The 57,671-nt window shown below is 59.3% G+C and carries 49 protein-coding genes and 6 pseudogenes (1 of these 55 cut by a window edge); 20 read left to right on the top strand and 35 right to left on the bottom strand.

The window, feature by feature from the left end:
- On the bottom strand, positions 1-406 hold the beginning of the coding sequence (locus tag FN060_RS23655; protein ID WP_342345192.1) for a hybrid sensor histidine kinase/response regulator. Its footprint begins 3,401 nt before the window's first position; 406 of the gene's 3,807 nt are visible here — the first part of the coding sequence; its start codon is at positions 404-406; its stop codon lies off the left edge, out of view.
- A gap of 413 nt (positions 407-819) precedes the next feature.
- On the opposite strand from FN060_RS23655, the gene FN060_RS19420 reads away from it, so the two are divergent.
- Positions 820-3,366, top strand: a complete 2,547-nt coding sequence (locus tag FN060_RS19420) for an EAL domain-containing protein (protein WP_142589656.1) — start codon at positions 820-822, stop codon at positions 3,364-3,366.
- Positions 3,367-3,422: 56 nt separating this feature from the next.
- Here FN060_RS19420 and FN060_RS19415 read toward each other — a convergent pair whose 3' ends face one another.
- The 3 genes from FN060_RS19415 to FN060_RS19405 all read right to left on the bottom strand — a co-directional run bounded on the left by FN060_RS19415 (position 3,423) and on the right by FN060_RS19405 (position 8,427).
- On the bottom strand, positions 3,423-5,171 hold the full coding sequence (locus FN060_RS19415; protein ID WP_142589655.1) for a hybrid sensor histidine kinase/response regulator: 1,749 nt from the start codon (positions 5,169-5,171) through the stop codon (positions 3,423-3,425).
- Positions 5,172-5,322: 151 nt separating this feature from the next.
- The gene (locus FN060_RS19410; protein WP_142589654.1) at positions 5,323-7,245 is read right to left on the bottom strand and encodes an AI-2E family transporter; all 1,923 of its coding nucleotides are present in this window, start codon (positions 7,243-7,245) and stop codon (positions 5,323-5,325) included.
- A 309-nt stretch (positions 7,246-7,554) separates the two neighbouring features.
- The gene (locus tag FN060_RS19405; protein ID WP_142589653.1) at positions 7,555-8,427 is read right to left on the bottom strand and encodes a PD-(D/E)XK nuclease domain-containing protein; all 873 of its coding nucleotides are present in this window, start codon (positions 8,425-8,427) and stop codon (positions 7,555-7,557) included.
- 227 nt (positions 8,428-8,654) lie between these two features.
- On the opposite strand from FN060_RS19405, the gene FN060_RS19400 reads away from it, so the two are divergent.
- The gene (locus tag FN060_RS19400; protein WP_142589652.1) at positions 8,655-9,719 is read left to right on the top strand and encodes a hypothetical protein; all 1,065 of its coding nucleotides are present in this window, start codon (positions 8,655-8,657) and stop codon (positions 9,717-9,719) included.
- A 32-nt stretch (positions 9,720-9,751) separates the two neighbouring features.
- Positions 9,752-9,921: pseudogene (locus FN060_RS19395) on the top strand (transposase); the annotation flags it as partial.
- 25 nt (positions 9,922-9,946) lie between these two features.
- Here the strand turns inward: FN060_RS19395 and tnpC are convergent.
- The 8 genes and pseudogenes from tnpC to FN060_RS19360 form a co-directional block, all read right to left on the bottom strand.
- On the bottom strand, positions 9,947-11,602 hold the full coding sequence (gene tnpC, locus FN060_RS19390; RefSeq protein ID WP_142589651.1) for an IS66 family transposase: 1,656 nt from the start codon (positions 11,600-11,602) through the stop codon (positions 9,947-9,949).
- 45 nt (positions 11,603-11,647) lie between these two features.
- On the bottom strand, positions 11,648-11,995 hold the full coding sequence (gene tnpB, locus FN060_RS19385) for an IS66 family insertion sequence element accessory protein TnpB (RefSeq protein WP_037103542.1): 348 nt from the start codon (positions 11,993-11,995) through the stop codon (positions 11,648-11,650).
- Positions 11,992-12,402, bottom strand: coding sequence for an IS66-like element accessory protein TnpA (gene tnpA / locus FN060_RS19380; protein ID WP_142589650.1), 411 nt, complete (start codon positions 12,400-12,402; stop codon positions 11,992-11,994). The genes tnpB and tnpA overlap by 4 nt, the downstream gene beginning before the upstream one ends.
- 579 nt (positions 12,403-12,981) lie before the next feature.
- Positions 12,982-13,266 (bottom strand): annotated as a pseudogene (locus FN060_RS19375) (site-specific integrase); the annotation flags it as partial.
- Between the two features lie 438 nt (positions 13,267-13,704).
- Complete coding sequence (locus FN060_RS19370) at positions 13,705-13,947, bottom strand: hypothetical protein (RefSeq protein ID WP_142589649.1); 243 nt, start codon at positions 13,945-13,947, stop codon at positions 13,705-13,707.
- A gap of 24 nt (positions 13,948-13,971) precedes the next feature.
- Positions 13,972-14,226, bottom strand: a complete 255-nt coding sequence (locus tag FN060_RS23290; protein ID WP_244665890.1) for a hypothetical protein — start codon at positions 14,224-14,226, stop codon at positions 13,972-13,974.
- Positions 14,223-14,969, bottom strand: a complete 747-nt coding sequence (locus tag FN060_RS23285; RefSeq protein WP_244665889.1) for a hypothetical protein — start codon at positions 14,967-14,969, stop codon at positions 14,223-14,225. The genes FN060_RS23290 and FN060_RS23285 overlap by 4 nt, the downstream gene beginning before the upstream one ends.
- Positions 14,966-15,421: a DUF3846 domain-containing protein gene (locus FN060_RS19360; RefSeq protein ID WP_142589648.1), complete on the bottom strand. Its 456-nt coding sequence runs from the start codon at positions 15,419-15,421 to the stop codon at positions 14,966-14,968. The genes FN060_RS23285 and FN060_RS19360 overlap by 4 nt, the downstream gene beginning before the upstream one ends.
- 726 nt (positions 15,422-16,147) lie before the next feature.
- Here FN060_RS19360 and FN060_RS19355 point away from each other — a divergent pair.
- Positions 16,148-16,666: a helix-turn-helix domain-containing protein gene (locus tag FN060_RS19355; RefSeq protein WP_052114374.1), complete on the top strand. Its 519-nt coding sequence runs from the start codon at positions 16,148-16,150 to the stop codon at positions 16,664-16,666.
- Positions 16,667-17,562: 896 nt separating this feature from the next.
- Here FN060_RS19355 and FN060_RS23585 read toward each other — a convergent pair.
- The 8 genes from FN060_RS23585 to FN060_RS19315 form a co-directional block, all read right to left on the bottom strand.
- The gene (locus FN060_RS23585) at positions 17,563-17,697 is read right to left on the bottom strand and encodes an I78 family peptidase inhibitor (RefSeq protein WP_425312199.1); all 135 of its coding nucleotides are present in this window, start codon (positions 17,695-17,697) and stop codon (positions 17,563-17,565) included.
- Positions 17,698-17,849: 152 nt separating this feature from the next.
- The gene (locus tag FN060_RS19345; protein ID WP_142589646.1) at positions 17,850-18,284 is read right to left on the bottom strand and encodes a YqaA family protein; all 435 of its coding nucleotides are present in this window, start codon (positions 18,282-18,284) and stop codon (positions 17,850-17,852) included.
- Between the two features lie 283 nt (positions 18,285-18,567).
- On the bottom strand, positions 18,568-19,047 hold the full coding sequence (locus FN060_RS19340; RefSeq protein WP_142589645.1) for a c-type cytochrome: 480 nt from the start codon (positions 19,045-19,047) through the stop codon (positions 18,568-18,570).
- An 11-nt stretch (positions 19,048-19,058) separates the two neighbouring features.
- Positions 19,059-19,934, bottom strand: coding sequence for a WD40/YVTN/BNR-like repeat-containing protein (locus tag FN060_RS19335; RefSeq protein WP_142589644.1), 876 nt, complete (start codon positions 19,932-19,934; stop codon positions 19,059-19,061).
- Positions 19,935-19,951: 17 nt separating this feature from the next.
- A complete protein-coding gene (locus FN060_RS19330) occupies positions 19,952-20,149 on the bottom strand; it encodes a heavy-metal-associated domain-containing protein (RefSeq protein WP_142589643.1) in 198 nt (65 codons plus the stop codon).
- 295 nt (positions 20,150-20,444) lie between these two features.
- Positions 20,445-21,050, bottom strand: a complete 606-nt coding sequence (locus tag FN060_RS19325; RefSeq protein WP_142589642.1) for a Spy/CpxP family protein refolding chaperone — start codon at positions 21,048-21,050, stop codon at positions 20,445-20,447.
- 55 nt (positions 21,051-21,105) lie between these two features.
- A complete protein-coding gene (locus FN060_RS19320; protein WP_183950052.1) occupies positions 21,106-22,251 on the bottom strand; it encodes a YncE family protein in 1,146 nt (381 codons plus the stop codon).
- Between the two features lie 1,033 nt (positions 22,252-23,284).
- Positions 23,285-23,863 (bottom strand): cytochrome b, encoded by a 579-nt coding sequence (locus tag FN060_RS19315; protein WP_244665888.1) that lies wholly within the window; start codon positions 23,861-23,863, stop codon positions 23,285-23,287.
- Positions 23,864-24,385: 522 nt separating this feature from the next.
- On the opposite strand from FN060_RS19315, the gene FN060_RS19310 reads away from it, so the two are divergent.
- The 3 genes and pseudogenes from FN060_RS19310 to FN060_RS19305 all read left to right on the top strand — a co-directional run bounded on the left by FN060_RS19310 (position 24,386) and on the right by FN060_RS19305 (position 26,056).
- A complete protein-coding gene (locus FN060_RS19310) occupies positions 24,386-25,054 on the top strand; it encodes an RNA polymerase sigma factor (RefSeq protein WP_142589641.1) in 669 nt (222 codons plus the stop codon).
- A 72-nt stretch (positions 25,055-25,126) separates the two neighbouring features.
- Positions 25,127-25,528: pseudogene (locus FN060_RS23470) on the top strand (EamA family transporter); the annotation flags it as partial.
- Between the two features lie 27 nt (positions 25,529-25,555).
- On the top strand, positions 25,556-26,056 hold the full coding sequence (locus tag FN060_RS19305) for a DMT family transporter (RefSeq protein WP_244665887.1): 501 nt from the start codon (positions 25,556-25,558) through the stop codon (positions 26,054-26,056).
- Between the two features lie 18 nt (positions 26,057-26,074).
- Here the strand turns inward: FN060_RS19305 and FN060_RS19300 are convergent, their stop codons facing one another.
- Positions 26,075-26,707, bottom strand: coding sequence for a Crp/Fnr family transcriptional regulator (locus FN060_RS19300; RefSeq protein WP_244665886.1), 633 nt, complete (start codon positions 26,705-26,707; stop codon positions 26,075-26,077).
- A 2,031-nt stretch (positions 26,708-28,738) separates the two neighbouring features.
- Between FN060_RS19300 and FN060_RS19295 the strand changes: the two genes are divergently transcribed.
- The 6 genes and pseudogenes from FN060_RS19295 (at position 28,739) to FN060_RS19270 (ending at position 33,756) form a co-directional block, all read left to right on the top strand.
- Positions 28,739-29,008, top strand: coding sequence for a DUF2933 domain-containing protein (locus tag FN060_RS19295; protein WP_142589640.1), 270 nt, complete (start codon positions 28,739-28,741; stop codon positions 29,006-29,008).
- 91 nt (positions 29,009-29,099) lie between these two features.
- Positions 29,100-29,915: pseudogene (gene argF, locus FN060_RS19290) on the top strand (ornithine carbamoyltransferase); the annotation flags it as partial.
- Between the two features lies 1 nt (position 29,916).
- Positions 29,917-30,828: a carbamate kinase gene (locus tag FN060_RS19285; protein WP_142589639.1), complete on the top strand. Its 912-nt coding sequence runs from the start codon at positions 29,917-29,919 to the stop codon at positions 30,826-30,828.
- Positions 30,829-30,897: 69 nt separating this feature from the next.
- Positions 30,898-31,479 (top strand): adenylate kinase, encoded by a 582-nt coding sequence (locus tag FN060_RS19280; RefSeq protein ID WP_142589705.1) that lies wholly within the window; start codon positions 30,898-30,900, stop codon positions 31,477-31,479.
- 302 nt (positions 31,480-31,781) lie between these two features.
- Positions 31,782-32,222, top strand: a complete 441-nt coding sequence (locus tag FN060_RS19275; protein WP_142589638.1) for a universal stress protein — start codon at positions 31,782-31,784, stop codon at positions 32,220-32,222.
- A gap of 241 nt (positions 32,223-32,463) precedes the next feature.
- Positions 32,464-33,756, top strand: coding sequence for a hypothetical protein (locus tag FN060_RS19270; RefSeq protein ID WP_142589637.1), 1,293 nt, complete (start codon positions 32,464-32,466; stop codon positions 33,754-33,756).
- A gap of 68 nt (positions 33,757-33,824) precedes the next feature.
- Here FN060_RS19270 and FN060_RS23280 read toward each other — a convergent pair whose 3' ends face one another.
- From FN060_RS23280 to FN060_RS19255, 3 genes are all read right to left on the bottom strand, one after another.
- Positions 33,825-33,914 (bottom strand): hypothetical protein, encoded by a 90-nt coding sequence (locus tag FN060_RS23280; RefSeq protein ID WP_244665895.1) that lies wholly within the window; start codon positions 33,912-33,914, stop codon positions 33,825-33,827.
- A gap of 118 nt (positions 33,915-34,032) precedes the next feature.
- Positions 34,033-34,464 carry a Cu(I)-responsive transcriptional regulator gene (gene cueR, locus FN060_RS19260; protein ID WP_142589636.1) on the bottom strand — a complete coding sequence of 144 codons (432 nt, stop codon included), beginning with the start codon at positions 34,462-34,464 and terminating at the stop codon, positions 34,033-34,035.
- Entirely contained in the window at positions 34,461-37,022 is a 2,562-nt protein-coding gene (locus FN060_RS19255; RefSeq protein WP_142589635.1) for a heavy metal translocating P-type ATPase, read from the bottom strand. The genes cueR and FN060_RS19255 overlap by 4 nt, the downstream gene beginning before the upstream one ends.
- 131 nt (positions 37,023-37,153) lie before the next feature.
- Here FN060_RS19255 and FN060_RS19250 point away from each other — a divergent pair, with 131 nt between their 5' ends.
- The 3 genes from FN060_RS19250 to FN060_RS19240 all read left to right on the top strand — a co-directional run bounded on the left by FN060_RS19250 (position 37,154) and on the right by FN060_RS19240 (position 39,955).
- A complete protein-coding gene (locus FN060_RS19250; protein WP_244665885.1) occupies positions 37,154-37,375 on the top strand; it encodes a heavy-metal-associated domain-containing protein in 222 nt (73 codons plus the stop codon).
- Positions 37,376-37,990: 615 nt separating this feature from the next.
- Positions 37,991-39,487: a multicopper oxidase family protein gene (locus tag FN060_RS19245; RefSeq protein WP_050746902.1), complete on the top strand. Its 1,497-nt coding sequence runs from the start codon at positions 37,991-37,993 to the stop codon at positions 39,485-39,487.
- A 54-nt stretch (positions 39,488-39,541) separates the two neighbouring features.
- Positions 39,542-39,955, top strand: coding sequence for a c-type cytochrome (locus FN060_RS19240; RefSeq protein ID WP_050746901.1), 414 nt, complete (start codon positions 39,542-39,544; stop codon positions 39,953-39,955).
- Between the two features lie 177 nt (positions 39,956-40,132).
- Here FN060_RS19240 and FN060_RS19235 read toward each other — a convergent pair whose 3' ends face one another.
- From FN060_RS19235 to FN060_RS19215, 5 genes are read right to left on the bottom strand one after another with little or no spacing between them, the layout of a single operon-like run.
- The gene (locus tag FN060_RS19235; RefSeq protein ID WP_050746900.1) at positions 40,133-41,662 is read right to left on the bottom strand and encodes a thymidine phosphorylase family protein; all 1,530 of its coding nucleotides are present in this window, start codon (positions 41,660-41,662) and stop codon (positions 40,133-40,135) included.
- Positions 41,659-43,017: an MBL fold metallo-hydrolase RNA specificity domain-containing protein gene (locus FN060_RS19230; RefSeq protein WP_142589634.1), complete on the bottom strand. Its 1,359-nt coding sequence runs from the start codon at positions 43,015-43,017 to the stop codon at positions 41,659-41,661. The genes FN060_RS19235 and FN060_RS19230 overlap by 4 nt, the downstream gene beginning before the upstream one ends.
- Positions 43,018-43,024: 7 nt before the next feature.
- On the bottom strand, positions 43,025-45,394 hold the full coding sequence (locus tag FN060_RS19225; protein WP_142589633.1) for a phosphoketolase family protein: 2,370 nt from the start codon (positions 45,392-45,394) through the stop codon (positions 43,025-43,027).
- A gap of 33 nt (positions 45,395-45,427) precedes the next feature.
- Positions 45,428-46,462: a ribose-phosphate pyrophosphokinase gene (locus FN060_RS19220; protein ID WP_142589632.1), complete on the bottom strand. Its 1,035-nt coding sequence runs from the start codon at positions 46,460-46,462 to the stop codon at positions 45,428-45,430.
- Positions 46,459-48,552 (bottom strand): heavy metal translocating P-type ATPase, encoded by a 2,094-nt coding sequence (locus FN060_RS19215; RefSeq protein ID WP_142589631.1) that lies wholly within the window; start codon positions 48,550-48,552, stop codon positions 46,459-46,461. The genes FN060_RS19220 and FN060_RS19215 overlap by 4 nt, the downstream gene beginning before the upstream one ends.
- Positions 48,553-48,878: 326 nt before the next feature.
- Here FN060_RS19215 and petA point away from each other — a divergent pair, with 326 nt between their 5' ends.
- From petA to cls, 3 genes are all read left to right on the top strand, one after another.
- Complete coding sequence (petA, locus tag FN060_RS19210) at positions 48,879-49,436, top strand: ubiquinol-cytochrome c reductase iron-sulfur subunit (RefSeq protein WP_142589630.1); 558 nt, start codon at positions 48,879-48,881, stop codon at positions 49,434-49,436.
- A 271-nt stretch (positions 49,437-49,707) separates the two neighbouring features.
- Entirely contained in the window at positions 49,708-50,907 is a 1,200-nt protein-coding gene (locus FN060_RS19205; protein WP_244665884.1) for an AI-2E family transporter, read from the top strand.
- 113 nt (positions 50,908-51,020) lie between these two features.
- Positions 51,021-52,457: a cardiolipin synthase gene (gene cls / locus FN060_RS19200; protein ID WP_244665883.1), complete on the top strand. Its 1,437-nt coding sequence runs from the start codon at positions 51,021-51,023 to the stop codon at positions 52,455-52,457.
- Between the two features lie 87 nt (positions 52,458-52,544).
- Here cls and nirK read toward each other — a convergent pair whose 3' ends face one another.
- The 5 genes and pseudogenes from nirK to FN060_RS23275 all read right to left on the bottom strand — a co-directional run.
- Positions 52,545-53,513, bottom strand: a complete 969-nt coding sequence (gene nirK / locus FN060_RS19195; protein WP_244665882.1) for a copper-containing nitrite reductase — start codon at positions 53,511-53,513, stop codon at positions 52,545-52,547.
- Between the two features lie 340 nt (positions 53,514-53,853).
- A complete protein-coding gene (locus FN060_RS19190) occupies positions 53,854-54,234 on the bottom strand; it encodes a pseudoazurin (protein WP_342345191.1) in 381 nt (126 codons plus the stop codon).
- Between the two features lie 690 nt (positions 54,235-54,924).
- Entirely contained in the window at positions 54,925-55,323 is a 399-nt protein-coding gene (locus tag FN060_RS19185; protein ID WP_142589626.1) for a CBS domain-containing protein, read from the bottom strand.
- A gap of 68 nt (positions 55,324-55,391) precedes the next feature.
- Positions 55,392-55,640: a succinate dehydrogenase, hydrophobic membrane anchor protein gene (sdhD, locus tag FN060_RS19180; RefSeq protein ID WP_183950054.1), complete on the bottom strand. Its 249-nt coding sequence runs from the start codon at positions 55,638-55,640 to the stop codon at positions 55,392-55,394.
- 13 nt (positions 55,641-55,653) lie between these two features.
- Positions 55,654-55,881, bottom strand: a pseudogene (locus tag FN060_RS23275) (DUF6522 family protein); the annotation flags it as partial.
- Positions 55,882-56,061: 180 nt separating this feature from the next.
- On the opposite strand from FN060_RS23275, the pseudogene FN060_RS23430 reads away from it, so the two are divergent.
- Positions 56,062-56,241, top strand: a pseudogene (locus tag FN060_RS23430) (ubiquinol-cytochrome c reductase iron-sulfur subunit N-terminal domain-containing protein); the annotation flags it as partial.
- On the opposite strand, the gene FN060_RS19170 reads toward FN060_RS23430, so the two are convergent.
- A partial coding sequence (locus FN060_RS19170; protein ID WP_185929068.1) for an ISL3-like element ISRsp8 family transposase occupies positions 56,168-57,671 on the bottom strand: 1,504 nt, incomplete at its 5' end. The pseudogene FN060_RS23430 and the gene FN060_RS19170 overlap by 74 nt on opposite strands.

Below are 57,671 nucleotides of genomic sequence, written 5' to 3'. Positions count from 1 at the left end.
AGGCAGGGTTTGTCAGTTCGAATACGTGCTCAGGTCCCCGCATCATCGCGATGAACCCTGGCGCTTGCTCGAACATGCGACGTAGTCGGTCCTGCTCTCCCTGCCGCCAGCGCTCCGCTGTTACCTTCCCGGTCGTCTCGACCACGATCGCCATTACGCCGCAGGGGTTTCCCTGTTCATCCAGCACGGGTGAGTAGTCGAGGTTCATGAAGACCTGCTCCGGCTGTCCGTTGCGGTACAGCGTAAGCTCCATATCTTCGTAGGCAAGCGTTCCGCCGGAGAGGACCACTTTCATCACGTTGTCATTGAAATCAGCAATCTCCGCCCAGCCCTCTCGAACCTTCGAGCCCAAGAGCGCTGGATGTCTCTTGCCAGCGAAGACCGAGTAGGCGTCGTTATAGATCATGATGCCCTCCTCGCCCCAGAGCGTCACAATCGGAACCCGGGATTGGAGGATCGTGGTGACGGTACCCCCGATAGCCTGCGGCCATTGGGACACAGGACCAAGAGAAGTCGACGCCCAATCGAAGTTTCGAATGATCGCGGCAAGTTCACCGTCATGAGCGGGGAAGTTCAGGTCAGAAGGGATCATTGATTTCCGGGATGCATGCGTCTGTGGTTCTTATCTAGGGGAACGTTCCTTGATGGGAAGCGGGTATCACGGCATGGGGCCTACCGGCCTTGGATGCGAGCGACAAACCGAACCCAGCTACTGTCACCACAAATTAACATTTATCAAGGAAAAGTAGCCACTTTAGTCGACACTAATAATCTATCGAGTTACGGTCCTCATGATGCTGCCTCGCGACGGAACCGCCGATGAATGAACGACAGCTCTTTGACGCCCTCACATTAGCAGTTCCAGGCCTTGTGTGGCTTTCCGATGAGCTGGGTCGGGTCGAATTCCTCAACGCGCACTGGACGGAATTCACAGGAATCCCTCAAAATCAAGGGGTAGGACACGGTTGGCTGCAGGCGATCCACCCGGCTGATGCCGCGGCATTTCGTGCACGACTTCCCTATGCTGCTGTTGGAGACGAGACAGTGCAAGGTGAGCTTCGCGTCCAACGCTACGACGGCGCATACCACCGACACCTGTTGAACCTGCGACATGTCGGCAGCGGTAAATGGGTCGGCTGTGCCATTGATGCACATGAATGGCTTGCGACGGAGTTGAGAGACGCAACGCAAGGCACAATCCTGGAGATGGCAATCTCGGGCGTCGAGCTCAACGAATTATTGGCCGAGTTATGCAGAGCAGCGGAAAGACAGATCCCGGGCTCCACGTGCAGCATACTCCTGGTCGACGGGGAGCGGGAATGTTTTCGCTCCGGGGTCGCTCCGCATCTTCCGACACAGATGATGGATGCGGTTCCGAATGTCAGAATTGGAACAGGCGTCGGCTCCTGTGGCTCGGCTGCCTATGAAGGTCGAGATGTCATCACTACCAGCATCGCGACAGACCCTCTCTGGGAAACCTGGCGTCACCTCGTCTTGCCGCTAGGTCTCAGAGCCTGCTGGTCCAAGCCGGTGTTCAATTCGAACGGGCAAGTCATTGCTTCTTTCGGTTTCTATTTCCGGGAAGAACGCGCTCCAAGTCCTGAAGAAGCTCAGGAACTGGCCCGGCTGAGAGGGCTGGCGTCTCTCGCAATCGAACGAGCTCGCATGTTCGAGGCACTGCGCGAGAGTGAAGAACACTACCGCCATACGGTGGAGCAGAACCCTCAGATCCCATGGACATCCGATCCTACAGGTCAGATTCTCAGTGTCTCCTCTCGATGGACCGAAATGACCGGCATCGCACAGGCGGATGCCTTAGGTACCGGTTGGCTCAAAGCGGTGCATCCGGACGACATCGAGCATACCAACACGGCTTGGAACGAAGCTCTGTCTAAGGGAGACCCGGTGGACGTAAACTATCGTGTCCGCTTCAAGAACGGTGAGTTCCGTTGGGCACGAGCACGTGCAACGGCCAGACGCGATGGAGAAGGCAGCATCCTCCGCTGGTATGGCACAGTGGAAGATATTCACGAACGGCACATCGCTGATGAACGGTTGAAGCGGCAGGCCTACCAGGATGACCTGACCGGGCTTCCCAATCGTCGTTCTTTCACCGAGGAATTGAAGCGGCGACTAGCTGACGCCACAAAGCCGATTGGCTTGATGGTGCTCGACATGGATGACTTCAAGCTCGTCAATGATCGTTACGGTCATTTGACTGGGGACGCCGTGCTTCGATTGTTTGCCCGCTACCTTCAACGCATCGTCAAGCCCGGTGAGTTTGTTGCGCGCCTCGGCGGGGACGAGTTCGCCATCATCTGTGGCAACATACACAGCAATCCAAGCCTGCTGGAGCGGGCGAGAGCCATCGAAGTTGTCCTCGATGCTGATCTCAAGGCGAACAGGAAGGCACGCATCTGCAGGCCTAGCGTTGGTTGTACCATCGGCAACGCGAACGAGTCCCCCGATGAGGTGTTCCGGAAGGCTGATCTCGCCCTCTATGCCGCCAAGGACGCCGGAAAAGCCAAGGTTCGGCAGTACACGCCGGAAATGCGCAGTGCAGCATCGAAGCGAAGCGACGCGTTGGAAATCGTACGAATGGCACTTCGAGAGGACTGGGTAGAGCCATTCTATCAGCCAGTCATCGGGTTTTGCGACCAAAGTGTGCGAGGCTTCGAAGCTCTATTGCGTATCCGTCACCCAGCCCGAGGCCTCATTCTGCCGGGGGATGTAAAGGACGCTCTCGATGATCCACGTCAGGCAGATGCCTTAGGTCTCTGTATGGCCAGAAAGGTGGTCAATGACATTGCCCTGGCGGAATCTAGAGGCGATCGCTTCGGCCAGGTCTCGATCAACCTGGCAACAGAAAACCTTCTGAAACCCGGCTACCTCTGCACCCTCCTCAACCTCCTCAAGGCGAAAAGGCTTCCTTTCAACGTACTGAAGCTGGAGATCACAGAGCGTGTTCTGGTGGATGAGCTGAACAGTGAAATTATAGCGAATCTGAAGCGGTTGCGCGAATGCGGCGTCGGTATATCGTTGGATGATTTCGGTACCGGCTACGCATCGCTTGTTCACCTGCAAACACTCCCGGTCAACGAGATCAAGATCGACCGGTCATTCGTCTCCGGGCTCGGGACCGAGAGTAACCGCGGCGAAATCGTAAAGGCGATGCTGGGTCTTGCAAAAAGTCTTGGGTTGACCACGGTCGCGGAGGGTATCGAGACCGAGGGTGAAGCGCTCAAGCTCGCGGGCTGGGGCTGCGACTTTGGGCAAGGTTACCTCTTCGCAAGGCCGATCCCCTTCGGGGAGGCCGTGGCGTTCAAGAGTAGAGCAGCGGCTCTGAAGGTCAGTGCAGCCCGGTGAACTCATCTCTTCTTTGCGAGAAGCCCCTACGGCTTCGTGTATTCAGGTGCCGGTGCTCAGGAGACGCAGGGAAAAAGCAACTCCACGGTGGTGCCCTTGCCAAGCTCGCTGCTGAGCCGGGCCTGTCCACCGATCTGGTGCATGAAGAATTGCACCTGTGACAACCCGAGACCGGTTCCTTTTTCTCCCTTGGTGGAGAAAAGCGGCTCGAATGCACGTTGCATGTCTTCAGGGGTCATCCCGCTTCCGGTGTCCCTGACCTGCACGCAGGCAAAGGACGTGCTACTTTGCTGCGGCTTGTCCGTTGTTGGATGGCTTCTTGTGCAGATCGTGATGGACCCACCTTGTGGCATTGCATCACGGGCGTTGATCACCAGGTTCAGCAGAGCAGCATCGAATTGAACATTATCAAGGAGACATTCAGGAACATCTTCGGCAAGCTCTAGCTCGAGGCTGACGCTGGAGCCCGCTGCTTGCTTCAGCATCGGTTCCAGTGAACGTATCTGAGCATTGAGATCGCCTGGCTGCACGACCAACTCTCTGTGCCTTGCAAAAGTTAGCAATCTGGCAGCGATGTCTGCCCCTCGATGCACGGCTTTTTCGGTCTCGTCGAGGAGAGGACCGGCTCGCGACGGGTTGTCCAGGTGCTTCCGGATCATGGTCAACCCTGCCAAGGCGACAGCAACCACATTGTTGAAGTCATGCGCAATGCCTCCCGTCATTTGCCCGAGCATCTCAAGCTTCTGGGTTGTCAGCGCACGTTCATGAGCCAGTCGCTGCTCACGCCGATTGCGGATCGTTCTGAGGGTGACAAGCAGGACCAGCGCGGTCAGAAGCAAAAAGCCCGTGGTTGTGGCGATCGCCACTGTTTTCCAATTGGCGAGGAGGTCTGAGCGACTCAGAGCCACTGTCACGACAAGCGGATAACCAGCCACCCTTCTGTAACTTACAATCCGCTCAACTCCATCCGCCTCACTCACGACTGAATAGCTGCCACTCCGCTCCTGCGGCAAAAGCTCCGTGAACAGACGTGATGTCGCGAAGTTCTGACCTACGAATTCCTGCCCCGTCGGAGATCTCGCAATCAGGGTGCCGTCTGCATGCAGAAAATTGATCGCGTCGTTCTCGGATAAGGAAAGCTCTGAAAAAAGACGATCGAAGAAGGCGGGCTCCAACGCGGCAACTGCAATCCCTCCAAAACCGCCATCAGACCTGCCTATCCGCCGGCTGACACTAACAAACCAGCGCTGGGTGGATCGACTAATCAACGGCTCGCTGATGTGAAGCGCATCAGCAGAGTACGACCTGTGGAAGCGGAAATAGTCTCGGTCTGCAAGGGTGACCCGCGGCGTCGCAGGATGATCGGTGTCATGGGTGATGAATCCGTCAGCTCCGATCACGTAGAGCGCCCGGACGTGAGGGAGGACCCGCAGCCTCTTGTCAAGTAAACGCTGAAACTCGGCATCGTGCTCCGGAATACGGAAGGTAGAAACGGCGTCCACCATGCTCTGAAGGACAAGATCGATGCTCTGGATGCTGCCGGCGGTCTGCTCCTGCAGCAAGCGGCTCAAGGTCGATGCCCGCTCCGCTCCAGCATCGAGTGTCCGCACAAAGCTCGCTCTCAAAACAAAAGCCAGGACCGCAGCAGAAAGCAGCAGGACAAGAGTGATCGTCAGAAAGGCAGGATGAAGAAGCTCCTCATAGAGACGAGGCAGTGCCGCCTGGCTTCTACGCAGCGATTGCGCGGTTGATGAGCGTGGTGCTCCGGCCTTGGGTAATTGGCCAGGCTCGCTTGATGACGGCATTCCACTCCCCCGCTTCGAAGTGATGCCAACGCAGCACACAAGGTACGCTGGTTAAGGTTCTATGACTAAACCACATGGATGTTGCAGGAACAAGACTACACGTCGCAGCCGCGAGAAATGCGGTCCGGACGTTCAGATCTACCTCAGGTGCTCAGCTCTCGCTTGCTCGGACGACGGGCGGGCGCCGAATTCTGAACTTGCGCTGAGGCAGAACGACAGAGGCTGGTGTGTCAGATAACGCTTCCCGAACAGCCGTCGTAATATCCCGTGCAGTGAAATCGGCATCGATATCGGCCGTTGCAAACCCTTCCGTCTCTGTTCTCCAGATAACAAATCCAACACGGGTCCGAGGGTGCGTTCGCTTGAAACGTCGGAGCAGGATGCGCGCGTGCCTGGCAGAGCTCTCGTTCAGGAAACAAATGACGATGGAGGCGACGTCGGAGGGCACGAGCTCATTGCGGCGGTCCTTCAGCATGTCGGAGTGCTTCTGGAGCGTAACCTCAGCGCCCTGTACCCGAAGAACCTGCCCCAGCATCGCAGCGGACGCGTCATCCAGTGGCCCTCTGCCTCCCGCGCAGAAGACTGTCATCCCAGTGCCATCCGGAAGCTCCTGGTCTGCCGGAAGCTCGACACCATCTTGCTCCGCCTCCTCCGGCTGCTCATCTTCTTCCTGCTCTTCCTCGTCAGCAATCTCCTCCAGATTAGCAACTAGCGTGGTGGCCGTTTCGGCAACCTGCAGCATCTGCTCATTCGTCAGAACACCTCGACGTCGATCCTGCTCGGCAAGCAGAAGAGCCGGTATCGCAACATCCCGATAGTAATCCTCAAGGTAATCTTCCTGGAGGAGCTCTTCAGCCTGATCCGTCGCCTCATCGGGATCGCCCGCCAGAAATCTCTGATAGAGCCGCTCCTTTGGGTCGAGGACGGGCTCACTGCCGAACAGCACTTCCAGGAACTCGAACCGGGGCACATAACGCCCCAGAACAGCCAGACATACCGTCAACGGCGTCGAAAGAACGAGCCCCACAGGTCCCCAGAGCCACCCCCAGAAGATCGCTGCCACGATGATGGCAAGAGGCGACAGCCCCGTTCGCGAACCGTATAGCCATGGTTCGATGATGTTGTTGCTCGTCAGTTCAAGGACGATGAAGATCCCTGCCACCCAGAGGACCAGACCCCACCCCGGATCAACCGCGAAGGCCAGGAACAAGGGCAATACTGTCGACAGGGCGGGACCGATATATGGCACGAATCTTAGAACGATCGCGAGCATGCCCCAGAGGATCGCGTTTGGGATACCGACCACCCATAAGGCGAGAGCCAGCGGAATTCCGTAAGCGCAGTTTATGAGCAATTGCGTCAGAAGGTATTGACCGACACGTCGTCCGGCTTCCTGGAGGGCCTCGGTGGTGCGATGAAGATCACCATAGCCGACCAGTCGGATCAGCCTGTCTCGCAATTCCTCGCGCTCCAGCAGCATGAAGATGACGACGACAACAACAAGACCCAGTGATGCAATCGGCCCGATCAGGGGACTGATCAGGCTCGTCAGTGTCTCAATCGGCCTATTGGGCGCGAAGATTTCGACAAGCAGAGGCTCCCTGGTAGGCACCAAAGCTTCCTGACCGACACCGTCCTCGTCTGCGTTGTTAAGTTCGCGTCCGACATTTTCGACCACCGACATGATCCGACGAACAAGACCATTGTCGCTGCCACTCTCCTGAAGAGCTCGGATCTTTCCGATGATATTGCTCTGGTAGGCGGCGACGTTCTGCGCCACTTCCGCGACCTGCCCGGCAACGATCAGCGCGAAGACGACCAGCACAACAAATGCCAGTACGACGGTAATGATCACCGCCAAAGTCCGTGGCAGCCCCAGCTTGCGAAGGCGGGAGGTGATTGGCGCGAGAGCAAAAGTCAGCAGCACCGCGATCGCAAGAGGGAGAAGAACATCCTTGGCGACATACAGGATGACCGTCGCACCGATCACACTGACCAATGCAGGAGCGTGTGATGGCGCAGGTTGAGAAAATGAATAGTGGCGTCCGGATCCGTGCCCTTCGTGCTTCACGATCCGCTCCCGATTAGATCGTCTCTTCTGGTGTGGAACCTAGCGCTGCAAATAGTTCCGGCAATCGTCGACCTCTTCGAAGCGAGTAGCCAGTGCCCCCTCTGATCCTGGGAAGTGAACGGCATCAACAAAGTTCGCCGGCGATGCCAAGATCCTACCTTCACATCTGCAGCTCTTCCGGCACCGACCTGGATCAGTGGGCTTCGTTTGCCGCTCCGACGATGAAGCCGAACGCCATGCACGGAAGATTGCCGATTTCTTCCAACGAACTGGGTCACGACGGAACATCACTGATGAGACGTTCCATCCTAATCAGATCTTTTCGTGCTCGCAGTCATCACTAGGCCGCGGCTCCGTATTGAATGCTCGTTGTGCCGCACCACCACCGTGAACAAGAACGATCCGCCAATGAGGTCCTATCTCGCTGGTCTGAAATTCCCGTTTGACCTTTTCGATGTGGGCATACTGATCGTGGCAATAGATAACCGCGAAAAACGTGCTGTAGCCGCTGTCATTCACGTAACCGCGGGTATCGGTGTAAAGCTCGTCCACCTTTAGCTTCAGGTCGTTTTCATTTCTTGCAAATTTGTATTCAACCAGTGATTTGATTGACTTAATTGCGAATTCTGGCTTGTACTGTTTCAGCGGGCGCGGAAGGCTATACTGCGGTATCACGTCGTGGAACGCGTAGTTCAGGACCTTGCCGACCGCGGCATAAATTTCTTTTTCGGAGTTCGGAACTGGGATACCGGCGTTCACCAGGATCTTGCGCGTATTTTCAAGGATATTCTGAAGGACGGCGACCGAAGAAATGTCTTTGCCATCGATCATCACATCGATCGAGTTAAAAACGTCCCGAATGTCCCTGAACGACGGGCACTCCAAGTATTCGTCGAAATGATTCCTCACGTGCGTGAGGGTATCTCTGTGCTCATTGAACGTCTCCGAAATCTTCCGGCAAAGCAGCGGGAGCTGCATACGCTCGGCCAATATCGCGACATCGCGGTAGAGCTTCTTGAGGTAGTCGCTCAGCTCACAGTCAAGGTCAATCAGCTCGTCCGTGGGGTCTTCCTTAGCCTCTTCCATAGATCGTGGCTGCAGCGGCAGTAGTCGCCATAAAACGTCTGAAGTTTTGCTGATCGTGGTTCGGATGCTCTCCGCGAGCATTTGTTCTTCGGTGCCCATAAAGTCGACTTCCGTTTCAGATTGTATACGAGTTTTGCGACGCCAGAAGTCAATGCTTTTCTATTTCCCCGACCCTCATGCGACCGAAACATGTGTCGTTTACACGGTGAGGAAAACAACTGGAAAGTGTTCACCAGCACTTTCATTCAAGAATCGACTCTACCATCATATAGGTATTTAGCGTCTATTCGGAGATGACGCCTAGATGACGTGGGACGATACGCGCGATGAAATGGGGAGATAGCAGGCGGGATTTTGACACCATTCTTGCGGTATGGCCGACCTACGATCCTCTCAACGGTTTTTGGGAAATGCTCGAGCTCGCCGTCAGCCAAGTTGGTGCGCCGAAATGGCGTGATCGAAGAATTCCAGCTTCAGACGGTCATGTCAAAATGGACCGGCATTTAGACGCCTATGCCGCCTTTGCGGCGAGCGCGAATTTGAATGCGCGCTATGCATCCGAACTTCAGCTCAGCCCGATAGGAGAAGATCTCCGGCGTTCGCTGCAACTAAAGATGTCAAAGGCCCTCCAGGCAAAGGACCGATTGCGGACCGAGGAAGCGCTGATGCTTGCCGAAGCCAAGAGGCGCAAAGCCGCAGTACCCGCTCCCGCTGCATCAGAACTGCAGCTCACCAAAAGGGCAGAACCGTTTCGGGAAGCTCTCGCAGTGGCATTGTCTGAATATCCCTATGTGACCGGTATTCGGGTGGGAGAGCTCCGCGAAAGGATTGCAATGGGCAAATTCTACGAAGGTGTCTGGGACGTGCTGGCAAACGGCAATCTGCACAAGCGTGGCGCCACACTTATCGAGCGATCGAAGATCGCATCTGGGTTCGATCTGAACCCGACTGAACATTGGGGAGAGGTAAAGGCGAAAATTCGCCAAGCCCTGCTTCCCCGCGCAAATCAGTTGCTTCAGCTCGCAAGCGTCCGGCGTCTGCTTGACGAAGCCCTAGCACGTGGCGAGCGGGTCCTCGTCTGTAACGGCGTCGTCTTCTGGTATGAGCAGCACGGGCAAGTTGGCTGGCAGGTCAAGACGACGAATAGCGACCAGTCTGACGACGGGACTACCCTTTGGACTGAAGGGACGATCGTTTCCGCGAACCACGGTCGCTTGGTGATCTTGCCGTTCATCAAGGAAAACGGCGAACATGTGAAAGGCCACACGCGAAACGCCCCAAATGATGGTCCTGCCAAGCCGAGACACCCGAGCCAGTACGTCGAGATACCCTTCAAGGTATTGAGCGGCGATCTCATGATCGGGCTATTCGGAGAACTGCCGTACGAATAAATTCAGGGTCTGACTCATGAGAGCTCATGACGGTCGAACGCCTCAACGGCGAGATCAAGCGATGCACAGAGGGTATCGGCAGCGCATCTTCCCAAACGATGACGCCATCGTCAGGCTGGTCGGGGCACTGCTGCTCGAACAAAACGACGAATGGGTCGTCCCACGATCCCGCTACATGACCCTTGAGACCATCGCTACAATAGTAAGCATCCGGCGAAGGCCGCAGGTCAGGCCGCTTGAGCGTTTAACGTTCTGGGTGTCCAGTTCCACGGAAGCAATTGCTCCAGCTTTGTGGTCGGCGTGTCTGCGATTGTGGCAAGGACGTGGGCAAGCCAAGCGTGGGGATCGACGTCGTTGAGCTTGGCGCTGATGATCAGCGTTGCCATGAAGGCTGCACGATCAGCACCGCGATCCGATCCGGCAAAGAGCCATGACTTCCTGCCCAGCGCGAAGCCTCTGAGCGCTCGTTCGGCGGCGTTGTTTGTGAGGCAGACACGGCCATCGTCGAGGAATGACGTAAAGCCATCCCAGCGCTTCAGCATGTAGTCGGCTGCCTCAGCGACCGGAGAGCTGCGCGACAGCTTTGCCCGCTCATTTTGGAGCCAGTCGTGCAGTTCTTCAACGAGAGGCAGGCTGTTCTTACATCGGTGCTCCAGTCGCTGTTGGGCGGCAAGACCGTTGATCTCCCGCTCGATGTCGAACAGGGCATCGATCCGCTTGACGGCCTCCAACGCCATGGGTGAGATCGGCGCGGCCTTGCTTCCACGTTTGGCGTTCGTGGCAATGTCGGCCAGCACGAAGAACTTGCGGCGTGAATGTGCCCAGCAGAGTGCTTGGCGCAGCGGTGCGGGATCGCGATCTACTTTGTAAAGCGGGTTATAGCCGCCATAGGCATCGGCCTGCAGAATACCGGTGAAGGTCTTCAGGTGGCGCTCGGGATGCTCCTGTCGCCGGTCTCGCGATGCGTAGAACAGTGCCGCAGGCGGTGACAGCCCGCCGAACGGTCGATCATCCCGAACATACGTCCAGATGCGGCCCGTATCGGTCTTTCCCTTCGCCAGGATCGGCACGGTCGTGTCGTCGCCATGCAGCCGCTCGGCGGCCAGGACATGAGCCTCGATCAGCGAATGGATCGGCTTGAGGGCTGCGGCACACGCGCCGACCTGATCGGCCAGCGTCGACAGGCTGAGGTCGATGCCCTCGCGGGCATAGCGTTCGCTTTGGCGATTGAGCGGCTGATGCTGGGCGAACTTCTCGAACAGGATCATCGCCAGAAGGTTGGGGCCAGCAAAGCCGCGAGGTGTCACATGGAAGGGTGCAGGCGGCTGCGTGATCTTCTCGCACTCGCGGCAGGTGAACTTCTCCCGCACCGTCTGGATGACCTTCCACTGACGCGGAATGACCTCCAGGGTCTCCGTAACGTCCTCACCGAGCTTAGACAGCTTGGCCGAGCCGCAGCAGGGGCAACTGGCTGGGGCGGCGATAACGACACGTTCGCGCGGCAGGTGTTCAGGAAAGGGCCTGCGGGATGGCCGCTTGCGCTCGAAAGCCCTGACACTCGATGCCTTGGCAACCATCTCTGCCGCGAGCTCGTCCTCGCCAGCATCAGCTTCGAGTTCTTCGAGTTGCAGCTCCATCTGTTCGAGTAGCCGCGCCTTGCGCTCAGAGCGACTGCCGTACAGCTCCCTTCGAACCTTCTCGATCTCCAGTTTCAGCCGCGCAATCAGCGCCTCCGAATGCGACACGAGCGCCTTTGCGCTGGCAGCTTCCGCCTTGGCAGTCGCCGCTTCTACCTCGGCAGCAACACGCCGCGCACGCTCTTCAGCCAGCAGTGCGAGCGCACTGGCAAGGTCACCCGGGAGCTGTTCGGCGGGGTTGTTCATGGCGAGATGGAATCATATTCGCCCCCGCCATTCCAGCGTTTTTGCTCATCCGGCCGAAGTTGGTCGCCAGGTCTTTTGCGGCATCCGCCAGTCGATACCCTCCAGGAGATAGCCAAGCTGCCCCGGCGTGATCACCACCGTCCCATCGGCCGCCGATGGCCATATGAAGCGTCCCCGCTCCAGCTTCTTCGTAAACAGGCAGGCTCCCTGGCCATCGTGCCAGATGACCTTGATCAGGCCGCCGCCACGCCCTCGGAACACGAATAGATGGCCACACATTGGATCGCGCTTCAGTGTCTCTTGCACCATCAGCGACAGACCGGGAAAGCCCTTGCGCATGTCCGTATGGCCGGTCGCCAACCAGACCTTCACACCAGCAGGAACAGGGATCATCGCCGACCCAGCACGCAGTCGAGAATGCGACCGAGCGCCTCCGTGTCGATGTCGCTGTCCACGCGGACACGACGACCACGGCCTAGCTCAATCGTCACATCGCTGCGCTTCCGGCGGGGTTGTGACGGAACCGGCGTTTCCGGGGCAGCGGATTGGGCTGCCGGCGCGGTCTCCGACACGATCACGGGCACCAACGTGCTCGATACCTGCTTCGACGGCTCCTCGATCCGGCACAGTTCTTTGCGCCAACGAAAGAGCTGGCTGACATGGATACCGGCGGCGCGGGCTACCTCCGAGATCACAGCGCCAGGTTCAAAGCAGGCAGCAACGAGCCGCTCCTTCTCCTCCCGAGACCAGCGTCGGCGGCGCTCGACAGACGTGATCACTTCAATCGGATGCTTCGTCATATGACTACTCCTAGTGCTACCACTAGGACTTCCGATGTTCGCATCAACCTCGCAAGGCGGCCCTCACCGGGCGCTTACGGGCTGGATAGGGTCATCGACGATTTGACGCGGTGCAATCGGCAGCCAGAGGTTTTACGTCTAAGCTGTGGACACTCGTCTGTCGGGGTTTTTCCTTACAACGTAATCGCAGCGAAAAAGGTACTGAATTTCCTAACCGACGATACGCAGTTAACTCGCTAGGGCTTCTAGAGCCGGTTCTCCAATGGAGCGTGGTATCAAGATTTGATTGATGCGCGCGGACTTAAGAATGTCATGGTGCCTGTGGGGGTCAATGCAAGCGCCGGAGGATGCCCGCAATCTCCAAGATACAAGATCTTTACAGTTGTAAAGTAGTCGAGGGATCTGCCTCGCGAGTGATTGGCATCGGCGCAGATCCAAGTTGCGCAAAGGTGGAAAGCAGGTCCATACAGCCATGCGAGGCATTTCGTGTATCCCGCGCGTACCGATCAGAATGGTCTGCACCGATATAAAAGAGCCTCAGCAGTATGAGGCATCCATTAGTTGATTGGCTGTGATAGGCTATAGTAGTCGCGCCGCCCGACCGCTGCGCGTAGTCGCATTGTTATGGTAGCTTGATGCCGGCTGGAAAGAGCGGTGGCGTGACTGCTCCATCGCTTCAGGAAGAGAGATGCCGCGGTTGGCGGCTTCAGTGAAGTATCCTGATCGTAGCCCGTGGGCCGACAAATCTGTTGGCTCAAGCCCGGCCATTTCCGCTCGTTTCTTGACGGTCGCGTTCACCGCGGCAGGCTCCAGTGCCCGTTGGGACACGTTCCCCCAACGGTCGATCTTGCGGAACACACTGCCGCTAAGAAGCGTCCCGAACCACAACGCGTATTGGTCGGTTTGCTCATCAGGGAACGCCTGCAGAAAGAAGGTCCGCAGCGGCGGATCATATCCGATCACGGCGTTCTCGTCGGTGTCATCGTCGGCCTTCACGGTCACGGTGTAGCGGCTCAATGACATGTCTTCCTTGTGCTTGAGAAAACGATGAAAAGGCCTTATATTGAGGGAGTGGGACGGCGCGCTTTCGCCCGCCGCCCCTGCTCTTAAAAGATGACTTGGACCCGGAACATGAGTGACCAGCTCTTCCGGGTCTTCGTCATTTTAAGAGTGATGGTCAGTGGAATGAACCACATCACATCAACTCCTTTCGAGGGCGAGGCCCGTCGCCTCGGTCTGGGCAGCCTATTCTCCCAGATAGCGCGGGCTGGCTCCGCGCACGCTGCTTCCGCCCTCAAAACTCTATCTGCCCTTGTATAGCGGCATTATCCGCTTGTTGCGAAGCTGATCCCGGCTGGTTTCGAACGTGTAGCCGTCCCAGTCCTTCCAAGCTTCCCGGCCTGTCGCGGTGGCGCGACCATACCAGACGCGCACTCTGACTTTACCGTGTCCGTGGTCTTCGACAACCTCAACCGTATGGCTCCCTCCTAGCCCGGAGGGCGTGTCGAACACTTCTATTCTTCGACGCTCGGTCCTGCTCTTCATTTTGGATCCTCTGGATACCAGGTATTAAGCGGCGGTGTCGCCGCTGATCGATCTCAAGACGCACTTGGCCGCATAGCGTCCGGCCTCGTTCAAGTTGCGCTGCCAAGCCCCCTGCGAAGGGGACCAGCGGAACCCGTGAGATTTCAAGGTGCGCCGCGTCTGTTCGTCCGGCTTGCCGGGAAACAGCAACTGAATGCGTGCCACGTCGGTATTTTCCTTGACCGTGACGGCTCCTGCCTCCGTCTCGACGTCCTCGGCGCGGTCGCCGCGCTTCTTCATGGCCGCCAGCGAAGCGAGGCGGGATGCATCCGGCGCAGCTCGGCGCGGGTGTTGGTGGTGGAAAACCCGCGCCGGTTTTGCCAAGGGGCTAGCTGGACGCCACGCGCTGCTCTCTCCTCGTCCATGCCGGTTTCGGCCACCACACGGGCCAGAATGTCGGCTTCGCTCGCCTGATCCTTCTCCATTTGGCGAATGATGACATTCGCCCGTTTCATCCGGTCGATGGACAGTGCCAGGTCTTCGATCCGCGAGGCGATGCGCTGCATGGCTGCCGGGTCGCCGGAGCGGATCGGCTCGTCATCGGTCCCGTGGGGAAACGCCTTGCGCTTCACTGCCTTTTTCGCAGTCGCGATATGGGCTGAGATGTCAGCACGGCGGGCGTCTGAAACTCGCATCCGCTTTTCATTGCGGGCGACGGGAAAACGCGCAGGTCCGGTGATAAACCAGTTCATGCAACGGCCTTCCGCTGCCCAATACTTGCGGGTGATCTCGACATGACGGCGGGCAAACGCCTCTAGTTCAGCATCCGGCAGGGGCAGTTTTGCTTGCTCCCACAGCTCCACCATGTAGGCGGCAAAGCCGTTCAGGCGCTCTGCCAGCCCCTCCAGTTCGGAAAGGGTGCGCCGCTCCGGAAAATGAGTAAGGGCATGGAAGCTATGTTCGATGTCCTTCGCCGCGATGGTCGCGGCAAAGGTTCCGGCGAGAATGGACAGGGTGCGGTCCTCGACAACAGCGACGATCATCCGACTACCCCCGCCATGACGGTTGGGTGAGTGCGGGTGATGCGGGTCTGGAACCCGATCAAAGCGCCGCCCAGAATGACCCCATTGGGGGAATGCTCGTCTGCCTTGGCAAAGACCGGATCAAGAACCGGCTTGCAGACGTTCAGGCGGGCCGCTGCTTCCTCAATGCTGATCTGCGGCGGTAGGACATGCGAGCCGTCCAGGCTGGCAAGAACGATCTTTCCAGCCAATGGCTGCGGGTAGCCATCAAAGACAGTGAAGGCGGTCAAGCCGTCGCGCAAACCCTCCTCATCGACGATAAGAACGTGGTTCGTGTCGAATGGCACCACCTCGACAAGCTGGCATCCAATCAGCCCGTAGGTCTGAGAGAATGCGCTTGGCGCGGCGACCTCTGCGGCTTGAATGGTCCCGGCTTCCGGGTCCAGCAGGTAAACGGTTGCGGTTGTGGTCATAGTCTAGCCCTTTCTCCAATTCCGCGAAGCGGTCTTCTCGTGCCCCTCGTGGGCAGGAGCCCCGCTCCTGCTCCCGAGCTCGCGCGGAGCAGCGGGGGAGAGGGTGGCAAGGGGATAAAAACGGAGGGGGGTCGCCCGCCCGAGGCAGAGCCGAAGGGGCGGCGCGTTAGCGGCGATCCTGCACGAAAGCGCGGCCTTAAGGCTGCGCGAAGGAAGGACGGGGAGACCGTTTTTTCCCCTTGTGAGGGAGAGGGGGCGGCGCTCCTCTTTCCCTCATCAAAAGAGACAGACAGGACGCCTACGGCGTCACTGCTTCATCGTGAAGGCGACCGGACTAACGGTGACTTGTGCTGATGGCGGTGAGGAGCTTTCAAGTTGCGGAAAGGCCGCCCCGATCAGGCGGGGCGGCCTCCGTAGGCACGCGACAAGAAAGGGCTAGAGACTTGCCACGACCTGACTTGATCAGTAGCCAATATGGGTCGATCGGGAGAGGCTGTAAATGCTGGTACCGATTTTTGCCCAAGATGCATGTGATTGAAGGCGAAGCCGCAGCGCAACCGATCGTCACCCGAATGGGCGGAGACAGCGCCTGCTGGCTCCGTGCCGAAGGCATAGAGCGGGCTCGCAAAGCGATGCGCTAAAGTAGCTATTCAGGGTAGACTTTCGAGGTACCATCTTTATTTGTTCCAGAGGAATAACGATTAATTTCCAGTGTGGTTGGTGGCAATGGCAGGTTTCGGACTCGAGCAGTGGGTAAGCTATCTCGGACTTGAACGCGTTGACGACCCGAACAAAGATTATCCGGTTTATCGCAAGCGGCTCGACGGAAAGATCATCGATCTCAAGGAACTGGATCTGCTCGTTGCTCAGAGACTGCGTGACCTGCGAACCGACCGACAGATTGCGCAAGCCAAAGTCGCTACACTGCTGGGGGTGAAAGAGGCGACCTATTCCCGTTACGAGAACGCCTCTTCCTTGATGACCGTCGGACGGCTGATCCACGTTTTCGAGGTTCTGGATATCACTCCGGAAGAGTTCTTCGATCCCTTCGTCAACGAACGACCTATTCATCCCAAAGGCAAGTCACGAAAAGACGTGAGAAACAAGCTGATGGGAGAAACGGTCGACCACCTGAAGAAGCTCGACGATACGGCCTTGAAGATGGTGCATGACCTGGTGATAGCCATGGAGCCCCGGACGATCGGAAGGCAGAAAAGAAATGGCGCGGCGAAAGCCGCGCCATGACACTCAACGGGTTGGCTTTGGTTTTCGCCGTGAGCCGACCGCTCCGAGCGAACAGTTAGCGCCCATGACCCATCAATGCGAAGCTAGGAACCGATGAATGGGAAGCCCGAGACAGTTCAGTCGCGAGATTCCACGACGGGCAAATAGGCTACTAACAGAGCTTTATGACAATCTCCCGGAAAGTGAAGATCGACCATTCAAGCTGAAGGCAACGTTTCTGCTGTCCGTTGCTACCTCCATAATCTCTGTCCCATATGAGCGGTCAGCTGATGGCAAAGAGCATCTAGGCGACGAAGACCATGCCGACTGCATAAGACAGGCCACCCATTCGGCAGATCCCATCAGCAGCTCCCCGTTTTACAGTGGTACATGCCGATTTCGTTGCGCAGCGGCGAAATTGGGGGAACCGCGCATCATTGACGCGAACCCTCCCTTGTCGGTGTAATGGTTGATGTTGAGAGAGATTTTACCTCTCCGTATCTCTCCATCACTTCAGATAGGAACCTGAGACTCCTCACGGCGTTCTGGCGACGGAGGGGCAGCGATGACAGATAGACCTCACGTATTCAGGCAGCTAGCCTGTAGTGACATGTTGCGTAAGGCAGCGCAGGCCCATGTGAAGCATCAGCCGATACAGAATGATGATCGGATCAATTCCCTCCTGGAACGGTTGTCTCAGGCTGAAGCTCGCAGCACTGCACCAGAAGAGAAAGACCCTTAGAACCGGAATGCAGATTGAGCAGCTTGCAGGCCGCCTATCGCTTCCCCATATGGAATCTTGACCGACGAAGCGGGTCCTCCCAGCCGCCGCGTCGATCGTTCCCTCTGGAGGCTTAGACCTTCACACCTCAAGGGCCGCGGCTACCGCTGGCCCTTTTTCTTTGGCGACAGACAAATCAGCCGCAGGTGGCCCGCGTGACCCGCCCCGACGCCGGATCAGTCTCGATCGTCACCCGATCCTCTCTAAAGTCCTGCGTCACCATATCGCCAGGTTGGATCTGGCGAACCGTTTTGGCGCCGGTCCGCTGCATAGCCGCTTCGTCTGCCGGTTTGGGTTTGCCCACCAAACTAGGTAGGCCGCGAGCAGCATCCAGTCCGCGGTTTTGCGAATGTCCTGATCCGGTCGGCGAAAGCCAAGTAGATTTCGCGTTGGATCGCGATGAGGTTCTGGACCAAACCAACCTCACGCCAGGCTCAAGGTGGCCACGGCCAGCACAAGATAGCGCGCTGTCTTGGCAATTGTGACGAGGAGGACGAAGCTCCACAACGGCTCGCGCAGCACGCCGGCGGCGACCGTCAGCGCGTCGCCGCCGAATGGCGCCCAACTCAAAAGCAGGCTCCACCGCCCCCAGCGCCGATACCAGCCCGTGGCGCGATCGAGCATGGATGGAGTGACAGGAAACCAGCGCCGGTCCCGAAACCGCTCGATCCCGCGCCCCAATGCCCAGTTGACGATAGCGCCGAGCACGTTGCCAAGGCTGGCGACGGCGACTAGGAATAGCGGCGATTGCGTCCCCGCGACAAGCAAGCCGACGAGCGCTGCTTCCGACTGCGCCGGCAAGATGGTGGCTGCGACGAAAGCGATCGCGAACAATCCGAGAATCGCGAAATCATCCACGCCGGATACCAGAATTTGTTGAGAATTGAGCGTTCATGCGGCGATGGCGCGCGCTAAGGATACAGTCAAGGCGCGAGTCCTCTCTACCCATGGAGATGCAAGCCGTTGGCGCCGAAGCACCTTCCGCGTCACAATAGTAATCGTGCCGACCGGTTTGGTTCAGGCGCGGCTTTTTTTCACCAGACGATCTCCTGAATAGTCGAACGCCCGCTCGGAACAAAGCCCGGAGGCCTTAGTTAAATCGACTGTCTGCTCGATGCAGCCAGCCGGTAGCCGTATATCGTCAAGGATTGGAGCGCTTCCTCAACTCGTCCACCCGGTTCAGCTGATCATGCCGACGACGCATGTCTTCGGGCCAAGTTGCCTTGATGTAGGAAAGGGCTGCGATGATCTCGTCATCCTCAAGCAAATTTTCAAAGGCGGGCATGCGCGTCTTGTAGTTCTTGAGGTTGGCGGCCTTGGCAACGCCGAGTTTGGTGACGTCGAAAAGAACCCTGTCCGGATGATGCCAGGTGTGGCCGCTTGCGTCGTGCGGCGGCGCCGGTAGAAATCCTTCGTTGTCCGGGGACTTCCAATCTGGCTGTCCTTCGAGGTTTCGGCCATGGCAGGAAGCGCAATGTTCCAGGTAGACGACCTGTCCGCGACCGACGACGCTGGCATTCCCCGCCTTGAGCAAGGCGTCTGATCTGCTGTCGAGAACAAGAAAGACTCCAACCGCCGCCGCGGTGACAAGTGCGAACGTCCCAAGCGAACGCCGGCTCATTGCCATCAGCCTCATTTGCCGAATTCGACCCATGTCTTTCCGCCGTCGGTGCTGGCCAGGATCGCGCCTTTGTGGGAGGCGGCGAACATTCTGCTCTTGTCGGCCCGATCGACGGCAAGGTGCAGCAGGATTCGATCACCCCAGGAATCCGAGACGGTCTTGAAGTCCAGGTCCGCTTCGGCGGAGCGCACGAGGCCACGCCCGAGGACGAACGCGTAGAGCGAACCATCTGGCGTCACCTCGACGAGACTTACCGGAGCGCCTGCAAGGATTTCTTGCCAGCTCTGTCCGCCGTCAAGGCTTGCCAGCAGCCCGCCCTCGGTTGCGGCGTAGACAGTATCGGGACTGGCGGCCGACGCGGCCAGGTCGATCAGCTTTTGCGGCAGCGGTCCCGCGATCGACCATGTCTTTCCGGCGTCGCGTGTTACCTGCAGCGCCCCATAGGCGCCGTAGATCATTTTTGGATCGGCGGCGCTGACCGTCATCTGGTGGAAATCAACGGGGCCGTCGACGCCTGCAGCCACCTGCTGCCATGTCACGCCGTTGTCGCTGGAGGCGATGAAGCCGAGATTGCCGCCGCCTGCGGGATGGCCGCTGGCGAAGAGCCGGCTGGGATCGGTCGGATCGGGGGTGAAGCCCATGAAGTCCTGCACCGGAGACACAAGTTCCACCTGCCCGTCAGGGCCAGAGCGGAACAGGCCGTGGTGTGTTGCGATCAGAAGCTGGTCCGGGCTCCGGCGATCGACCGCCAATCCGTGAACGTGGGTGCGCTCCTGCAGTTCCAAGACTGAAACGGTCTCGGCCACCGTTGCCGGTGCAGTCGCGGTGGCCGTGCCCACAAGGCCTGTCATCAGGGCTGCGACAATCATTCGCACGAATTCTTTCACCTGTTCTCTCCTTCCCCTCAGACCGCCTTGTTCGGATCACCTGCGGAGCCGACCGACTTCGAAATTTCGGCGGCAACCGCGGAAGTCACGATCGACCCGGTGTTCGATGCAAGGTCAACTGCAACGGTCGCCTGGCTGTCGGCGCAATGTATCGCCTTCTTCGCCGCGCCCGCGCAATGTCCGCAGGTCATGTCGGGCACCTTCCGTTTCGGCATTCCAGTCGTCTTCGTTCGGTCGGCACGTTGAAGCGATCATAGGGGCTCCAGTAGATGGAAGGTCAATCCCCTTGCTCGATCACGGATGCATTATCAAAGGAACCGCCCTGTTGAAGTGGGAGGCCGATTCCGACAATGCAAAATTTGCCCTTTCGACCGTCACGACGATAAAGCCTCCACAGACGGCACTAGGGCCTTTCAAAATGAAATTGAATCACCCCATTTCATTAGTTCCGACATGTATCGCAGTGTCTCCCTGCGGCGAGCTGGCGCCGCAGGAAGATGGTGTTGCCGTTCACATCATACCCATCGGCATCAACAGTTCGTCGGCCGTCTTCTTCTGGGTCTCATCCAGCGACTCATAGAAGGGCTCGAGCGCCGAGTTCAGGCGGCGCAAACTGTCAAGGCGGGACGACAGCATGCGCTCCAGGTCGGCAAGCGTCTGCGGAAGCGGTTTCGACGAAGCTCCTGGCTGCATCATCCCGCCCATCATTGCGGGCATCATGCCCTTGGACCCGATGGAATTCGCACGCAGGACCTCGGCGACGACCTCCCAGAGCGGTTGCTGCGCGTCGGTGACCTTTAGCTCGGTCCGCAGGAAGGCGATCCTCCCTTCCACATGTTCGGGCGACATCATCTGCCGCATGGGACCGCTTGCATCCATCTCGATTCCGCCTGCCCTCATCCCGCGCATCATCTGCTCCATCATCTTCATCATGTCCCCGCCCATCATCCCCGAGGCGCCACTGTCGGACATGGTGGCCGACGCACCCGCCTGCGGGGCCATATCGCCTGTGAGAGATTCCGCGGTTCCGGAAGGCTTATGGTGGGCCTCCTCCGCTAGAGCGGGCGTTGAAAGCAGCAGTGCCGCTGCAAGAATGGTCTTCACGAGACTGGTCATGTTTTTGCTCCATCGTTTGGTGTGAAAGCGGGCGGCGGTACGCCGCCCGTCTGGTTCAACGCGCCTGATAGGTGATCCCGTTGGGGCCCTTGCCGACCCGGTAGGTGCGAACGACGGACTGGCTTTCGAACGAAATCTCTGAAACAGTGCCTTCGACGATGTTGGTGACAAAGACGAATGCACCGTCGTCGCTGACGGTAACGCCATGAGCCCCGGCGCCCGTCCGAATCGTCTTGACGACGTTTCCGCCTGCGACGTCGATGACCGAAACGGTGTCATCTGGCTCTTCTTCAGTGCCCTGGTTGGCAACATAGACGAAGCGACCGTCTGGAGTCGCGTGTACCTGGATGGGAGAGCGGCCGACATCGATGCGCGCGGCCACCTGTCGGGTGGCGGTGTCGATCATTGCCACCTTGTTCTCGTCTCGCAAGGAAACGTAGACGCGACTCCCGTCGGGTGTGAAGCCAACCTGGACCGGTGCGACGCCGACTTTGATGCGGGCGGTTTCGGAGCGAGAGGCCGTGTCAATGACCGACACGGTGCCGTCTTCGACGTTAGCGACATAGATGGACTTGCCATCCGGGCTCATCCGCAGGCCATGCGGGTAGTCGCCAGTCGCTACAGCGGCTACGGTTTTGCCCTGTTCGAGGTCGATGACCGACACCGTGTCATCCTCGGAATTGGTCACATAGGCAAGGCCGCCTTCCGCATCGGCAATCACATGTGCGGGATGGCCGCCGACGGCGATCGAGGCCTTCGGCTCAGACGTGATGTCTGTCGTGTCGAGGACGACCAGTTCGCCCGCGGTCGCAGCGCCGTGACCTCCGCCACCGTGTCCGCCATCGCTATCGCCGTGGGCGTCGTCTTTTCCGTTGGAGCTTTCTCCTCCGTCGGATACAGGCAGCCCAACTGCGAGCAACAGATTTTTGCCGGGCACGAACTGGACATTGTGGGGCGTGATCCTGACTGGAAGGATTTCCACCGTCCCCGTTCCCACGTCGATCCGGCTAATGGTGTTTCCATATTCATCTGCCGTGTAGACGAAGCCGAAGTCCGCAGGCTCCGCCCCCGCTGGCGGCGCAAATGACATCGCCATAGCCGTCGCGGCGCCAAGCATCAAAGTCACGAGATATCGTGAAAATGTCGTTCGGCTCTCTGCGGCTTCGATTGCGATAACATTCTTGGAAGTGTTCCTTGTCATAACCTTATGCTCCTTGGCTCTCAGCCGTCATACGGGGCAAGGATCATCATGCCCGTCGCCGCAAGAGAGATGATGGTGGTAATGGGATGGTCAGGTTTCCGGGGTCAGGAACTTCACCTGAACAGGTAGTTCATGATCAATGCTCTCGTATTCGCGAATCCGGCCATTTAGGCTGACTTGGAACGCACGAAACGGAGAGCATGCGCTCAAGCGGTCACGAAGAGACGCGGAGGCCGCAACTGACGTTGGGCGCCGCCAGGTTCCGATGCCGGAAAGGTCGTGACGCCAAAAGTCTCCACCGGCAGGGCGGCGGCGAAACTTTGTGAGGGTAACGGGGCACAGATGCCGCATCTAGGATGAGCAACGCAGCAGTTGCCGTCGCCGCGCTCCTCGTCATCACATGGCACCGGATGTCCGTGATCGGAACTGCCCGTAAAGTTGCCATTCTGCACACCATATTGCGCTTCGCCAACCGGGAAGGCATGCACGTGGCTTGCACCGTAGAGAAACGCGCTGGCAGCGAGGAAGGTCGATATGCACACGATGAGCCAGCAGCGGGTAGCGAACGGAACCTTTCCATTCCGCTTGCTAGAAGTCCTCGACATTCTGGCGACTGCCCTCACGGCGGTGCGTCCTCACGGTGCCTAAAAGCCCTCAACACGCTTAAATGTAATCCGAACGCAACCGTAGCAACTTGCTCCAGATCAAACACCGATCGATTCGATGTTATCAGATCCCCACGAAAAGCGCCCAAGATGAAAGCGCATTTCCGGTTGGCTGACGAGTACCGGCATCAACTGCCAACAGAAGGATATGCCGATGGCAGCGGCGGCCAAGAGACGATCGCAATCGCCCGGGTCTGTCGACTATAACGACAGTCGAGAACCCGCGCTCAGCGCCAGTGCCGACGCAGGCTATGCCGCGCGTTGAAAGAAGATGGAACTCTCCCTTAGGATACGGTGGCAAGGGGGTCCGCTATGCCGTAATCGTTGGTGGCAGGCTTTGGGCGATGAACGGGTGAACACATTCAAATCTAACCGGCAAATCCACCGTCCTCAGCCTTGGCTTCGCGCGAACGCCTGAACAGCATCCCGCTCATCACCCCGTCGCGAAACAGCACTGCATGCATTGCGGCAACCAGCACGTGCACAGCAACCAGCGTGGCAAGCACCCAAAACAGCGTGCTGTGGACGGCGATGAAGTCTCGGGCGTTCAGGCCCGCAAAGGAGGGCGCTTTGGGAATCGGCAAGCTTCCGAACAGGCGTGCCGGCGGCATCAACGGCATCGGACGATAGGCGAGCCAGCCGGTTATCACAACAGCAAGAACAAATGCATACAAGCACCACTGTACAAGGGCCGCGGCAGCTCGTGCGGGCAATGAGGGGCTTCGGTCAGGTGCACGTGTACAGACCCGAATAACAAGGCGGAACACGGTGAGAAGAAAGATCAGGACGCCTGTAGAAATGTGCGAAGGAAGCCACAGCATTGATGCCATCCCAGAGCCCTTCATCGGGCCAAAAGACAGCGCGATCTGTATTGCGAACGTCACCACGCTTAACCAGTGCAACAGCCGGATCGTGAAGGGCCACCGCAATCGAGATTTATCTGCCACGGCCGAGCCAGCCTACCAATTTGACCAATCGAACTCCTCACCGGACGCCCGACTACGGACAGTCGCCATCAAACATGACACCAAGAAATAACCGGCCCGGTGGACCATAGCAACTACGAGGCTGCGGGGGTTGGAGAAAGGTAGCCGCTACATTGTGGGTACTCGCCCCACAGACCACTTCGGCTCAGGTTTAGGGTAGTCAGCGCTTGGCGCACAATGTAGCAGCTCCGGGATCGGATCACAGTGCGCAATGATAAAATGCTCCCAGTGCAGTTCCTCCGTCCCACATTCGCAGTCAAAGATTTCCCCATTGCCGCGACGTCGCTCTGCCAAAGTCTCGGCGCAGCGACGTGGTTTCGCTAACCGGTGTGCTGCATTTCCACCCCTATCTCGAAGTGACGCACCGAATAGTCGAGCAAGGTTGGGGAAATGGAAAGATCTTGATCTAGATTAAAGAATTACACCGGGCGGTAACAGACGATAAGTTTGAGCAGGCTCTGGCTCACTAGACAGGAGCATTTAATGACCCGCAATGAAGATGATGAAACGTTAGGAAGGATTTGGGAAGGCGACGGTGCCAAGCCGCACGATGCAGCCGTCCAGCGAGCGTTGGTCGAGGTACGGCAAGAAATAATGCGTTTCCTTAAAAATCGGCTCCGCGACCGGGACGAGGCGGAGGAAGTGCTTCAACGGTTCTCCTTGCGCGCCTTGGAGCGGTCATTTCAGCTTCGCGACGTTCGTACTATGCGTGGCTGGTTAGGGAGGATTCTTGCAACGACTATCGTCGACCATCAGCGAGACAGGATAAGGCGTCGCAAGCGCGAAACAGAGGTCGATCCCGACAGTTTAGAGAACCATTCTGCCGAGTCCGACCTAGGGCTTGACGCAACCATTTGCAATTGTCTGTACCGCTTACTGCCTACGATTAAGGCGGAGTATGCGGACATCATTTGGCGCGCGGACATTCTCGGCGAGCCACGCGATCGGCTTGCCGCAAGCCTAGGAACCTCGCTGAATAACATCACCGTCCGGTTGCACCGAGGTCGTCGCGCGCTTCGCAAGCGCCTAGAGGAGATGTGCCGGACCTGTCCCATCCACGGTTTTCTCGATTGCTACTGCGAAAAGGCGGAGCAGATCGCCGCTGTACGTGCTGCCATTTCAAGTCACGAGAAGTTACCAAGAGACATATAGCGACCCACTCTTTTTGGATCGCCGAAAGTGTTGTCATACAGAAAAGAATCAGGTGACCTGTCGTCGTGGTGCATGGAGCAATCGTTTACGGCCGGCGAGGTCGCTGGGTGGACGGATGATGGTTTCTCGCTTCACACTGATTCTCCTGCTGGTCGCTTTTCTCAACGCTCTCTGCTTTCCACTCATCACGCTCGGCCTGACACACGTCTCGCATATGACTTTCGCACTTTCGCGACACTGAGGGCTGTTTTGGCAGGCTTGGCTTTGGGCGTGGTCGCAATAATGCTTCGGCGGCCCATTCCAACTGATTTCCGATCGTGGGTTGCTCTCGCGCTCATTGGCCTTGGAGCCACCACATCGGCCTATTTCGGGATGTTCCACGCTGCTGAATTTGTTTCGCCAGGGCTCGCGACTGTCATTGCCAATAGTCAGCCCCTGATCGCGGCCGCGCTAGCATTTGCATTCCTCTCGGAACGGTTGCGACCCGCACAATACGTTGGATTGGCGATCGGGTTCCTCGGGATCGTCGCCGTTGCCGTGCCTCAGTTCGACATCAAGCAAGGCTTCGATGGCATGATAGGACCGGCATTCATCGTCTTGGCAGCCGCTGGCCTCGCCGTTAGCAATGTCCTGATGAAAGGTATCAGAAACCGAATTGACCCTTTGATCGCAATGTCGGCGCAGCTTCTCCTCGGAGCAATCCCTCTGGCAGTTATGGCGTTGGCGCTGGAGCAGCCGTTTCAGATACACCTTTCGTCGGACTTCGGGTTCTCATTGATCGTTCTGGCCCTTCCCGGAACAGCCTTGGCGTACTGGCTCTGGTTTTGGGTGCACGATCGCGTTCCGCTCAGCCAAGCGAATGCATTCACCCTCCTGACGCCGGTCTTCGCCCTGCTGCTCGGTATCGGGTTTTTCGGCGAGCAGTTCGGACCCTCGCTGGCATTCGGTCTGGTCTTGACAGCGATCGGCCTCGTGATCGTGGAGCGCTATGGCGGACCCTGATTGGTCCGAAGGGGACGTTCAGGTTGATCGCCGCTCAAACCATGACATCGCGGTTTGCGGGTCAACCCCGGCTACCTCGATCAATCGATCGGGATCGAGTATTCGGAGTCGCCGATAGTGGAAATGCACGATTTTGTCTTTGCGCAACGTGCTTAGAACACGGTTCACGTGAACGAAGGTAAGGCCCGTGGCGTCCCCGATCTGCTCCTGTGTGAGCGGGATTACCATCTCCTCAATGCGGTTGCCGGGCCATTGGGCCCGATGGCGCGTGAACAGTTCAAGAAGAAGGTACGCGACGCGCTCTCGCGCGGTGCGACGCCCGATACTCGTCATATGGTCATAGGCTATACTAGTGTCACGGGCCAGTGTGCGCACCAGCCGCATGCTGACCTCGGGATCGTCCTTCAAAACGGTTGTCAGCACAGTGTTCGGGATAACCGAAACAACCACTTCCGTCAGGGCCTGCGCCCCGTAGCTGATTTTAGCCCCGTTTGAAGTCGGCACTCCCATGACCGCTCCTGGTAGCGCGAAATGGACGATCTGCCGTCTGCCATCTTCAAGCAGGGTGTAGATCGCTACCCAGCCGGACAGAAGGTTGAAGATCGACTTGCTTGTCTCGCCGATGCGGAACAGGTCCCGCCCAGCCGACATCCTGCGATCTCCCGTTCGAAAACGCGGGAGAAGCCGGTAGGCATCCGTCGACGGCGGCAATCCTATCACCGGAGCCCAAGCCTCGCTGTCGGCTCCGTCATTCGGGCGCTTTGGGCACCTGCTCAAATCATCAAGCGGACCGCCCGAAGGGCGTGCAGCTTCCTGTGCCGTAAGTCCTTGAAACATGGTCTACTCCGTCCACGTTGGAACTCATCGGTCGCGACAAGAGCGACAGTGACGTTACCTCATGTGGTAAGGACGCTCGATCCCAACTTTTATTACAGTCGCCAGGCGTGCTTCCGCTCCGGTGGCTGTGTCCGCAACCAGTTTATTGATCTGATGAAAATCCTCGCTCCGGCAACAACGCCGTTGTCGTGCTTTGCCATCCCTAACTTTCCGACGCGGAAAACCAGACGAACAAACACCCGCGCCTTGGTCAGGACAGCGAGGAACGACCTAGAGGCGATGGGATCGTGGGACCGGAGGATCTCGGCCAAGAATGATTGACCTGAGGCAATCGTCACCAAGAGCGGGGATGGCCGAAGATTCACCTAATCTCCAGGTGAACTCGGCTCGGTGCCCGGCTATGAGCACCTGGCATGGCGAACATACTACCATGCAGCATGTCCGTTGGGAGGAGCAGTCATTCGGGGGCAATGGCGCGGGGAATTCGGGACTTAGGGCCATCTGACGCTGGGAGATCGAATGAACAGGCGCGAAACTTCCCTCATGCGCCAAGGCCAGCTTCCCCTGCATGAAGAAGGAAACCGTGCAAACGACCAGCAATGCCAGTAGCTTGAGCATGTGCACTTACCCACCGCCTCCCGACTGTTTCGCGCAACTCCCATATTTGCACGGCAGGATTCCATCCTGTCGCATGTCATGCAAGGTCGCACCATCGCACATATTGCCTACGGACACTTTGACCGGGATCAAAGAGATCGCGGGGCGGCTGGGGCTGAGCAACTACCATTGCCCGCGAAGCAAATTGCAAATTGGCGGCAACGATGGTTGGAGCGCACTTGATCGAGATTAAAGTGCATCCCATCCACGCCGATCATAATTATTAGGAAGTGGGAGAAATGAGCGGTGTTCCACGAGCCAAGAATGGTATCGACAGCCTCGCCAGCGTTTGATCTAAAGCGTTGCGTAGCCCTGCTGGTCTCTCGCAGCCAAAGAAAGGCTGTGCTAAGCCCCTTCTTCGCCAAAAGCGATGGCTTGCTCGTCGTCGATCCAGCGTCACGTAAGCGACGGTTCCGTTCAAACGCAGCTAGAACGAACGAGTCAACCTGCGACTTGATCCTTGCCAGTGGGTCAATTCGGTTGATCTGCGGATATGTCGGAGCATCCGAGCGCGACAAGCTCTGCGCGGCCGGGGTCGACGTCCGGATCGGCTCCTGTGCCCGGACGATTAGCGAACTTGTTACCTCTTTTGAGACTCTACCACCGGCCTGACGGCCTGTTAGAACGCGCGGTGGGGATCAGCTACCACTTGAATGCATTCGACACTTTTAACGAAATCAGGCTCCCCGATAGTTACGGCGAGCGCCGGCTGGCGGTTGATGACGTGGAGGCTCGTTTCAATGTCTTGACAGGCTGATTGGCACTGTCGAGGTTTCACCCTCTTCGGTCACGGTCAACGCGGCGCGTCCCCAAGACGACACGAGAACAACGAAAGCCCTTTTGACGAAAACTGTATGCGAAATGGTAGCTGATGGCGCTGAGCCGAAGATTGATCTTGGTTAAAGTTTGCCGCCGCTGTGGCGACAGTCACACGGTCATCCCCCGTCTGGCCGCGGCGGTCGCCGGCCAATCGCAACTACGCCAAGTGCCCGTGAGCTGCGGCGGACAGTTTCGCTCGCCAAGGTGCAAGCCCAAACAAAACTATAACAGAGATCAAGGTTTTTGCTTTCCAGTGCACACATTGTTGTCCCCGCAATCGATGCGGGACCGCTGCTCCGGGCTTGACCCCCAACCGCTGCGTCGCCTGCGTTGGGACGCAATCGCTGTGCAGAAAGGCGGACAAAGACCATGCCACCCAAGATTAGACAGCCGAGCAACGACGACCAACCTCTGCGGCGCATCTCCGCCACGAACATCGCACTATGGGGATTTCTGGCCATCGGCACCTTTTACCTGATTGCCGAGCATCGGGCCCATCTGCTCGGGTGGCTGCCGTGGCTGATAATTCTCGCTTGTCCGCTCCTCCACTTCTTCATGCACGGACGCCACGGCGGACACGACCATCGAGGCGGACGCTCATCTTCGCCGAGTCCGAAGCGTCCTCCCCATCAACATTGAGAGTTTCAGGAACAAAATCATGCATGAGGACATTCCTGCATATGGGCTTTGGTCCCTGGTGATTCTCAACTCCGCCGTTTTCATCTTCTTCGCGTTCGAGGTGGCCGCCTATGACCAGGGAGCGCATGTCACCTACCTGGGACCCACAGGGACTCAAATTGGCAAAAAAGAGTCGATGAAGGATACAGCGCGTGTGCTCGGGCGCATGTATGATGGCATCGAGTATCGCGGCTTTGGTCAGGAACAGGCCGAAACGCTGGCAGCCTATGCCGGCGTTCCTGTCTATAATGGCCTGACCGACGAGTCCCATCCCACCCAGATTCTTGCCGATTTCCTGACAATGCGGGAGTACACGCGAAAGCACCTCTCGCAGGTCGCCTTTACCTTTTTGGGTGATGCCGGCAACAACATGGGAAATTCCCTGCTCACCGGAGCGGCTCAGATCGGCATGGACATTCGTCTGGGGGCGCCGAAGGCATGCTGGCCGGACGAGGAACTGGTGCGGCAATGCCGCCAGATCGCGGAAAAGACCGGTGCGAAGATTACCCTGACCGAAGACCCTGTCGAAGCGGTCAAGGGATGTGATTTCGTATATACGGACGTGTGGGTGTCGATGGGTGAACCGGATTCGGTTTGGGAGGAACGCATAAAGCTGCTGATGCCCTACCGTGTCACTGCTGATCTAATGGCGGCGACTGACAACCCGCACGCCAAGTTCATGCATTGTCTACCCGCCTTCCACAATCGGGACACTGAGATTGGCGAGAAGGTCTTCCGACAATATGGGATCGACAGCATGGAGGTGAGCGAGGAGGTGTTCGAGTCGGAAGCCTCAGTTGTTTTCGATCAGGCCGAGAACCGGATGCACACGATCAAGGCGATCTTGGTCGCCACCTTGGGGTCCTGATATGAAAGTTATCATAGCCCTTGGGGGAAATGCCCTGCTCAAGCGCGACGAGCCGATGACGGCGGAGGCGCAGCGGGCGAACGCGCGTACAGCGGCCATCGCACTTGCCGAGGTCGCACGCGATCATGACATCGTTGTCGCTCACGGAAGCGGACCGCAGGTGGGCCTGTTGGCGCTTCAGGCCGCCGCTTACAAGGAGGTGCCGCCTTTTCCGCTCGACATCATCAGCGCCGAGAGCATCGGTATGATCGGTTATCTGATCGAGCAGGAACTGGCCAATGCACTGCCCAAGGATGCGAGGCTCGCCACCCTACTCACTCAGATTGAAGTCGTTCGAGACGATCCCGCGTTCGCCCGGCCAGAAAAGCCGATCGGTCCGATCTATGAACTGGCCGAAGCCCAGAAGGTCGCACAACTCCATAACTGGCCACTCGTAGAGGAAAGCCCAGGCAAGTGGAGGCGCGTGGTTCCTTCCCCCTTGCCCGGCAGGATCACCCAGATCGAAACCATCCGCCTTCTTGTGGACAATGGCGTCACCGTCATCTGCGCTGGGGGCGGTGGTATTCCGGTGATCCAAAACGCTGCCGGCGACCTTGAAGGCGTTGAGGCCGTGATCGACAAGGACCGCGCAGCCGGGCTTCTGGCCGAGGAACTGTCGGCCGATGCGTTCTTGATGTTGACGGACGTCGATGCGGTCTACGAAGGATGGGGAACAGAGCGGCAGCGACGGATCGACCGCGTTCGCCCCAACGAGATCGACCCCGCTGATTTCCCGCCCGGTTCGATGGGACCGAAAGTTGAGGCAGCGGCAGCGTTCGCGTCAGTTCCCGGGCGGCTTTCCGGTATTGGCAAACTTGAAGACGCGCTTGCCATTCTTGAACGGCGTGCCGGTACGACATTTTCGCGCGAATAAGGTCACCATTCTCAACACGAAGGGTTGTTTGTTCAGGAAGTCGAAGATCCGAGGAGTAAAAACGAGACAATGAGACTGATATTGTTCGGACCGCCGGGAGCAGGGAAGGGAACGCAGGCGCAGCGATTGGCCGAACGCCACTCCATTCCTCAGCTTTCCACAGGCGATATGCTGCGCGCTGCAGTGACCAACGACACCGAAATCGGGCGCCGGGCCAAGGCGATCATGGATCGCGGCGAACTCGTACCCGACGATGTAGTCAACCAGATGGTATCCGACCGGATCGATCAAGAGGATTGCCGCAAGGGCTTCATTCTAGACGGCTTTCCCCGGACGGTCGCGCAGGCGGAAGCCCTGACGGCGATGCTGGAGCAAAAGGGCGTCAAGATTGATGCGGTGATCGAACTGAAGGTCGAGCAGGCCTCGCTCATCAAACGAATGGAAAAGCGCGTCGCCGATACGCTGGCCGCTGGCGGCACGGCTCGTAGAGACGACAATCGGGCTACCTTTGCCAGGCGTCTCGACGAATACCGGCATAAAACAGAGCCGCTGTTGAACTACTATCGCCGGAGAGGAGAACTCGTTACGATCGATGGTATGCAGGGCATGGACGTCGTTATGCGCGACATTGAGAACGTATTGACAACGTAGTTTTGGCTAAGTGGAGTACGTTTTCCTGGCGCAGTCTACAGCCCGCGTCGCAATCGGAGACTTTTACTCGCTGAAACATCGATCTATCGAGTTTTTCAGTGCGTTGACGTCTGGGGGTACCGAAGCATGCTGGCGGACGAGGCGCTGGGTGCGGTAATGCAGTCAGATCGAGGAAAGCTGAGTTCGCGTCAATTGCCGGCCGGCTTTCTGGTATCGGCAAACTTGAAGATGCGCGTGCCATTCTTGAACGGCGCGCAGGCACGACATTCTCACTCGAATGATCCAGAACGGATACTACAGCTATGTACAAGCATATCCTCATCGCTACGGATGGTTCGGAAATTGCCCAAAAAGGTGTCGATCACGGGCTCTCGCTCGCAAAGAATCTCGACGCCAAAGTCATGGTGGTCACAGTCACCGAGCCGTTTCCGATTTACGCGGGAGAAGGCTGGGCCCTTGGACCCGGCGACTTCGAGCGCTACGATGCAGACCAGATCAAGTTCGCGCAGGAACTGCTCGCTCCCATCAAGGCGAGCGCCGACAGACTAGGCGTTACGTGCGAAACGCGCCACGTTCCTAACCGCCGCCCGGCGGAAGCGATCCTTGATACGGCGGCTGAGGAAGATTGCTCCCTGATCGTTATGGCGTCCCATGGCCGCCGGGGTCTCGAACGCCTCTTTCTGGGCAGCCAAACCCAGGAGGTGGTGAGCCGCTCATCGCTTCCTGTCCTCGTCGTAAGATAGTTCGACAGCGGATGACCACCGCTTCGAACGTGACCTTCGATCCAATTTCGAACTCGGCCGTGGCCACGTCGGGCGCTAGCTCAATCTCGTGGTAGCCTGTGAAGGACGAAGATCGGATTAGTCGCGCCAGAACACATCGAGCTCTGGACGGGCATGACAAGAGCATCGGACATAGGCTTAAGGTGGCGGCGCAGACATTCCTCGCAAGAGATGCCGACCCATGCAATGCGGAGGAAAAGGCATGAACGAGCAGGAGGAAACCCACACAGCTATACCGAACGAGGCGGCATCAGATCGACTCAACCGCAGTTGCTTCTGCATCACCCTCGACCGACAGGTCCTTGGTCGGGCTTTCGAACGGGAGACGGGCGACGCTGCCTTCTCAGCAACGCTGCTAAAAACGCGCCCTCACCTGTTCTCTAACGTAGCCATCTTCGCCTCGACCCAGATGGTCAAGCAAATGCTGGCCGTAGTGCGGGCGATCGAGACCATATCTGGCCTGCCCGCCTACCGTGACGCTGTTCTCGCCTGGGCGCCTGAGGTCGCGCGCTATGACCCAGGGCCGGTCGGCGTGTTCATGGGATACGACTTCCACATCGAGGCGGACGGACCAAAGTTGATCGAGGTCAACACCAACGCCGGCGGAGCCTTTCTCATTGCGCCTCTCGCGCGAGCACAGCGGAGTTGCTGCCAGGATGCCGGCCAATCGCGCGGCCGAACCGATGCCGATCAATTCGAGTCGGCCGTGCTGCAGATGTTTCAGAGCGAGTGGTCACGGCAGGGGCGCTCCGGGAGCCCGAGACGCGTAGCAATCGTCGATGACGATCCCGAGGCTCAGTACCTTTACCCTGAATTCGTCCTGGCCCAGCGCTTTTTCGAAAGGCACGGGATCGAGGCCGTCGTGGCCGATGGACGGCATCTCCTCTACGATCAGGGCACCCTTCAGGTCGGGAGCGGCCCGATCGACCTCGTCTACAATCGTCTGGTCGACTTCGCACTTGCGCAGCCCGAGCACGCAGCGCTCAAGTCGGCTTATCTGGATGGAGCAGTTGTCGTCACTCCTAACCCGCGGGCCCACGCCCTTTTCGCCGACAAGCGCAACCTCACCCTCCTCTCCGATCCCGAACAGTTTCGGCTTTTCGGGGTCGGACCGGAAGAGGTGCAAGTCCTCGCGACGGGTGTCCCGCGAACGATTACAGTCACGCCCGGCAACGCAGATGAGTTGTGGACGAAGAGGAAGCGCCTTTTTTTCAAGCCCGCCGGCGGTCACGGCAGCAAGGCTGCATACCGAGGGAACAAGCTCACGAGATCTGTGTGGGCCCAGATCACGACGGGCAGTTATGTCGCCCAGGCCTTTGCAGCGCCGGGCGAACGAGCGGTCCTGGTTGACCAATCATCCGAATTTCTGAAGGCAGACATTCGCCTTTACACTTATGCAGGGGGTGTGCTCCTGGCCGCGGCCCGACTCTACCAGGGACAGACGACCAACCTTAGAACGCCGGGAGGAGGGTTTGCTCCCGTGTTTCAGGTTTGATCTAGGTGGCCCGTGCTGACGTACCCGTGGCGCGGTGACCGCGACGGATCCCGCCATCCCGGTCCATGTCATTCCTTCGCCGTTCCAAGCGCAACCCCTCCAGGACCGGCTCCCACAGGAATGCTGCGAACGACCCGGCGGCTCGCTGGGTCAATCACCGAAACGGTGCCGGCAACCACCTTGTGACTTAGGGTGTCAATCACGAATGCACCCGCTTTTTGGGAACAAGACAGTTATGTTATATGAGATATCTACTTTCTTGTCTGCCGCCGGGCGCTAGTTGATCGCGCCACGCGGCCGTTTCGGTTCATCGACATCGTCAGGATTTTCTAGATCGGCGAGGATGGGGCAGTCGGGTCGATTGTCGCCCGAGCAGCACGCCGCCAGATGCTCCAGTGTTGCTGCCATTTGCTCCATCTCCTCGATCTTGCGGCGTAGATCCCGGATACGGGCCAGTGCGATACGCTTGACGTCGGCGCTCTGGCGACTGCGGTCGCGCCACAATCCCAGAAGCTCGTTAATCTCGGCGACCGAAAAACCGAGATCGCGCGACCGCCGGATGAAGCGAAGCATGTGCACGTCATTGGTGGAGTAGTCGCGATAGCCCGACGCGGTTCGCTCAGCTGGCGGGATGAGGCCATTCTGCTCGTAGTAGCGTATCATCTTGGCACTTACGCCAGAGACGCGCGCTGCTTCGCCGATGTTCATGCCGCGTTCCTTTCCATTTCGTGCACATCGCTTGAGACATCCGATGTTGCCGGGCGCCCAGATTGGGGAGCCTTGCCGACCGCCGGCATGGGCGGCTTCCACCGTTTAAGGCGCAGCGCATTGCCGAGCACGAAGATGCTCGAAAGTGCCATCGCACCCGCTGCCAGCACAGGTGAGAGCAGGACGCCAGACACGGGATAGAGCACCCCGGCAGCCACCGGGATTAGCGCCGCGTTGTAGGCGAAGGCCCAGAACAAGTTCTGCTTGATGTTGCGGATCGTGCCCTTCGAAAGCGCTATTGCGTTCGGTACGCCCTTGAGGCTGCCTGACATCAGCACCACATCGGCGGCCTCGATGGCGATATCGGTACCGGTCCCGATGGCGATACCGACATCGGCCTCCGCGAGCGCGGGCGCATCGTTGATGCCGTCACCGACAAATGCGAGCTTGCCATGCTCGGTCTTGAGCGCCTTCACCGTCTCGACCTTACCCTCAGGCAAGACTTCGGCTACCACCTCGTCGATACCGAGCCTTCTGGCGATAGCCTCTGCCGTGCGCCGGTTATCGCCGGTGATCATTGCTACCTTGAGACCCAGATCGTGCAGTGCCCTGATTGCCTCGGGGGTTGTCTCCTTGATCGGATCGGCCACCGCAATGACGGCTGCGAGCTTGCCACCGATGGCGGCATAGAGAGGAGATTTCCCCTCGTCGCCAAGGCGTGCTGCGGTTTCAGCGAAGGCAGAGACGTCGAGACCGAGTTTCTCCATGTAACGGTCGGCACCGATCTCGATAGACACACCTCCCGCCTCGGCCTTGACGCCAAAGCCGGTCACCGATTCGAAACCACTGATAGCCGGCAGCGCAAGCCCTTCGGCTTCGGCCGCCTCGACAATGGCACGGGCGATCGGATGCTCTGACTTGGCTTCCACCGCCGCAACGCGTGCCAGCACGCCATTGCGTTCGAACCCGCCTGCGATCTCCAGATCGGTGAGCGCCGGTTTGCCCTCGGTGAGCGTGCCCGTCTTGTCGACTGCGACCACCTTGGCGTCCTTGAGAAGTTGGAGGGCTTCACCCTTACGGAAAAGCACGCCCATCTCGGCCCCTCGCCCCGTACCCACCATGATCGAGGTAGGGGTGGCGAGACCCATTGCGCAAGGGCAGGCGATGATAAGCACGGCGACGGCATTCACCAGAGCGAAGGTCAGCGCTGGCTGCGGCCCGAAGATGAGCCATACGAGGAAAGTCAGCAGCGCCGCCACAATCACGGCCGGCACGAACCACATGGTTACCTTGTCCACCATCGCCTGAATCGGAAGCTTGGAGCCCTGTGCCTGCTCTACCATGCGAATGATCTGGGAAAGCACCGTCTCCCCGCCGACGGCAGTAGCGCGGAAGGCGAGCGCGCCCTTCTGATTGACCGTTCCGCCGACCACCGCGCTGCCGGCCGTCTTGGCCACGGGAATCGGCTCACCGGTAATCATGGATTCGTCAATGTAGCTTTCGCCTTCGGTTACCTCGCCATCAACGGGAACGCGTTCGCCCGGTCGCACCTCGACAATATCGCCCGGCGCGACTTCGCCGAAGGCGATCTCGACCGTCTTGCCGTCGCGACGGACACGGGCGGTCTTGGCTTGCAGGCCAACCAGCCGTTTGATGGCTTCCGACGTACGGCCCTTGGCGCGGGCCTCCAGATAGCGGCCGAGCAGAATTAGAGTTACGATGACGGCGGCCGCCTCGTAGTAAACGTTGATCGTGCCAACAGGCAGCAGCGAAGGCATAAAGGTGGCGACCATGGAATAAGCGTAGGCGGCAATGGTGCCAACCGCCACGAGCGAATTCATGTCGGGCGCAAACCTCCCCAACGCGGGAAAGCCTTTTTTATAGAATCGGATGCCGGGGCCGAAAAGCACTGCCGTTGTAAGCGCAAACTGAAGGTACCAGTTCCACTGCATGCCGATCGTGCGCATGATGAGGTCGTGTATGCCGGGAATGAGATGCGAGCCCATCTCTAATACGAAGACCGGCAGCGTCAGCACCGCCGCCGTGATGACGGCGCGCCGTAACTCCGCCTGCTCCCGATCCTTACGGGCGGCGTCCTCATCCTGTTGCTGTGAACCCCGATCCACCAGCCGGGCGGTATAACCCGCCCTTTCGACCGCCTTTATAAGATCGGTGGCGGCGGCATTGCCGCGCAGGCTCGCGCGCTCCGTGGCGAGATTGACTGTCGCTTGCGTGACGCCTGGAACCGCTTTGAGCGCGCTTTCGACGCGCCCCACGCATGACGCGCAGGTCATGCCCTCAATGATGACCTCGGTGTGGGTTACGGGGACCGAATAACCTGCATCCTCGACTGCGGACACGAGGGCGCCGTGCTCGACGGGAGCAGCGAACGAAATATCGGCCATCTCTGTTGCCAAGTTAACACTGGCGTCCGCGACACCCGGCACTGCCTTCAGCGCATTCTCGATGCGACCCACACACGAGGCGCAACTCATGCCCTCAATGGGAAGTACTATTGGTTCGAACGAAACTGCATGATCTTTGAGCGGGGCGTTCATCGAGGCTCCTTGCGTACGAATTGCGGCATTCGTGACGTAAAATAGGGCTTCCCACCGTTGGAAGGTCAATAGCAAATTTATCAGCATTGGGACTTGACCTTCCAACGGTGGGAAGCTCTATCTGAAATGGCATGAGCGACGAACAGGAGATTCTCATGCAATTTGATATCCAGAACATGTCCTGCGGCGGTTGTGTCCGCAGCGTCACCAAGGCGATTCAATCCGTCGACCCCGTCGCCAAGGTCACTCCTGACCTATCGAACAGGAAGATAGTGGTCATGTCCGAGCAGTCTCGTGAGGCCTTTGAGGCCGCGCTCGCAAAAGCAGGATATCCGGCTACTCAGCACCGTTGACGATATTGGTCAGCGACGGACCCGCCGCTAGGCGGCGTCATGTCAGACATAAGCGGGGTTCGAGGGCGACCTTTCTTGTCGAACTCTTGATAGCATCGAATTTTCTTGGTGTTTCTAGCAATGATTTTCGGCACCTTGGTGGTTCGACTGCTTGAACGTCGGGTGTAACAATGTGATATGTGCGGAATGATTGGACGCTTCTTGGCACTATTTGTTGTGTTTGCGTTCGCCGTCGCCTCGACGGCGAACGCGGGGCACATGGTGCGCATGAACTCCACCCCAGATCATGCCGTCCAGACGCATCACGTCACCGCCATGGTTACCGGATACGATGTGCAGTCCTGTGAGATGGAGCAGGAATGCGCATCGGAGAGCGCCGCCATGTGTGCAGCCGTCTGCACTGGGTTGCTCAACTTTGTCATACCGGAACGCGGGGGTACCAGTGTATTTTACGCCAGGGCAGATTATGGTCTTACTATTATACCGGCAGTATTGAGCCATAATCCTGGCGTCAACCGCCGCCCTCCCAAGCTTCGTCTCCTTTGATCGCGTGGGTTTGAGCCCACGACACCCTTAGATCTGATGAACGGAACGTGATGTTCCGAGGAGACAATCATGATAAATTTCTCACGACGTGGCTTTCTTGCCGCAGGCGCAGCAACGCTGGCGTACGCGCATATTCCGCAGTTTGCATTCGCACAAGCGGCAGCTCCCATCCAGTTAACTGCCGGCCGCCGCACACTCGATATTGGCGGACGGGCTGCGTCTGTCTTGGGGCTGATCGGGCCAGGCGGACGGCCCGGTGTCATGCTCGATCCGGGCCAGCGCTTCGCGGTCGATCTGACCAACGATCTGGATGTCGAGACGATCATTCACTGGCACGGGCAGATCCCGCCCAACGTCCAGGATGGCGTACCCGACGCTCCCATGGCTGCGTTAAAGCCGGGTGAGGTCCGCAGCTATGACTTCGCACCTTCGGCCGGCACGCACTGGATGCACAGTCACATTCCCATTCAGGAAATGCAGATGCTGGCGGCACCCCTGATCGTCCGGCGGCCCGAAGATATCGCTGCTGATCGGCAGGAGGTGGTGATGTTCCTGCATGATTTCAGCTTCCGCCCGGCCGAGGAGGTGCTCGCCGAGATCGTGTCCAGCGCAGGGCACGGGGATATGGGCGAAGCCAATGCTATGTCCGGCATGGATCATGGCGGCCACGGTTCCATGCCGATGGCGCAGATGCCGGGCGCGGGTCAGGGCGGGCACGATATGGCTGGGATGCGTGGGATGGATTCCATGCAGATGGATCTGAACGACTTCGATTTCGACGCATATCTGGCCAATGACCGCACCCTGGACGATCCGGATACGATTCCGGTCGAAGCGAATGGACGGGTGTTGCTGCGGGTGATCAATGGGGCCGCTGCGACGAGCTTCTGGATCGATAGCGGCGATCTGCAGGGCCGGCTCGTCGCTGTCGACGGTCAGCCGATCGAGCCCATACCTGGCAATCGCTTCGGCCTTTCGATGGGGCAGCGTTTGGATCTGGAGCTCGAATTGCCTGACACCGGTGCCTGGCCCGTCCTGGCCCTTCGTGAAGGGGCTCGTGAACGGACGGGACTGATTCTTGCCACGCCCGGCGCGCAGGTTCGCCGTATCGATTCCCTTGCCGAAGCCGACGCCCCCGCGTTCGACATCGGGATGGAACAGGAATCTCGCCTGCGTGCAGTGACCGGTCTTGCCGATCGCGGCGCCATCCGTCCAATAGACGTTATGCTAGGCGGGCAGATGCAGCCCTATGTCTGGACGATCGACGGCAAGACCTGGGGTGAGCATCTGCCGATTTCGGCGCGCAGCGGGGACCGCGTCGAGATCCGCTTTCACAACATGTCGATGATGGGACATCCAATGCACCTGCATGGCCATCATTTCCAGGTGGTGGAGATCGGCGGACGCAGGATGGGCGGGGCTATGCGTGACACCCTCTATATTCCACCTATGACCATGGCTACGATCGCCGTGGATGCGGGTGAGGCGGCGCGCTGGATGCTGCATTGTCATCACATGCCACATCTTTCGACCGGGATGATGACCGAATTCGTGGTCGCCGCCTGATTTCGAAGGCCTCCCGCCATATGGCGGGAGGCCGCTAATCCCGCAGGATTGAACATGAACAAAACACTTGTTGCCGTGGTTGTCGTGGCGCTTGCCGGCGCTGCTATCTGGTGGACGCAGAATCGGCAGGACAGTTCTGGCACCGGCGAGCCTATCGTTCAGGTCGTCGTGCCGTCATCGCTTTCACCAATGGCCGAACAGGGCAAGACCGCGTTCGACGCCAACTGTGCCAGCTGTCATGGACCGAACGGTTCGGGTCGGGACGGGTTGGCGCCGCCATTGATCCATAAGATCTACGAGCCGAGCCACCATAGTGATATGGCCTTCGCGCTTGCTATACGCCAAGGGGTGCGTGCCCACCACTGGCGATTTGGCAATATGGCGCCGGTAGAGGGTGTCAGCGACACGTCGATCGAGGCGATCACCACCTATATTCGCGAACTGCAGCGCGCGAACGGCATCCACTGAGAAAGCGGCTACGGCCGCTACCTCATGACGGGCCGGTCCGGCGTATCGACCCGTGGTCCCGGCAGTTAAGTTGCAACCTTCTTTCCCGCGAGGGCCCGTTAAAAGCTACGCGTCCTTTGTGTCAGGCTCCCAAGCTGCGCCGAAGTCGGTTGCCGACCTTACCGAGCTTGAGCCAATTCAGGTCTCGATCTCAATGACGTCTCCGGCACCAGCGGCATAGTCGAGTGCGTAAGCCAGCTCGCCCGGTGTTTCCGCGTGGATGTGGAGAAGCGGCTGCCCACGGATGACCTCGTCACCTAGGCGAACCTCCATATGGATACCGGCCGCCTTGGCTTCCGGCGCGCCAGCAAGCTTGGCGAGGCGAGATAACTTTCGATTGTTGATATGAACGATTCGCCCAGCATGCGGAGCCTCGAGTGGATGGACATGGAGTGCTTTGGGCGGCGTTCGCATCCCACCTTGGGCCTTGCAGATCGCCTCGAACTTTTTCCAGGCACGCCCCTCTGCTAGCGTTTCGAGCGCGAGCGCCAGTCCTTTTCCATTCTCGGCCTTGCCGCCGATCTCCAACGCTACGCCCGCCAAAATCGCGGCGCGCCTGCGCAAATCGTCCGGCGCATCGGGCGCATTTTGCAGGACTGCTAGTACGTCGAGCGCCTCAAGCGCGGGACCGATGCCTCTACCGACCGGCTGCAACCCGTCGGTCTGAAGGCATTGGGCCGTAAGGCCGAAGCGAGACGCGACCGCTGTAATCCGCGTCGCGAGATGAGATGCGGCATCTTCGCTGCGCATCTTGGCGGTCGGGCCGACCGGGATGTCTATAACGACATGGGTGGATCCCGCAGCGATTTTCTTGGAGAGGACGGAAGCGATCAGCTGGCCTTCGGTGTCGACGTCGAGTTCGCGTTCGACGCGCACGAAGATGTCATCAGCCGGACTGAGGTGGACCGCTCCGCCCCACGCGATGCAAGCTCCTTCGGCCTCGACCACGCGTTTCAACGTTGCAATGTCGAGATCCACCGGCGCGAGAGTCTCCATCGTGTCGGCAGTACCGGCGGGGGAGGTAATGGCACGGGAGGACGTTTTCGGCATGACGAGCCCGTTGGCCGCAACGATCGCCACGACGATCGGGGTGGTGCGGTTACCAGGCAGGCCGCCGACACAGTGTTTGTCGACAACAACAGGGGCATGCCATTGTAACCGGTCGCCAACCGCGATCATCGCACCGGTAAGGTCGGCAGTCTCGTTCTCGTCGAGTGGTAAAGCCGCAGTTGCGGTCAGGAACGCCGCAAGCTGCACGTCGGTGTAACGGCCGGCGACCACGTCCTGCACAATCTCTGTGAGAGCATGCGAGTCAAGCCGGTTGCCGTGGATACGTCTGCGTACGCTTGCCAGCGACTCGACAGCGGGGGCATGGGTAACCTGCACCTTGGCGTCCTCGGCGAGATTCAGCATCTCCCAGGCGGTTTCGGAGAGCCCGACCTCGTCAACGGCCAAGTGACCGTCGTCCTCCACCTGGAAGAGCGTTGCCTGTAATTCCCGCCCACCACCCGAGACGAGAACCTGCGAGCGGGCGGAGAGCCCTTCCGAGCGACAAACATGACAATCAGTGCGCATGACGACGACCGGCTGGTGTTGCGTGTGCAATCGAAGGCGCCGAACACGAAGAGTTGGTTGTTCTGGACCGGCATGAGAGAGGAGCGTGGTCATAGGTCGAACACCTGATCCTGACGTGGCACAGTGGCATTCCAGCCAATTTCGCGATCGATCCGGGCGCGCAGGGCTTCCGATGCCTCGTCCTCACCGTGGACAATGAAGACGCGGGACGGTTCGCGCCGGAAGCCTGAGAGCCAGCGCATCAACTCATTGCCATCGGCATGCGCCGAGAGCACCGACAGATTGTCGACCTCTGCTCTGACGGGTATCCATTGCCCGTGGATCTTGATCTCTCTCGCGCCCTGAACCATGGCCCGCCCCCGCGTTCCCGCAGCCTGATAGCCGGAGAACAGGATCGTATGTTTCGGATCGGTGGCGAAAGACTTGAGGTGATGAAGCACACGACCGCCGGTCGCCATGCCGCTGGCCGAGATCACGACTTTGGGAAAGACACTCGCAGTGATCGCCTTGGAGCTTTCCACATCGCGGGTATAGGTGGCGATTTTGCAGATCGACGTGCATTCGTCATGCGTCAAGCGATGATCGTCGCTATGTGCGTGAAGGAGGTCTGTAGCGTTGATTGCCATGGGGCTGTCGAGATAGATCGGTACACCTGATAGGCGGCCTGCCGTTCGAAGCTTCCAGAGATGATAAAGGAGAGATTGCGCGCGGCCGACTGCGAAGGCGGGGATAACGACCGTGCCGCCACGTTTTACGGTGCGCTCAACAACTTCTCCCAACACCTCGGTCGTGTTTGCGGGATTGTGAGTGCGGTTTCCATAGGTTGATTCGACGACGATATAGTCGGCGTCGGCCACGGGAGCTGGATCGGGCAGCACTGGATCGTCGTAGCGCCCAAGGTCGCCGGAAAACGCAATGCGGCGGCCAGCCCATTCGATGTCCGCGCTGGCCGCGCCGAGGATATGACCTGCGCGACGGAAGGTCAGGGTCGCGCCGCCGGGAAGCTGAAAGGCGGTTTCGAACGGCACAGTGGTAAACATCTCTATCGCCCGTTCCGCATCGCGCACGCCGTAAAGCGGCAAAGCCGGCTTGTGCTTTGAGAAGCCCTTGCGATTGGCGTATTCTGCATCCTTTTCGTTGAGAAAGCCGCTATCCTTGAGGATCAACTCGGCCACGTCGCGCGTTGCCGATGAGGCGTAGATTCGACCCTTGAAGCCATCGCGCACGAGCCTGGGAAGATAGCCCGAATGATCGAGGTGGGCATGGGTGAGCACTACGGCATCAATACTGGACGGGGGCACTGGCAGTGGCGTCCAATTGAGCTCGCGCAGGTTCTTGAGTCCCTGGAACAAGCCGCAATCGATCAGGATGCGCTTGTCGCCGTTCGTGAGGAGGTGCTTCGAGCCGGTGACGGTGCTCGCACCGCCGAGAGATGTTAGCGTCAGCATAATGGCCTCAGATGTTGAATGCAGCGATGTCGCCGGGATGCCCGCGGCCCTCTACGGCAGCCCGTTCAGCGGGAGCAAGGAGGTCGTCTCTGCTCCAGCCGGTGAGAGGAACAGCAGCGTCGACCAGATGAGCCCAGGAGCAGCGATTAGCAAACAACATACCAGACACATCGAGCGTCCCGCCCCGGCTGATGTAGCCGCGCGCAGCGGTCGTCCGTGGGCCGGAATCCAGTCGCCGAAGCAGGCCGAGCATAGGTTCGGGTCTCGTGTGGGAGACGATCAGGCGCGGCATGTTCGCCGGAAACAGGGCGGCGAGGGTTTCGTCACTCGCCGTGAATCCCGCCTCGATCGGATCGCGGGGTATGCGGAAGCGGCCGGGCTCCGACACCGCCGTCACGAGCACATGGCGACCGTGCGTCCTGAGCCGATAGGCCGCCTTGAGCGCTTCCTCGAGCTGATAGGCGCCGATAGCCACAATTTGAAGCTCGGCGCCTTCCGTCTCGCCCTGCACATGGGCCCCACCATCTGTTACGAAACGGTCTGCGTCCTCCGCATCGAACCGATGCGGCATGTCACGCTTGGAGACGATCAAACATCCTACTTGGCCGCGGCCATTGTAGACGGATCGCAGCGCTGCCACGGCACTGTTTGCATCGACGGGGAAAAGCACCCGCGAGGTGTCGGACATCTCGCCCAGCAGCGCCTCGCCGATGGTCGGGTCCTGATGCGATTGCTCGTTCTTCGCGTTCTCCCAGGTATGGGACGTGACAACCAGAGGCACCGAAATCCAGCGTGGTTCCAGGCCGGCCTCGCGCTGCCGTCGGGAAAACACGATCTCCTGCCGCACGCCACCAAGCATCTTCATGGCGAATGCTTCGTAGCTGACGATCAGATTGATCCCGCCCTTGTTGGCCAGCGCCGCGCCTGCGACGGCTTCCTCATTGAGCGCGGTGATGACCGCGCCGTCGATGGCGTCGGCGACGCCGGGCTCGGAAGTGTTCACGCGATGGCGCAGCCGATCGAGCGTTGCTCCCATGTGGTTGGAGCGTAGCTCGTCAGGATTGCCCACACGCGGGCGGAGCGTGGGGTTCGCGTCCACGACGCGGACGAACCAGCGGTCTAGCGCATGCATTGCGCAATCGGGCGGATCGCCGGCGATCGTCCAGTCCGGCTCGGGCAGGCTCGGTGCGGCTGGGTTACGCAGCGCGAGCGCATGCCGGCTTTCCGGCTCTCGGCCCTGCTCGCGATGGACAGCGATTTCGCCAACGGCGCTCTCGATCTGCGCGGCGGGAACGAACAGCGCTTGCGCGGCCTCGTTGAAGGCGTTGCGAGCCGGCTCGTCCTGTGCGGGATTGCCCCCGAGGGGTAGATTGTGCGCCGCGTTGGTATCGGCTCCTGGGAAGCCAAAGCCCTTGATTGTCTCGGCGATGACATAGGGGATAGGCGCCGGATAGACGCGGGCGGGATCCGCCGCGAAACGTTCAAGGCGCTTCTCAGCCTCGATGATGGCGCAGGCGAAGGCCGCAGGATCACGGCCATCGATGATAAAGGGATCAAAACCGTTGAGCTTCAGGTGGTCGGCGAGCCAGTCCGCGCCGCCCTGCTGCGCGATCTGGACACGTTCCTCTATGCGCCGGCCGTTGAGGATCATAACTGGAATCGCGATGCCGGAATCCTCGGCTCGCCACCAGCGCGGCGTCCAGTCCGAGCCGCGCTGTTCCTCGAACGCGCCGTCACTCAGGAAGGCGACGAGGCTTTCGCCGGGCAGCGGCGCATGAACGTACTGGACCTCGGCGAAGCCGAGATAGCCGCCTTCCGAGATGGCACCGGCGGTGTTCGGACCGGCGTGGCTGCCGAGCGGGACCGCTGCATTGCCGTCGGCGTCGATGGCATAGGAATAGAAATCGGCTGCAAGCTGCGAGAGACCTTTCTCGCTGCGATCATAGCGGCCCCTCTGCGCAGGAGAAACGTCCCCGGTGAGCGCGTTGACCGCCTCGATCGCGGCGACAGAATGGCCTTGTCCCATCAGCCATGAGCGGGTTTTCGCGGTGATCGCGTTGGCGGCGAGATAGCCAATGAAAGCGGGCACCATGTTGAGCGATCCGCCGGTATGACCTTCAGGCGTCGACTTGAACGCCTCGGCAGGCAGCGGCGTGCCGGAAAGGTCGACACGGTGGGCATAGGTCATATGGACGACAGTCCACATTGCGGCAGAAGTCAAACGGTCGGCTGCGGCAAGGATGCGATAGAGGGCCTCCGGTTCGATCAGGCCAGACGCCGCCAGGGCAGCTACGCGTTCGATGGTTTCATTGTTGTGGCTGATCGGGCCGTATCCCTGTTGCCACTTCTTTGATGTTGCTGTTGTCAGTTCGTTCATGCCGTCGCCGCCTTCCGTCAATCGTTTTTGTCGTCAGTTCACGCCGCTGGTCCAGGATGGCGGGTCGCTGGCAGGAAAGGAATCGAGCCCCGCCTGTTCCACTTCGTCCAGCGTCTCCGGTGGACGCCGGTGGCGTACAAGATCACCGTCAACTGAGGCCGCCGACGCGATGACGTTGCCAATCAAGGGGGCGAGCGCAACTGCATTGCTTTCGTGGGGTACGGAGTCGGTCGAGACGATGCGGTTGCAAAGCGGCACGAGACGTTGGAATGAATCGTCGGCAAATATCGCATGCACCACGGCGACCACAGGCCGGACGAAACCCTGAAGCGGAAGCTGGCGGGCAGCCTCAATCAAGGTATTCCCGGAGGACGCTATGTCATCTGCGAGCACCGGCTGCCGGCCGCGCCACTTGGAAAGGTCCGGTAGCTTGACTTCGACGTTGCGGTCGCCGTGGCGGACCTTTCGCAGCACGGCATGCGGAGCACCGATGCGTGCCGCGATGGCAGAGACCCATTGGTCGCTTTCCTCGTCAGGACCGATGATCAAGGGCTTGTCGACCTCCGCGGCGATCCAGTCCGCAAGCAGCGGTGCAGCATGCAAGGTGTCGGTCGGGACCGTATAGAGAGGCGACAAGGCCGGATAGCGATGCAGATGTGGATCTACCGTCAGCAGCCGGTCAAAGCTCGACGAGACGAGCCTGGCGAAGCTTCTGGAGGTCACCGCCTCTCCCGGCTGGAAGCGGCGATCCTGCCGCATGTAGGAGAGGTAGGGTGCGATCAGGTTGACCTGGCAGGCTCCCAGCTCTCTTGCAGCATCGGCCGCGAAGATCAGCCGCAGGAAGCCGTCGTCTGGCCGTGCCAGCGTGCATACCAGATCGACTGACTTGTCCTTCACCTCCGAGAGGAGGCGAACGTAAGTCTCTCCGTCAGGAAAACGCCGTGTTTCCATTGCGCCAAGTTCCCAGCCTCCTTCGTCGGCAAGACGCCGCGCGAATATCTCGTTACCTGGCAGCGGAAGGATCAGTCGCCTGGCGGGAGTTCCCGGTTGTTTGTCTACCGGTGTCATTTGTGCCTCCTGTAAGAGCGCAGAAGCTGGGCGTTGATGGCGACGATGATGGTGCTGGCCGACATGAAGACGGCCGCGACCGCGGGGGTCATTATGAAGCCAGTTCCAAAAGTAATGCCCGCCGCCATCGGGATGGCGATGGTGTTGTAGCCGGTCGCCCAGACGAGGTTCTGGACCATCTTGCGGTAGGTGGCACGCGAGAGTCCAAGGATCGCGCCGACGTCGCGCGGGTCGCTGCGTACGAGAACCACGTCGGCAGATTCGACGGCCACATCGGTACCCGCGCCGATGGCGATCCCGAGATCGGCCACCACGAGCGCAGGCGCGTCATTCACCCCGTCGCCGACCATGGCGACGGAGAGCCCCCGCGCTTGCAGTTCCTCGATCTTTTGTGATTTCTGATCAGGCAGCACTTCGGCGAAGTATTCGGTGATACCGAGTTCCTCGGAGACCGCCTTTGCTACACCCTCGGCGTCGCCGGTGAGCATGATCGAGCTGATCCCGAGGGATTTGAGTTCGGCGATGGCCTCCTTCGATTCCGGGCGAACGATGTCAGCCAGCGCAAAGAGTGCCCGCGGCTCGCCGTCGCGGACGAGAACGACAACTGTCTTGCCCTGTCCTTCCAATCGCTTGAGACTGTTATGGGCGATGGTGTTGCCCTGCCGTGCGAGGTGCCCGGGGCTGACGATACGCACATCCTGTCCTTCCACTTTGGCCACGATGCCTTCGCCGGTGATGTTGCTGACGTCGGTTGCCTTGGGAATGATCAGGCTTCGTTCCTTCGCCTCGGCCACGATGCCGTGGGCGATGGGATGCTCGGACTGGCTCTCGGCCGCTGCCGCATAGGCCAGTTCCTCGTTCTCGTCGCCGTCGGCAAGCAATACGATATCGCTGACGCCGAAACGGCCCTCAGTTAACGTGCCGGTCTTATCGAACACGGCGGCGTTGAGATTGCGCGCCCGCTCGAAGGCGGCCCGGTCGCGGATCAGCAGTCCGTTGCCGGCCGACAGCGATGTGCTGACCGCGACGACCAGCGGCACAGCGAGACCAAGGGCGTGCGGACAGGCAACTACCATGACCGTCACCATGCGCTCGATGGCAAATTCCAAGGGGGCGTTAAGGAAAAGCCACCAGACGAACAGCGTACCGAAGCCGACGACGAGTGCGATGTAGGTCAGCCAAGCGGCGGCACGGTTGGCAACGTCCTGAGTGCGCGAGCGCGTTGCCTGCGCCTTCTTTACCAATTCGATGACCTGCGACAGATAGGTGGCGTCGCCTGTTGCCGTCACCTTGATGGTGACAGCGGCGGCCCCGTTGATCGCGCCGCCGATGGCGGCGGCGCCGACCCCCTTGGTTACGGGCCTCGATTCGCCAGTGAGCATGGCCTCGTTGAAACCGGACGAACCCTCAATGATCTCGCCATCCACCGGAACCTTTGCACCGGGTCGTACGATGACCTCATCACCGGGTTGAAGGGTTGAGATCGGCACCTCTTCGGACGATCCGTCGGCCCTGATCCGCGTGGCTGAATCCGGCAGGAGCCGGACCAGTTCCTCAAGCGCACGCGATGCTCCCATGACCGAACGCATCTCGATCCAGTGGCCGAGAAGCATGATGGCGATCAGCGTCACAAGTTCCCAGTAGAGTTCCTCGCCCGGAAACCCGAACGTGACGGCCGCCGAAAAGAAATAGGCCGCCGAGATCGCTAGAGCGATCAGGGTCATCATGCCGGGCTGCCCCTTCCGCAGCTCGGAGGTGAAGCCCGTCAGGAATGGCCAGCCGCCATAAACGTAGGCAATTGTCGAAAGCACGAAGAGAACGTAGCGGTCGCCTGGGAACGCCAAAGTTTCTGCGATGCCAAGCCAATGCTGGATCATCGGCGAGAGCAACAGCACCGGTGGCGTGAGCACGAGGACCAACCAGAATCGGCGCCGGTAGTCGGCGACCATCGCGCCGTGGTCATGCCCGCCGTGGCCAGAATGCTCGGAATGGCTGGAGCCGGCAGCAGCTACGACACCGCGATGAGCTTCATCGTTTCGATTCCCGGTCGCATGCGCTTGATGGTTCTGGTGGGAATGTGGTGAACTCATCAGGTTTTTTCCTTGTCGTGGCTACGCGGCATCGGGCCAGCAGAACTGCGACCCCTCGGGTGGTCGCAGTTCTCGGCAGGCGCATCATGCCGGGCTCAAAATCATCGGTTCGAGCCCTGGAATCCTTGATCCAGGTTAAAGTCCTCTACAGTAGATTTTGGTATTGGATCGGAAGTCACGCTCTTAACAGCATCCACCGTCGAAACTATCTCACGACGAGAACCGGAAGCGAAGAGCGGGGAACGGAGCCAAGCTCTTCATTTTGCCGTCTTCTGGCGAAAATCTTGATCCGATCGACCGGTCGTTGCTGCGGGCAGGAGGTGTCCATGCAAAGTGAAGTTCACGTCAATCGTCGGGATTTCCTTTATGTCGCGACGGGCACAACGGCGGCCGTCGGGGCCGGCTTTGCCTCTTGGCCTTTCATCGACCAGATGAAACCCGACGCTTCGACACTCGCGATCGCCACCATAGACATCGACCTTTCCGGAATCGAGGAAGGTATGTCGGTGACCGTCAAGTGGCGCGGGCGGCCGGTCTTTGTCAGGAACAGGACATCCCGGGAAATTGAAGCTGCTTCCGTGACGCCCCTGGAAGAGCTTAAAGACCCCATCGCGCGCAACGCTAATCTGCCGGCCGACTCGCCGGCGACCGATCTCGCGAGGTCCGCAGGACAACATCGAGAAAACTGGCTTGTCATGGTCGGCGTGTGCACCCACCTCGGCTGCATCCCTCTTGGTCAAGCAGGGGACTACGGTGGATGGTTCTGCCCCTGTCATGGTTCGCATTACGATACAGCGGGCAGGATCCGCTCGGGGCCGGCTCCCGAAAACCTCGCCGTGCCCCTGTTCCAGTTCCTCAACGAAACGTCGGTCCGTATCGGATGAAGACCTGTGAGCGTCGCGCTTGTCAGCGCAGATGGCCTTCCGCCAATGCCACCCAATAGGCAGCCCCGATGGGCAGGATGTCCTGACGAAAGCCGCCTGCCGCCCCCTTGCTGCTCTACCCGTCCACGGCATTTCTTTGATGCAAGAAGGGTGACAACGTTGGCCGAAACGGCAAGATGGCCTAATGGCGATTGAGGAGAAACGTCCGAGACAGCGTCGCGTTGGCGCCGAACTCGGCAAAGGCTTATTGTTGGACGCAGGCGTCGTCAGAGTGTTCTTGATCCTTGCATTGACGGGCCTAGGCCTGTTTCTCTGCTACCGGTTGGCCCTGCCCTTTCTGCCCTCTCTCACCTGGGCGCTGGTGCTGGGTATTCTTCTTGCGCCAGCTCATCGCTGGCTCCACTCGCGTCTTGGCAGCGGCGATCTCGCAGCATTCATCGCGGTTGCGGCCGCAGCAATTGTGATCCTTGGGATGCTCCTCCTGGTGGTACAGCAACTCGTCCGCGAGGCCGCCGGCGGCGCGATCTCTCTGGAGAACGCGGTGCGGACACTGGACTGGCGTGAGACCATCGGTAACCGCCCCAGGTTGGCCGAAGCCGCGGCCTGGCTCGAGCAGCGGTTCGATCCGGCCGGTGCGCTCGGCGGTCTTGCCCATTGGCTAACGAGCCAGAGCACCTCGCTTCTTCGCGGCTCGGTCAGTCAGGTGATCGGCCTCATCCTCACCTTCTACATTCTCTTCTACTTCCTGCGCGACCGTGAAAGGGCAATGCGCGTGGTGGCGAAGCTTTCGCCATTGCAGCCGACAGAAACGGGGCTCGTGGTACGGCGCTTAGCGGACACGGTTCACGCCACGATCATCGGGACCATAGTCGTAGCGACTGTTCAGGGAACGCTCGGAGGCCTGATATTCTGGTGGCTTGGCCTGCCGACACCGGTCTTTTGGGGCCTTGTCATGGGGCTGTTAGCGATCGTGCCGGTACTTGGCGCCTTCGTGATCTGGCTGCCGGCTGCTCTTCTTCTCGCCCTCCAAGGCGACTGGACCCGGGCGCTCATCCTGGTCATTTGGGGCGGGGTGATCATAGCGACCATCGACAATCTGCTCTACCCGGCCTTGGTGGGGAGCCGACTGAAGCTGCATACTATGGTGATGTTCATCGGCGCGGTCGGCGGAATCATCCTGTTCGGGGCTTCCGGACTGGTTCTTGGTCCCGCTACGATTGCTGTTACGCTGGCGCTGATAGAGATCCTGCAGGGTAGATTTCGAGCGGAACTCCAGGTGCCTACGGAGATGGACATGGCAAGACAGACGAAGGAAAGCCCGAGAGAAGCCGAGCGCTTGAAGCGCGAAGCCGACGAAGAACTAAATCTCGAACTGGAGCAGACCTTTCCCGCGAGCGACCCGCTGAAGATAACGCGCGGATCATATGAGCAGCAGCACACGCGACCCAAGGATCGGCGTAAGCCGGATTGAGTCCATGCCCCTGAGCTTCGCAGCCCCTGCACTCCATCCGGATCGGCGCCATGAAGAGAAGGGCAAAATGCCAAGACTGGAAGGACCGGCCAAAAGCGGTGTAGGACGGACGCGTGATAGCACTCATCAGCGAGGCTTGGGCGGTTGGGTACGTGGTGGCTGAGTGGTCAATCCGCTTGGCGATGGTTGCGGTCGTGCCGATGCGGCGCTCTCCCGAGGCGGCGCGAAGTTGGCTTATCCTCGTGTTTTTGCTGCCGATCCCGGCTCTCCTTATCTATCTCCTCATCGGAAGGCCGACTTACCCTCGCTGGCGTCGCGAGCGATTTCTCAGACTGCCGGCCGTTCTTGCAGCTGCGTCCAGGGAAATTTCTCATTCCCGTTACTGTCGCCGCCCTGAGCTGCCGGCCAGTCTTTCGGGGCCCGCTCTGTTGGTGGAAAGGCTTGGGCAGTTCCCGACCGTCGCCGGCAACGACTTCGAGCTTCTCTCCGGATATGATGAGGTCATCGACCGCATGATTGCCGATATCGGTGCGGCCCAACAGACGGTTCACCTACTTTACTATATTTTTGCCGACGACGAGACTGGTCTACGTGTAATCGACGCACTCCAGCGCGCCGCAAAACGCCAAGTGAAGTGCCGGGTGCTGATTGATGCCATCGGATCGCGGCGGTGGGCGCGCCGCGTCGCTAGATTGCTCATTCCCGCCGGTGTGGAGGTACGGCTCGCGCTGCGCGTCGGGCTCTTCCATCGAAGGTCGGCCCGCGCCGACCTTCGTAACCATCGCAAGATCGCTGTGATCGACAGTCGCGTCGGCTATTTAGGTTCCCAAAATATTATCAACGCCGAATTTGGTGGCGGTATCGCCAACCAAGAACTCGTCGCCCGCGTCGTCGGCCCGGTCACGACCGAAATCCAAACTGTATTTATCGCCGACTGGTTTATGGAAACAAACGAGAAGTTGGCCAACCCTGTCCTGTTTCCGCACAACCCGCCCGGAGGTGGCGCTGTGGCGCAGGTGCTTCCCAGCGGCCCGGATTATCCGGATGCTGGCATTGGACATCTTATCGTTTCGCTCGTGCACGGCGCGCGCGAACGTGTGATCATCACGACCCCCTATTTCGTGCCGGATGAGCCCCTTCTGCAGGCACTCAAAACAGCAGCTCTGCGCGGAGTTGAGGTTCGATTGGTCGTCTCAAATGTGACGGACCAGATGCTGGTGAACCTTGCACAAAGATCGTTTTATTCCGAACTTCTCCACGCCGGCATCCAAGTGCATCTTTATGCTCAAGCCTTCCTCCACGCCAAACACATCACGTTTGACGATGAAATCGCGATACTTGGCTCCAGCAATGTCGATATCCGCTCGTTTGTTCTCAATGCGGAGGTAAGCCTCATCGCTTTTGACAAGGGCGTTGTGGAGCAACTCAGGCGCCAGCAAAGTCGATATTTCGCCTCGAGCAACGTGCTGAGTCTCAGAGAATGGGAAAAGCGCCCGGTCGCAAGCAAGCTGGCTGAGAACCTTGCGCGCTTGGCTAGCCCTCTACTTTGAGAACATCAAACAAGGTTCGGCGGCTAGGCCACCTTCGCCTTCGCCCAGGCAGCCATGGAGGAGCCGCCACTCTGTCGCACGGCGTTATTACGATGCAATTGGTTCGAAGATGTCTGGCGCCTCCTTGCCTTCGACGTCGAGCCAGCCTGCCAGACCGCGCTCGACCCTCGACAGCGAATGGTCCACGAGAACGTATCTTCCGGGTACCTCGAGCTTAATCTCCACAATGGCGGAGCCACCGGCAGGAACAACGACCGTCTGAACATCCGTCTGTGGCGGCTTCGTCACGCTTCCATTCAGATAGACCCTGTCGAAAATTTCGCCGATCACGTGGAATGAAGATACGTGATTGGGACCGCCATTGCCGAAGAATATCCGGACTGTTTCGCCGACATTTGCTTTCATCGGGTAGTGGTCCGTCAACGCACTCACATGTCCGTTGAGCACGAAGTATTCCGGCCGCTCGTTGAGCAGTTTGTCGTAATCTTCGTTGAGCAACCCCTCTGACCCAAAAGGCTCATTGGTGTAGATCTCTCCCTGCATGACATAGAATTCACGATCAACCGGCGGGAGGCCACCTTCGGGTTCGACCAGAATCATCCCGTACATCCCGTTAGCAACGTGCATTGCTACGGGCGGAACGGCACAGTGATAGACGTAGAGCCCAGGATTTTGTGCCTTGAAGCGGAAGGCCTTTGCTTCTCCAGGCGCGCAACTTGTCAGTTCCGCTCCCCCGCCAGGTCCTGTGGCTGCATGGAAATCGACATTGTGCATCAGCCAGCTGTCTTCGCGATTCTTGAGATAAACCTCAACTGTGTCTCCGACCCGCACTCGCACGAATGGGCCGGGCACCGTGCCATTGAAAGTCCAGAAGCGGAAGCTGGCGCGTTCGTCGAGCCGCGCTTCCTTTTCAACGGTTTCCAAATCGACGCGGACGATCTCGGATTCCTGGCGCGTTATCGAAGTCGGGACCACAGACGGATCATGCGCTACATCGTCGGCAACAACGCTGGGCAATGAATATAACCGCTGGCTGAGGCTACCAACGCGGTTCACGTGGCGAGTTCCATGCTCGGCTACACGGACCGTGCCCCCAGCGTTCTGCGCCGAGGCTTCCTGCGAAACAGCGAGAGAACCTAGCGTCAGGCCTACCGATCCGGCAAGCAGCGACCGCCTCGAAATTGACAGGGAGTCATCTGTTAGTCCGCCTTCCTGGCTGACCTCCTGCGTAGTGGGAGGCTCCGCCGCATCATTGTAGGGCATTCCCCTGGAGGCATCTCGTTCGGTTCTGTTCATTGTTGTCCTCGGTCTGTGTCACCTTGGCTGCTTCGCCTTCCGCTGACGGTGGATGAGAACCCACGCGCGGCCTTTTCGAAAGCAGAAACTCGGCTTGTGTCTAATCAGCGGGCGCGGTGGCGCCGTCTCCAACCTGGGCGACCAGTTCAGCCATGCGGGGCTTGGCTTTGCCGGGCAGTTTGACAGTCTCCGCCGAATCGACGTTTTCGGTGCTATCGCCGACCTGGATGATGCCGACCATCCCGAGGGCGAAATGCGGCGAGCACTTGTAGCCGTAGATCCCTTCTACATCGAAGGCTACTACGATCTCCTCATTGATCTTCCCCTTCCATGTTTCGGCGCCTTCGGGAACCATCCCGAGGATCGTCTCCGAGTTGTGGCCTTTGTCCGTCGCCACAAACTTCACGGAATCGCCTGGAGCGATCTTGAGGTATGCCGGGTCGAATTGCATGGCGCGCCCTTCAGGGTCTTTATTGACCATTTGCACCTCATGTGTCTGGGCACCCCCCGAGGATTGTCCCGCGACACTCTCCTGGGCGCTCGCGAGACGGACGCCGATCGCCGCCGCTACCGTTAGCCCCGCGCTCCCAGCGAGCAGACTGCGACGAGATATCAACGGAGAGGACACTCCGGAGCTACCAAAACTTTTCTTGCCAGACATTTTCAATCCTTTTGTTCGAACGCCCCTTCCGCAATGACGACCTTCTGCACAGGGATCCGAGCCAAACAACGTCGCAGCTGCGACGTTGCACACACTCAAGACATAGAGCGTACCTTCCACTGTCAAGGCTGACAAGATGAGCTGCTGTCGCATCGGCAGACTAGCAGGCACATGGCGAGTGTGTGGTGCCGAGCGGCAGATTTATGCGCAGAGCGCAATTTCCGGCAGTGAACGCACAATGGTAGTCATATCGACCACCGGGTGACCCTCCAGCCGGGTGCAAGGTCCACTCAAAGTCTAGCACAGGCGGATGAGGTGGCGCCTTGCGGCTAAAGACCATGGCTTGCTAAGCCTGCAGAGAGTTCAGGCCCGCCGTAGCCCAGGCATCTCCCCTGCCTCTGCCGATAGCAGTCCTTTGGCAGGGTGCGTAACTTCTGATCGGGAACATGGTGGTAAGTTTCCGGGTCATCGATAACCGACGCACATGACGTAGTCCCGCAGAAGCGCTTCCTATTGCTCCACTTCCTGCATCAGCGCCTGCAGCGCATCGCGCGCGTTTAGAATGCCGATCGGACGGGAGGCATCATCCGTGATGGGAACGTTCTTCAGCTGTCGCTCCTTCATGATACCCCAGATATCGTGCAGCCAGTCCTCTGGCCGGCAGAAGGTCACGTCCCGGGACATCACCGCAGAAATTCCGGTGGTGCAGCTCGCTCCCAGACAATGGCTGATCTGAGCAACGATATCTGACTTCGTCACCACTCCTGACAAGTGTCCGGCGGCATCACATGCGATTACCAGATCGGACCTGCCATCACGAAGGAGTCTCGCGGCCTCGATGACCGGGGCGTCCTGATTAACGATAAGGAGCCGCTCCCGGGCCACAGCTGTGATGTTCTCGACGAGCATTGATCCGTCCTCTCTCCGGCATTGGGCTGCCTTGCCATAGATGATGCTGCGGAACGGCGGACCCGGCCTCAGCCGGCGAATGCGATGCGCAGCGTGGCAACGATGCCGGCTACCGCCAAGGCGAAGCAGCCCAGTCGCGTTGCGATGATCGCCGCGAACTTCGCGCCGGAATGCACATAGTCTTCAATGATGACCTGGAGGCCAAGAGCCGTGTGATGGAAGAGCGCAATCAACAGGAGCAGCATGCAGATGGTTGCGAAGGGCGTCTCGAGCCAGGCGACAAAAGCGGCATGGTCGCTGCCCGTGAGCGCGATCACAGACGGCGGACTGCTGGATGATGGTTCCCGTTTCTGTGACGATGAGCCGGAGGCGCCGACTATGGAAGAAGAATGTAAGCCGGGAACGTCCGGCGTCCTCACTTTCGCCAGCCTCGTGCCTGCAGGTTATCTTCCCGCCGCGGATGAGCGGCTGCCCGAGCGAGGGCTCGATGTCCAGTCCCGTGGAGATGATCGCGGCATCGATCTGGATTGCTCCGTCATCAACTTCGGTGGCCGACATGATAACTCGACGCTGCGGCCACTTGATTCCGCGGGACTTTCAGCTGCGTTCAGCTGCCGCACTATCAAGCTATTGGCCCGGCCTAATTCTGGCTCTAGACTCTGTCAGTGAGTAAGTTCCTTACGAACGCACATCTGCCGTCGGCAACCAGGAACTTTGAGCGTCACAGGGAGTGTGGTCTTGCCAGATACCACGACAAGCGAGCCGACGCGTCGCGATTTCCTCTATGTGGCGACCGGTATGGTTGGCGTTGTCGGTGTCGCTTTGCAGTTAATCGGGTTCTTCCTCACTTTGTGTGGAGCCGCGGCAGCATTCGTGCCTTCAGCAATTCAGGGCCTGCCCGACCGTACATTGCTCGCTTGAGGGTCTTGAGGCGGTTGATCTGGCCTTCGGCCTGCCCGTTGCTCCAGGGCAGCTCGATGGCGTTGTTGACGGCATCGATGTCTCTGCGAAGGACGCGAGCGAACCGCATGATAGGGATGAGCTCGGAGTCGATCGCATCGTCGATCCATGCATCCAGTGGTGGCGATCTCTTGCCGCGAAGGATGCCGTTGAAGCGCATCGCCAGGCGTCGCATCTCGACAAACGCCTCAGATCCCTGCTTCAGGGCGTCGACCTTCCTTGCCTGCCGGTCCGTCAGCAGGCCTCGCGGCTTGATACATAGCGCCGCGGCAACCACCGGAGAGATTGCATGACCGGTTTCGGGATCTCGAACCGGTTCCGACTTCAACGCGGCGGGCGGTACATCATCGGCCTGTCCCCTTTCGGCCCGCCGCCAAGCTCCGAGCAACCGCTCCAGATTGGCGAAGCTGCCGGTGTAGCCGCGCTGCTTGACGTCGTGAAACAGATGCCGTCCGCGCCGGTTCCCATCCTTCCAGCATTGCGCAAGGAAGGCTTCGAAATACCATGGTGATGTGGGGTTCAGTGCTGCTCGTCGCCTGTCTTGTGGAGCCTCGAACTTGAGCCACTTCGTTATGCTGCGACGCTCATATCCGGTCCGTCTGGCGATCTCGCTGTAGGACAGCCCTTGCTGGCGCAAGGCATGGAGCATGTCGAATATCTCCTGGCGAGATTGCCTATGCGCAAGACGGGCGCGCCGGCGATGTGTCGCAGCGTCAACAATTGCGTCCTCCGAAAGAATGGCCCTGCCGGTGGCACGCCCGGAAAGGCTCATCTGTTCTTCGATGGCCGAACGAAGGTTCTGGACCAGATGAAACCGATCGGCGACCTGCCGGGCCTGCGGTGCGCCTTCACGGGTGGCCTGCGCATACAGGCCGCAGCGGTCGCGGCTGACAATCTCGATGGAAGGATGACTCCGAAGCCACTTGGCCGCATTCTCGACGCTACGGTCATCCAGTATGTCAATAACCGAGCGGCGCTCGAGGTCGACCATGATGGTCCCATAGCTCGTCGCGCGCCGCCAACTCCAATCATCGATACCGACCACCCGTATCTTGGAATTGCGTTGGGCAACTGCAGCATCCCGTTTCAGTTGCCGCAGGATAGTGTCGTCGCTGACCGGTATGCCGAGCCGTTGCATCAACCGCTCGCCAGGACGGCCGCCAGTGCTATGGCCGAGCAAGCCAACAATCTCTCCGACCCTTCTTGTCCGACGCGCGTATGGATCAGCTACCATCGGAAGACGGTCGGTGAACGTTCGTCGTGCGCATTCCCCATGTGCACATCGCCAGCGGCTCAGCAGGAGCTTCACTGTCACGGGCTTGCCCTGGACTGGCAGATCCTGGAGGCTGCGGCAGGACCAGCCATGCCGACTTCGGCTTCGACATCCA

This window comes from Pseudorhizobium halotolerans (assembly GCF_902153235.2).
Lineage (GTDB): Bacteria > Pseudomonadota > Alphaproteobacteria > Rhizobiales > Rhizobiaceae > Neorhizobium > Neorhizobium flavum.
Note: the sequence above shows the minus strand (reverse complement) of the source record. Positions and strands in the feature narration are given on the sequence as shown.

What these genes read in the sequence shown, in the direction of transcription:
- FN060_RS19420 (WP_142589656.1), top strand. Translation starts at nt 820, where the DNA reads ATGAATGAACGACAGCTCTTTGACGCCCTCACATTAGCAGTTCCAGGC.
- FN060_RS19415 (WP_142589655.1), bottom strand. Translation starts at nt 5,171, where the DNA reads ATGCCGTCATCAAGCGAGCCTGGCCAATTACCCAAGGCCGGAGCACCA.
- FN060_RS19405 (WP_142589653.1), bottom strand. Translation starts at nt 8,427, where the DNA reads ATGGGCACCGAAGAACAAATGCTCGCGGAGAGCATCCGAACCACGATC.
- FN060_RS19400 (WP_142589652.1), top strand. Translation starts at nt 8,655, where the DNA reads ATGAAATGGGGAGATAGCAGGCGGGATTTTGACACCATTCTTGCGGTA.
- tnpC (WP_142589651.1), bottom strand. Translation starts at nt 11,602, where the DNA reads ATGAACAACCCCGCCGAACAGCTCCCGGGTGACCTTGCCAGTGCGCTC.
- tnpB (WP_037103542.1), bottom strand. Translation starts at nt 11,995, where the DNA reads ATGATCCCTGTTCCTGCTGGTGTGAAGGTCTGGTTGGCGACCGGCCAT.
- tnpA (WP_142589650.1), bottom strand. Translation starts at nt 12,402, where the DNA reads ATGACGAAGCATCCGATTGAAGTGATCACGTCTGTCGAGCGCCGCCGA.
- FN060_RS19370 (WP_142589649.1), bottom strand. Translation starts at nt 13,947, where the DNA reads ATGAAGAGCAGGACCGAGCGTCGAAGAATAGAAGTGTTCGACACGCCC.
- FN060_RS23290 (WP_244665890.1), bottom strand. Translation starts at nt 14,226, where the DNA reads ATGAAGAAGCGCGGCGACCGCGCCGAGGACGTCGAGACGGAGGCAGGA.
- FN060_RS23285 (WP_244665889.1), bottom strand. Translation starts at nt 14,969, where the DNA reads ATGATCGTCGCTGTTGTCGAGGACCGCACCCTGTCCATTCTCGCCGGA.
- FN060_RS19360 (WP_142589648.1), bottom strand. Translation starts at nt 15,421, where the DNA reads ATGACCACAACCGCAACCGTTTACCTGCTGGACCCGGAAGCCGGGACC.
- FN060_RS19355 (WP_052114374.1), top strand. Translation starts at nt 16,148, where the DNA reads ATGGCAGGTTTCGGACTCGAGCAGTGGGTAAGCTATCTCGGACTTGAA.
- FN060_RS23585 (WP_425312199.1), bottom strand. Translation starts at nt 17,697, where the DNA reads ATGCAGCGGACCGGCGCCAAAACGGTTCGCCAGATCCAACCTGGCGAT.
- FN060_RS19340 (WP_142589645.1), bottom strand. Translation starts at nt 19,047, where the DNA reads ATGAGCCGGCGTTCGCTTGGGACGTTCGCACTTGTCACCGCGGCGGCG.
- FN060_RS19330 (WP_142589643.1), bottom strand. Translation starts at nt 20,149, where the DNA reads ATGCCGAAACGGAAGGTGCCCGACATGACCTGCGGACATTGCGCGGGC.
- FN060_RS19325 (WP_142589642.1), bottom strand. Translation starts at nt 21,050, where the DNA reads ATGACCAGTCTCGTGAAGACCATTCTTGCAGCGGCACTGCTGCTTTCA.
- FN060_RS19320 (WP_183950052.1), bottom strand. Translation starts at nt 22,251, where the DNA reads ATGACAAGGAACACTTCCAAGAATGTTATCGCAATCGAAGCCGCAGAG.
- FN060_RS19310 (WP_142589641.1), top strand. Translation starts at nt 24,386, where the DNA reads ATGACCCGCAATGAAGATGATGAAACGTTAGGAAGGATTTGGGAAGGC.
- FN060_RS19300 (WP_244665886.1), bottom strand. Translation starts at nt 26,707, where the DNA reads ATGTCGGCTGGGCGGGACCTGTTCCGCATCGGCGAGACAAGCAAGTCG.
- FN060_RS19295 (WP_142589640.1), top strand. Translation starts at nt 28,739, where the DNA reads ATGCCACCCAAGATTAGACAGCCGAGCAACGACGACCAACCTCTGCGG.
- FN060_RS19285 (WP_142589639.1), top strand. Translation starts at nt 29,917, where the DNA reads ATGAAAGTTATCATAGCCCTTGGGGGAAATGCCCTGCTCAAGCGCGAC.
- FN060_RS19280 (WP_142589705.1), top strand. Translation starts at nt 30,898, where the DNA reads ATGAGACTGATATTGTTCGGACCGCCGGGAGCAGGGAAGGGAACGCAG.
- FN060_RS19275 (WP_142589638.1), top strand. Translation starts at nt 31,782, where the DNA reads ATGTACAAGCATATCCTCATCGCTACGGATGGTTCGGAAATTGCCCAA.
- FN060_RS19270 (WP_142589637.1), top strand. Translation starts at nt 32,464, where the DNA reads ATGAACGAGCAGGAGGAAACCCACACAGCTATACCGAACGAGGCGGCA.
- cueR (WP_142589636.1), bottom strand. Translation starts at nt 34,464, where the DNA reads ATGAACATCGGCGAAGCAGCGCGCGTCTCTGGCGTAAGTGCCAAGATG.
- FN060_RS19255 (WP_142589635.1), bottom strand. Translation starts at nt 37,022, where the DNA reads ATGAACGCCCCGCTCAAAGATCATGCAGTTTCGTTCGAACCAATAGTA.
- FN060_RS19250 (WP_244665885.1), top strand. Translation starts at nt 37,154, where the DNA reads ATGAGCGACGAACAGGAGATTCTCATGCAATTTGATATCCAGAACATG.
- FN060_RS19245 (WP_050746902.1), top strand. Translation starts at nt 37,991, where the DNA reads ATGATAAATTTCTCACGACGTGGCTTTCTTGCCGCAGGCGCAGCAACG.
- FN060_RS19240 (WP_050746901.1), top strand. Translation starts at nt 39,542, where the DNA reads ATGAACAAAACACTTGTTGCCGTGGTTGTCGTGGCGCTTGCCGGCGCT.
- FN060_RS19235 (WP_050746900.1), bottom strand. Translation starts at nt 41,662, where the DNA reads ATGACCACGCTCCTCTCTCATGCCGGTCCAGAACAACCAACTCTTCGT.
- FN060_RS19230 (WP_142589634.1), bottom strand. Translation starts at nt 43,017, where the DNA reads ATGCTGACGCTAACATCTCTCGGCGGTGCGAGCACCGTCACCGGCTCG.
- FN060_RS19225 (WP_142589633.1), bottom strand. Translation starts at nt 45,394, where the DNA reads ATGAACGAACTGACAACAGCAACATCAAAGAAGTGGCAACAGGGATAC.
- FN060_RS19220 (WP_142589632.1), bottom strand. Translation starts at nt 46,462, where the DNA reads ATGACACCGGTAGACAAACAACCGGGAACTCCCGCCAGGCGACTGATC.
- FN060_RS19215 (WP_142589631.1), bottom strand. Translation starts at nt 48,552, where the DNA reads ATGAGTTCACCACATTCCCACCAGAACCATCAAGCGCATGCGACCGGG.
- petA (WP_142589630.1), top strand. Translation starts at nt 48,879, where the DNA reads ATGCAAAGTGAAGTTCACGTCAATCGTCGGGATTTCCTTTATGTCGCG.
- FN060_RS19190 (WP_342345191.1), bottom strand. Translation starts at nt 54,234, where the DNA reads ATGGTCAATAAAGACCCTGAAGGGCGCGCCATGCAATTCGACCCGGCA.
- FN060_RS19185 (WP_142589626.1), bottom strand. Translation starts at nt 55,323, where the DNA reads ATGCTCGTCGAGAACATCACAGCTGTGGCCCGGGAGCGGCTCCTTATC.